The following is a 55725-nucleotide window of genomic DNA, read 5'->3' as shown; positions in this document are numbered from 1 at the left end:
TCGCCTGGCTGGACGAGGTCATCGACCTCCTGCACGCGAACGGGATCGCCGTCGACCTCGCCACCGCGACCGCCTCCCCGCCGCCATGGCTCGCCACCGAGCACCCCGAGATCCTCCCGGTCACGGTCGACGGCAGCACCCTCTGGCCCGGCGCACGCCAGCACTGGCGCCCCACCAGCCCCGTCTTCCGCGAGCACGCCCTGAAGCTCGTCACGGCGATGGCCGAGCGCTACGGCGACCACCCCGCCGTCTGCGCGTGGCACGTCTCCAACGAGCTCGGCTGCCACAACATCTACGACTACTCCGACGACGCCGCCGGCGCCTTCCGCACCTGGCTCGCCGACCGCTACGGCAGCATCGACGCCCTCAATGACGCCTGGGGCACCGACTTCTGGTCCCAGCGCTACACGCGGTTCGAGCAGATCCTGCCCCCGCGCCAGGCCGCCTCGCACCCGAACCCCACGCAGCAGCTCGACTTCAAGCGCTTCTCCTCCGACGCCCTCAAGCAGTACCTGCGCGCCGAACGCGACATCCTGAACCGCATCACGCCGGACATCCCCGTCACCACCAACTTCATGGTCATGGGCGAGACCAAGGGCATGGACTACGCCGACTGGGCCGCCGAGGTGGACTTCGTCGCCAACGACCACTACTTCGTGCCCGGCCCCCAGGCCGTGGACGAGCTCTCCTTCTCCGCGAACCTCACCGGCAACATCGCCGGCGGGAAGCCCTGGTTCCTCATGGAGCACTCCACCAGCGCGGTGAACTGGCAGCCCGTCAACACCCCGAAGAAGTCCGGTGCCCTCCGCCGCGATTCGCTCACCCACGTGGCCCACGGCGCGGACGCCGTCTGCTACTTCCAGTGGCGGCAGTCCAAGGCCGGCGCCGAGAAGTTCCACTCCGCGATGGTCCCCCACGCCGGCGAGGACAGCCCCATCTTCCGCGACGTCGTCGCCCTCGGCCGCGAGCTCGGCGCTCTGTCCGGCGTCGTCGGCTCCCGCCGCAGCCAGGCACCCGCGGCCATCCTCTTCGACTGGGACTCCTGGTGGGCCTCCGAGCAGGACTCCCACCCCTCCGACCGCCTGCGCTACCGGCAGGAGGCCCTGGACTGGTACTCGGCGTTCCTCGCCCTCGGCATCCGCGCCGACGTCATCCCCGCCGCCACGGACCTCACCGGCTACGGGCTCGTCGTCGCCCCCGTCCTCCACGTGGTCCCGGCCGCCCTGAAGACGCGCCTCGAGGACTACGTGGCCGGCGGCGGGCACCTCGTCGCGAGCTACTTCAGCGGCATCACCGACGAGAACGACCACATCTGGCTCGGCGGCTACCCCGGGGCCCTCGCGGACCTGCTCGGCATCCGTATCGACGAGTTCGGCCCCCTGCTCGACGGCGAGTCCGTCGCCCTGGACAACGGCACCACCGCGACCCTGTGGGCGGACCGCGTACTCCCCCGCGTCGACGGCGTGGAGGTCCTCTCCCGCTACACGACCGGCGACCACGCGGGAGACGCCGCCGTGACGCGGCGCGCCGCCGGCCGGGGAAGCGCGGCGTACGTCGGCGCACGCCTCGGCGCCGACGGTCTCGAGCCCGTCCTCGCGGACCTCGCGGCCCGCGCCGGCGTGACCAGCGAGCTGCCCGCGGAACTCCGCGGCGCCGTCGAGCAGGTCATCCGCACCGGCGACGACGCCGACCACGTCTTCCTCATCAACCGCACCGATGCACCCGTGGACATCACGGGCGTCGACGGCGACACCCTCACCGGCGAGGAGTCCAAGCTGGCTCCCCGCTCCGTCGCCGTCCTCACGAGGAAGGCCCGCACCACCGTCTCGTAAGACCTGCACCACCCCTCGCTGGAAGGAACCACGTTCAATGACGAATCGATCCAGGCGCGCCGCCACACGAGCGGCCGCGACAGGGGTTGCCGCCGTCCTGGCGGCAGCCTCCCTCATGGGAGGTGCGGCGCAGGCCGCACCCCCGGCCCCACCCGCACCGCCCGCGGCTCCCGAGGGCGCACTGACCCTCACCCCGGACCCCTCCTACCAGGGGGAGGAGTTCGAGGGCTGGGGGACCAGCCTCGTCTGGTTCGCCAACGCCACCGGCGACTACCCGGACGAGATCCGGAACCGCCTCGCCGACCTGGTCTTCGGGCCCGACGGCCTGAACCTGAACATCGCCCGCTACAACATCGGCGGCGGCAACGCCCCGGACGTGAAGGACTACCTGCGGCCCGGCGGCGCCGTCGAGGGCTGGTGGAACGCCCCCGAGGGCACCACGCGCGAGGACACCGACTGGTGGTCCCCCGAGGACCCCGCGGACTGGAACCTCGAGGCGGACGCCACGCAGCGCTGGTGGATCGACCGCATCAAGCAGGACATCACCCACTGGGAGACGTTCAGCAACTCCCCGCCGTGGTTCCAGACCGTCAGCGGCTACACGTCCGGCGGGTTCAACTCCACCGCCGACCAGCTGAAGCCCGGGAGCATCTCCGACTTCAACGCCTACCTGGTGCGCGTCACCGAGGAGCTGGAGAAGGCCCACGGCATCGAGGTGGACACCCTCGATCCGTTCAACGAGCCGAACACCAACTACTGGAGCACGCAGCTCGACGCCGCCGGCGAACCGACCGGCGGCCGCCAGGAGGGCGCCCACATGGGCCCGCAGCTGCAGCAGCAGGTCCTCCGCGACCTCGCCGCCCAGTTGCAGGACGCCGACACGGACGCCACCATCTCCGCGATGGACGAGACCAACCCCGGCACCTTCGCCACGAACTGGAACTCCTACCCCGAGGACGTCCGCGCCCTCGTGGACCAGCTGAACGTGCACACCTACGGCACCGGGCAGCGCACCACCGTCCGGGACATCGCGAAGGCCGAGGACAAGCCCCTGTGGATGAGCGAGGTCGAGGGCTCCTGGGGTGACGGCCAGAGCTTCACCAGCATGGAGCCGGGCCTCGGCATGGCCAAGCGCATCACCGACGACCTCCGCGAGCTGGAGCCCAGCGCCTGGGTGTTCTGGCAGCCCGTCGAGGACTACGACAACATGGCACCCGGCGGCGAGTCCGCCGCCGGCGCCAACTGGGGCAGCATCCAGATGCCCTTCGACTGCACCGACGTGGACACCCTCGAGACGTGCCCCATCTACACGAACACCAAGTTCAACACCGTGCGGAACTACACGCACTACATCCAGCCCGGGGACCGCCTGGTGCAGGTGGACGACGAGGACACCACCGCCGCGATCACCGACTCCGGTGCCGCCGTCGTGCACATCAACGAGGACGCCGAGGACAAGCCCGTGGTCCTGGACTTCTCGAAGTTCGGTTCCGTCGCCAGGGGTGCCACGGTGAGTCCCGTGGTCAGCGATGCGGAAGGCGCCCTCGTCGAGGGTGAGCCGGTTGCGATCGAGGGCGGCAGCGCCGTCGTCACCGCACCGGCCGAGTCCGTCACGACCTTCGTGGTCGACGGCGTCTCGGGCATCGCCGGGGACGCGGCAGCCCTCCAGGACGGGCACGTGTACCGGCTGCAGGGCGTGCAGAGCGGCAAGTCCATCGAGACCGCCGGCGGCACCGCCGTCATCAGCGCCACCGACCCCGCCGACGCGCAGCAGCTGTTCCGCTTCACCAGCCTCGGCGAGGACAACACCAACCGCGAGCGCTATGCGATCACCACGCTCGACGGCGCCGCGCAGCTCGCCGACGAGGGCGGCGCCGCCGTCGTCGCTCCCGCCGGTGGCAGCCCGCGGGCCGAGTGGATCGCCTCCACGACCGGGGACGGCACCTACACGTTCGTCAACGCCGAGACCGACCTCCTGCTCGAGGTCGGTGGCGGATCGACGGCCGAGGGCGCGGCGGTCACGTTGTATATCGCGAACTCGGGTGCGAACCAGCGCTGGACACTGGTCGACGAGACCGTGCTCGGCGTCGAACCGGCCACCGCCTTCACCGTCCCCGGCACCGCACCCGTGCTGCCGGAGACCGTGACGCCGGTGTACCGCGACGGCGCCCGCGGGGCCATCCCCGTCGAGTGGAAGATCCCGAACGGGAACCGCTGGAAGAAGGCCGGGACCGTCAAGGTCAAGGGCACCGCGACGGACGTCACCGGCGCGCAGTTCCCCGCCGAACTGACCGTCACGGTCGACACCCTCGTCTCCACGCAGCCGGCACGCGCCAAGGCCGTCGTCGGGGCCGTCCCCGTCCTGCCGGAGACCGTCACGGCCGTGGGCAGCCTCGGCGGCACCGTGGACCGCGACGTCACCTGGGACACCGCCGTCAGCTACCCCGCCCCCGGCACGTACGAGCTCGCCGGCCGGGCGGACGACGGCGCGGGCGGCACGCTCCCGGCGACCGTCCGCATCCAGGTCACCGCGGGCACGCTGGACAACGTGGCCGACGACGGCGGCACCACCGCTACGGCGACGTTCACCGAGCCGGGCTATGGCACGGCCGGGCTGTTCAACGGCGATCTCCGCGACAAGGCCTGGTCCAACTGGAAGTCCAGCGCGAAGAACACCTCGGACACCCTGACGGTGACCCTGCCGTCGGCCCGGCCGCTGGGCGGCGTCGTGGTGAACTTCTTCCGCGACGGCACCACGGACAGCTACGCGCAGACCCTCCAGCTGCAGGTGCAGGGCGCCGACGGCGTCTGGGCCTCGGCCGGCGCGCCAGTGGCCGTCCCCTCGGGCGCTCCGGCTCCCGCGGTGACCCTGCCGCTCACCGGGGTGACGGCGCAGTCCGTGCGGGTGGTCATGACGGCCCGGCCGAACACGCACATGGTGGTCAGCGAGATTAAGGTGCTCGGGGCCGTTCCGGCGGTGTCCTCGGACGCCACGCTCTCCTCGATCAGCGTGGGCGCTACGCCGATCGCCGGCTTCGACCCGGCGGTCACCACCTATGCGGTGCCGGTCAAGGGCAAGCTGCCCGCCGTGTCCGCCGCAGCGGCGGATCCCTACGCCACGGTCTCCGTGACGCAGCCGAAGGGCAGTGACCGGACCGCCGTCATCACGGTGACGAGCGAGGACGGCACGGCGACGGGCACCTACCGGGTGACGCTGACCCGCTAGGCACCCTCCCTCCACCCGACCGACGGGGCGTCCGCACGAGCGGGCGCCCCGTCGTCGTCCCTGGATCTCGCAGCAGTCTCAGGGTACCGACGGGCCGAGCTGATCGATCGTCTCCTCCGCCTGCGGGCCCGTCTCCTTCAACTCGATGAAGTACGCATGGGTCGGCGTATCGCCGATGTTCTCGCCGTGGTGGTCCTGCGCGGGAAGCCAGCGGACAGCACCGTCCGGGAGGTCCACCTCCATGCTGGCGCCCCGGGCGTGGAGGCGACGCCGGAAGGAACTCGCGGTGATCATGACGCTGTCGGGGTGGTGGTGCTCGACGCTCGTGTGACCGGGCTCGTCCGTGTACTCCAGGACGCGGACCCTGTCATTCTCGAGAACCACGCGGTAGTTGCCTGGATTGCTCTGCACCGGGTCCTCTGCCATGGCCGGACTGTACGCCCGCCGAGCCTCGATGACCAGAGGCCCGGACCCGGCCCGCGGCTGTGCTGACACGCCCAGCCCCTCGGGTTTGCCGCAGCAATTCGGTCCGGGGCTATCCGATCAATGGGGGAGCGCCTGATTGTCTACCATTGACGGGACGAAAAGGACATGGTTCCCAATCGTTATCGAGCGGGCCGTGATGTCCTCCCTGGGTATGACTCCGTGGACGATTCCAGGCAATAGCATCCTCACTATTGCCCTATGGAGGAAGAGGACCCGTGCGACTGTCATCCCGAGCCATCACTGCCCTGACCACGACGATGTGTGCTTCGGCCCTGCTCGCGGGTTGCGCGTCGCCGGAGGAAGCTCCCGCTGACCAGAAGGAATCCCCGCTGTCCGCTTTCTTCGCCTCCGCCTACGGCGGGGACCTGAGCCAGGAGGAGCAGGAGAAGAAATTCGCGGAGGACGAGCGCGAGCGGGAGGAACTCGTGGCGCAATGCATGTCGGAGGAAGGATTCGAATATTCACCGAATGTGCAGTCCGCCTCGATGTCCATGCCGGTGAGCGGTGATGAATGGGATCCGGATTCCCGCGAATGGGTGGCTCAGTACGGGTACGGGATGATCAACTACCCCGGGCGCGACGACATGGAGTCCGGCGGGGAGGGCGAATACGTCGACGCCAATGCCGATTATGTCGCGAGCCTCTCGGAGTCGGAGCAGCAGGCGTTCAACGAGGCCCTGCACGGGCCCATGCCGGATCCGGAGGACATGCCCGCCGAGGGTGAGCCGATGGAGTGGGACTGGACCACGGCCGGCTGCTACGGGTGGGCGGAGAACGAGCGGGGCACCGCGGAGGACCCCTCCACCTCGGACGAGCACAAGCCCCTCATGGACGCGATGAACACGTTCTACGAGACCATGATGACCTCGCCGGAGCTCACCGGGATCGATGCGGAGTGGTCCTCCTGCATGGCGGACGCGGGCCACCCCGGGTTCTCCGCCCAGATGGACGCCCAGACCAGCATCAACGAGGAGATGAACAAGCTCTACGAGAGCACCGGTGAGATCGGCACGACGGATGACACGGCGATGACGGGTGGGATGGGCATGCCGAACCAGGCGGAGATGGACGCCCTCGGCGAGAAGGAGATCGAGCTCGCCCTGGTGGACCTCGACTGCCGTGAGGAGACCGACTACCGGCAGAAGCAGCAGGAGGTGCAGTTCGCCCAGGAGCAGCAGTTCGTGGACGACCACAAGACCGAGCTCGAGGCCTTCCGCGCCGATCTCGAGCAGGGAAGCTGAGTGGCACGGTTCCGGCGAGCCCGGACCGCTGAAGCCACGGGGGAGACCCGGAGCCTCGACGAGATCCTGACTCCTGCCCCGGACGAGGGGGACGGCCCGCGTCGCGCATCCGGGGCCGGGGTGGCCGCCGTCTTCCGCCGCAACCGCACCCTGTGGATCGTGGCCGTCGCCGCCGTCCTCAGCCTGGTCGCCGGGCTACTGCTCGGCCGGTTCCTCGTCTCCCCCGCTGACGCCGCGTCGACGGCGGAGCCGCCGGCACCCGGCCTCGTGACCGTCCCCGTCGAGTTCGGGCGCCTCAGCAACGACGTGACCATCCGGGGCGAGGTGGCGTACGCCGATCCGGTGGAGGTCCGCATCGACACGTCGTCCATCTCGGGTGCGGCGGTCGTCACGGGTCAGGTACCGGAGGAGGGGGCGGAACTGAAGGCGCTCGCGATCGCCCTCGAGGTGGCCGGACGTCCGGTGATCGTCCTGCCCGGTGAGCTCCCGGCGTACCGGACCCTGCAGATCGGGGTGTCCGGTCCCGACGTCGTGCAGTTCAAGACCGCGCTCCGGACGATCGGCATCGACGCCGGCGATCCCGCGGACCCGGTCTTCGGCGTCGAGGCGGCCAACGCCGTCGCGACCCTCTACACGGACGCCGGCTACAGCGCCCCCGCCTCGGAGGAGGGCAGCGAGGAGAGCCTCCGGGCCGCCCAGGAGGCCGTCCGTTCCGCGGAGCAGGGCCTCATCACGGCCCAGAACGACCTCGCGGCCACGCCGGTCGGAGCCACCGCCGTCGAGATCCTCGAAGCCGACAACGCCGTGGCGGGCGCCCGCCGTGAACTCGCCGCCGCCCAGGAGGCGGACCCGCAGGATCCCCTGCAGATCGGCACCGCGGCCGATGCACTGAAGCTCGCGGAACTGCGACGGCAGCAGGTCGGGTCCGACCGCACCGACGCACCGCAGCGTGCCGCCGTCGACGCAGCGACCGCGCAGCTGATCGCGGCGCAGGAGGAGCTGGCGCGCGCCGACGTGGCCGCCCTGCCCGCGCTGCCCGCGGGCGAGGTGCTCTACCTCACCGAACTGCCCCGCCGCGTCGATGCCGTGGCCGCACAGCGCGGCAGCGTCCTCGACGGCCCTGCCATGACCGTCTCGGGTGCGACCGTCGGCCTGTCCGGATCCGCCGCCGAGGGCGACGCCCGGCTCCTGAAGGTCGAGGACACGGCGTCCTTCGAACTGCCGGACGGCACGCCCCACCCGGCCACCATCACGGCGGTGACGCCGGGCGAGGGCGATTCCCAGCGGTGGACCATCGAGCTGACGCCCGACCCGCTCAGCCCGGAGCAGATCAGGGAGCTGCAGGGCTCGAACGTCCGGGTCTCCATCGCGGTGGGCGCCACCGACGGCGACGTCCTCTCGGTCCCGTACGCCGCTCTGACGGCAGGGCCCGGCGGCGAGACGCGCGTGGAGGTCACCGAGGGTGACCCGCGGGCGGGTGAGGAGACGACGACGCGCCTGGTGGTGGTCCGCAGCGGGCTGGCGACGCCGGGCGCCGTGGAGGTGACGCCCCTCGAGGGCGAGCTGGAGCAGGGCGATCTCGTGGTGGTGGGGCGATGAGCACACCGCTCGTCGAGCTGCGGGACGTCACCCGGTCCTTTCCCGGCCCGCCGGAGGTGCAGGCCCTGAAGGGCATCAACCTGACCGTGCACGACGGCGACTACGTCTCGATCGTCGGTCCCAGCGGGTCCGGCAAGTCCACCATGCTGAACATCCTGGGCCTGCTCGACCGGCCCAGCGTCGGCGAGTACCGGCTGGCCGGCCACCTCACGGGCGCCCTCGACGAGGACACGCGCGCTGCGGTCCGGGCCCAGCGCATCGGGTTCGTGTTCCAGGCCTTCCACCTCATGCCACGACGCTCGGTGCTGGAGAACGTCATGATGCCCATGCTGTACAGCGGGACCCCGCGGGACGAACGGGAGGACCGGGCGAGGCAGGCCCTCGAACGCGTGGGGCTCGGGCACCGCCTCGGGTTCCTGCCCGGCACGCTCTCCGGCGGTGAACGCCAGCGCGTGGCCGTCGCCCGCGCCGTCGTCACCAGGCCCAGCCTGCTCCTCGCGGACGAGCCCACGGGCAACCTCGACGGGGTGACGTCCACGGACGTCATGGAACTCTTCGAGGAGCTGGTCTCCGACGGCCTGGCGCTCGTCATCATCACCCACGACGCCGCGGTGGCCCGCCGCGCACCCCGCAGCGTCGGCATCGCCGACGGGCGGGTGACGAGCGCCCCGTGACACGACACCTCGCCCCCGACCTCCCGCCTGCCACACCGGACGACGCCACAGATGACACGACAGATGACACGACGGATGGAACGACCGATGGCATAGCGGATGGCATCAGCGACGAGTCCGCCGACGGCCTACCGGACCTGCTCCACCCCGTGCCCGCCGCGGACCGCTTCGGCGTCACCGATCTCCTCATCGAGGCGACGTCGGATCTCGGGACCCGCCCCGGCCGCCTCCTGATGACCCTCGCGGGGACCATCCTCGGCATCGGCGCCCTCGTGGCCACGATCGGCTTCGCCCAGACGACGGCGGGGCAGCTCAGCAAGCAGTTCGACGCCTTCGCCGCCACGCAGATCGTGGCCTCACCCGCCCAGGCGCAGACCGCCGACGGCGACAGCGTGGACACCAGCGCACTGCCCTGGGACGCGGTGCAGCGCATGGAGCGCCTCGCCGGGATCGAGCAGGCAGCGCTCATCAGCGAGGTGAGCCTGCCCGAGGGCACCGTCACGGCGGTTCCCGTCAACGATCCCTCGGCTCCCGGGACCGTGCCACCGCGGATCTTCGCGGCGTCCGCAGGCCTCGTCGACGCGCTGGAGGGCACCGTCCGCTACGGCCGCCTGTTCGATGCCGGCCACGACCAGCGCCAGGACCGCGTGGCCGTCCTCGGCGAGCGGCTCGCCGGACGCCTCGGCATCACCCGCGTGGACTCGCAACCCTCCATCTTCGTCAACGGCATCCCCTACGCGGTGGTCGGCGTCTTCGGCGACGTGCAGCAACGCGCCGAACTCCTCGACAGCGTGGTCATCCCGACCGGTGCGGCCCGGAAGGACTTCGGCCTGACCGCCCCCGGGGAGGTGCAGGCACGGATCGTCATCGGCGCCGGTCCGCAGGTCGCGGAGCAGGCGGCCCTCGCGCTCTCACCCGATGCTCCCGAGGCCGTCATCGTCGCAGCGCCGCAGGGACGCTCGGATCTCGCGGAGTCCGTCCAGGCGGACGTGAACCTGATCTTCGTCGTCCTGTCCGTCGTCGTGCTGCTCGCCGGCGGCGTGGGGATCGCGAATGTCACCATGCTCTCGGTGATGGAACGAACAGGTGAGATCGGCCTGCGACGTGCCATCGGGGCGACGCGGCGGCAGATCGCTGCGCAGTTCGTCACGGAGTCCGTGATCATCGGACTGCTCGGCGGGCTGCTCGGTGCCACCACAGGGGTGTTCGCCGTGATCGCCATCTCGATGGCGCAGCAGTGGACACCCGTCACGCATCCACTGGTCGCCGTCGGCGGCGCCCTCCTCGGCGCGATCGTCGGTCTCGCAGCGGGGAGCCTGCCCGCACGGAGGGCGACGCGCATCGAGCCCGTCGTAGCCCTCCGCGGCACCTGATGCCGCCGTCCCTTCGCCGGACGGCTTCCGCCGCCTAGGGTGGCGGTATGGACCTGACCGGGCAGTTCGAGGCGGAGCGGCCGCGCCTCGTGCGGATCGCCGCCGGGGTGCTCGACGACCGCGCGGAGGGCGAGGACATGGTGCAGCAGGCCTGGCTCCGCCTGCACGGCACCACGGCCGTCATCGGGAACCTGCCGGCCTGGCTCACGGTCGTCACCACGCGCCTGTGCCTCGACCGGCTGCGCGCACGGGTCCCCGAACCGGTCGAGACCCGGGTCGACGTCGGCCCCTCCTCCCCCGATCCGGCGGACGGCGTGATCCGGGCGGCAGCGGTCGGGGTCGCGCTGCGGATCGTCCTCGACCGGCTCACGCCGACCGAGCGCGTCGCCTTCGTGCTGCACGACACCTTCGGCGTGGAGTTCCGCACCGTGGCGGCCGTCCTCGATGTGTCAGCCGATGCCGCACGGAAACTCGCGTCACGCGCCCGCTCTAAGGTCGCGGTGGCGGTGCCGGCGGAAGCGCCCGCCGACTGGGAGGTGGTCGATGCCTTCCTCGAGGCCTCCCGCGGCGGCAGCTTCGCACGCCTGCTGCACCTGCTGGCGCCGGACGCCGTCGTCCGCGCCGATGCCGCCGCGATCGCCGCCGGGACCCCCGAGATGCTCTCCGGACGCGAGGCCGTTGCCTCGATGTTCGACGGCGCCGCGAAAGCCGCATTGCCCGTCGTCGTCGACGGCCGTCCCGGAGCCGCCTGGTACCACCGGGGCGAGGCCCGCGTCCTCTTCGACTTCACCGTGGCCGACGGCCTGGTGCAGGCCATCACCTTCCGGGCGGAGCCGCAGGTCCTCGCCTCCCTCGTGCGTCGGACGGGTGCGGAGCAGAAATGACGCGGCAAATGTCACATCCGGCTGCTCGCCGTCGTCGTACAGGTAGGGCACCGCTCCGGGTCGCCCGCAATCACAGGAGGAACACCCCATGAAGACCATGACCTGCAAGCAGCTCGGCGGCCCCTGCGACCTCGCCCTCACCGGTGACTCCGCGGACATCATCATCCAGGCCCAGGACCAGCACCTGAAGGACGCCGTCGCCGCCGGTGACACCGCGCACCAGCCGGCGCGCGACGCCATGAAGGGCCGCTGGAAGAACCCGATCAAGGGGCTCGGCTGGTACAACGGCACCAAGAAGACGTTCGCGGCGCTCCCGGAGGACTGAAGGGGGCGCCTTCGGGGTCCGCGCCTTCGGGGTCCGCACCTTCGGGGGCCGCACCTTCGAGGGTCAGGTACCCGAGAGCACGATCAGCACGGCGAGGCCGTTGTTCACGGCGTGCAGGAGGATCGGCGCCCAGAGGTTCCCGTGGAACCGCCGCAGAAGGGCCAGCGCGACGCCGAGCGCGAAGAGATAGGCGAACCCGACCACCACGAGGTGCACGGCGGCGAACAGGGCGGCGGACAGCAGCACGGCGAGTGCGGGGCGGAAGCGGCGGCCGAGCCCGTCGAGGAACGCGCCGCGGAAGAGGGCCTCCTCCCAGAGCGGCGTGAGGACCGCGACCACGAGCACCACGAACAGGACGACCGGGACGGGGAGACCGGCCAGGTCCGCCAGCGGATCGTTGGTCGTGGGGGCAGCGTCGATGTCGAATCCCGTCAGACCGAGGACGGCGAGGAACACGCCCTGCAGCACGAGGGCGCCCAGGATGGCCGCGGGGATCTGCCAGAGGAGGTGGGTCATCCGTGGGCCCGGGCGGCGGAAGCCCAGCTGGGCCGGCGTGAGGTGGTTGCGGCGGACGAGGTGGACGGACAGCGCTGCGAGCGCCGCCGCGGTGACGGTTCCCAGCAGCACGGGCACGAGGAGTTCCAGCGTGAAGTCGACGAGGCCTGTCAGCCCGAGGACAAGGATGACCCCGCACGCCGCCGCCACGTACAGCACCACGAACATCAGGGCCCAGCCCGCCTGCTGCAGTGTCACCACCGGCCCGGCATCGGCGCCATACAGGCGATGGTTCTGGGGGACGTAGGGGGCCGGCCCGACACCGCCGGGCAACGGGCTCACGGCGTGCTGCCCTCGGTCGCCCCACGGGACGCATCGCCGTCGGGCGCCTCGGCGGTACATCCCCTCGCCACCGCGCCGGCCCCCGCGGCGAGGAGGACCCAGCCGGCGGCGATCACCGTGCGGTAGGCCGGGGACGTGCCCAGCCAGTCGAGCAGCAGCGACCGCCCCCCGAAGACCAGTGCCGCCGCCACGAAGCATCCTCCCGCGACGACGAACCAGACGTACTTCTTCCCGGACATCATGGACCCCCCAGCATGGTGAGCTCCCAGGCTACGGGGCGCGGCGGGATGGACCGATACCGACGGAGCCGCGGGCTGCCGCCGTCGTGATGATTCCGCCGGTGCCGCCGATCAGCGTGGTTCTGGCAACCCCCACCGCAGAAAAGCAAGGGTGGTTGTGGGGTCGACTTTTCGGGACGAGTGTGGAGATCGAGTGGCATTCTGCCGCTCCCTGAGGAGGTCCCATGTTCTTCCACGTCCAGCAGCTCATCAACGAGATCATCCCCGACGAGCCGGATCCCGCCGCAGCCAACGCCCTGCAGGAGGGCCTCGGCGGACAGTTCGGCGAGATGCGCACCATGATGCAGTACCTGTTCCAGAGCATGAACTTCCGCGGCGCGGCCGCCAAGCCCTACCGCGACCTGATCCAGGGCATCGGCACGGAGGAGATCAGCCATGTCGAACTGATCGGCACGACCATCTCCCGGCTCCTCGATGGCTCACCCCGCTACCAGGGCACGCTCGACGACCCGCTGGACACCCCCGGCGCCGGCGGCGCGATCCCGCTGAACCTCGCCCTGTCCCAGGGCAACATCCACCACTACCTCGTGGGAGCGCAGGGTGCCATGCCGGTGGACTCGGCCGGCAATCCCTGGAGCGGAAGCTACGTCTACAACTCGGGCAACCTGCCGCTGGACCTCCTGTACAACCTGATGCTCGAGGCGACCGGCCGGCTCCAGAAGTGCCGTATGTACGAGATGACGGACAACAAGACCGCCCGCTCCACCATCGCCTACCTGATCGTCCGCGACCAGGCGCACGAGAACGGCTATGCCAAGGCGCTCGAGACGCTCGGTGTGAAGTGGCAAGCACTGCTGCCCATTCCCAAGACCAACGCCGAGCAGTTCCCGGAGGTCAAGAAGCTCCTCGACCTCGGGCTGCAGAGCAAGCAGTACACCTTCGACCTCAAGGGGCAGTCGGAGGCCGGGAAGATCTACCAGGGGCTGTCCCCGTCGAACGACGGCACCCAGCTGGACGCCAGCGAGCAGGCCCCGGAGGGCGTGCCGTCGGAGATCGCGCCCGAGCGCCTGGAGGAGTTCGCCCCCGGGCTGGACCCCGCGCTGCTCGAGCTCATCCAGGCGACGGCGGACCTGGAGATGGCGGACATCGATGCGATGTTCGGACCGGTCGAGAAGTAGTCCCGCCCGAACGACGGAAGGGGCGCCCGCTGCTGCGGGCGCCCCTTCTGCGTCTACCTCGTCCAGCCGGGCCGATGCGTCGGCACAGCCGGAGCGGGTCAGCTGTTCTCGGTGCGCACCGGGCTGTCGGTCTCCTCGAGGGGCGAGCCCTCCTCGGCCTCGTCGGCCAGTCCCTTGTGTCCCTCCAGGGACTCGGACAGCTGCTGGTCGGCGCTCGGATCGTGCTGGGGCTTCTCGTCGTGAGTACTCATGGGACGTCCTTCCGGTGGGATGGTGCCTGGTCGGTCCGACGCGGCAGCGGTGCTCGTCCGACGTCGTCCCGTCAGCCTACGCCTATGATCAGCAGGCTTGGTATTCCTGCAGACGGTACGACGGCGGCACCCACTCCCCGTCGGCGGATCAGCGCTCCGTGGTCGTGTGGTGCCGGCCGAGCGGGAGCATGAGCGGCTTGTTCGACGTCGGATCCACGACCACGCGGCTGTCCAGCCCGAACACGGCCCGGATGGTGTCCTCGGTCAGCACCTCGGCCGGGGTGCCGAGCGCATGGACCCGTCCGTCGGTGAGGGCGATGAGGTGGTCCGCGTAGCGCGCGGCGAGATTCAGGTCGTGGAGCACGATCACGATGGTGGTCCCGCGGGACCGGTTGAGGTCCGTGAGGAGATCGAGCACCTCGAGCTGGTGACTGACATCGAGGAACGTGGTGGGTTCGTCCAGCAGCAGGATGTCCGTCTGCTGCGCCAGGGCCATCGCGATCCACACGCGCTGCCGCTGCCCGCCGGAGAGCTCGTCCACCGGCCGGTCCGCGAGCGCAGCCGTCTCGGTGGCGGTGAGGGCATCCGCCACGGCCTGGTCGTCGGCCGGCGTCCACCGGGAGAACAGGCCCTGGTGGGGATGCCGCCCGCGGCCCACGAGGTCCGCGACCGTGATCCCCTCGGGTGCGGTGGGCGATTGCGGCAGGAGCCCGAGTGTCCGTGCCAGCTCCTTGGCCGGTGTCTGGTGCACCGCCCGTCCGTCGAGGACGACCTGCCCTCCGCGGGGTGCGAGGAGCCGGGACATGGCGCGCAGCAGGGTGGACTTCCCGCAGGCGTTGGCTCCGACGATCACCGAGATGCCACCCATGGGCACCTGCAGGTCGAGGCCCTCGACGACGGTCCGGTCCCCGTACCCGACCGTCAGGTCCAGGGCGTTCAGCGTATGGGCAGTGGTCACAGCGAGCCTCCCGAGCGGTTGGTCCGCACGATCAGATAGACGAGGTAGGGCGCGCCCAGCACACCGGTGATGACGCCGACCGGGTAGCGGACGTTGAAGGCGTACTGGCCGAGGAAGTCGGCCGTCACCACCAGCAGGCTGCCCACCAGGGCGGAGGGGATGAGTAGCGACGCCCCGGGACCGACGATCCGCGCGGCGATCGGCCCGGAGAGGAAGGCGACGAACGCGATCGGCCCGGCAGCCGCCGTCGCGAACGCGATGAGGCCGACGGCGGCGATGATCACGATGATGCGCGTGCGCTCGACACGGACCCCGAGGGCCGCCGCGGCGTCGTCGCCCAGCTGGGACGTGGACAGGTTCCGGGACTGGGTCAGGAGGACGGGCGCGAGCACGGCGAGGGCGATGGCCACGGGCACCACCTCGGACCAGCGGGCCCCGTTCAGGCTGCCGGTCAGCCAGCGCGAGGCCTCCTGCAGGTCCCACTGCGCCGCCTTGCTGAGGACGTACGCCGTGAGGCTGTCCAGCATGGCGGCGATCCCGATGCCGATCAGGATCAGGCGCGTCCCGACGACGCCGCCCTTGAAGGACAGCCCGTAGACCAGGAGGGCGATCCCGAGACCGGCGATGATGGCGAAGATCGAGACCTGCGTGGCGCCGAGTCCGAGCGTGATGATGGCGAAGGCCGCGGCGGCGCTCGCACCCGCGCTGATCCCGATGATGTCCGGGCTCGCGAGCGGGTTCCGCAGCATGGTCTGGAACGTCACGCCGCCGATCCCGAAGCAGAGGCCCGCGATGACCGCGAGGGTGGCGCGCGGGAGCCGGAGGCGCCCCACGGTGAAGCTCGCGCCGTCGATGTCCTGCCCCAGGATCACCCCGAGGACCTCGCGGGGGGAGTAGGTGGTCTGCCCGACACACAGGGAGACGATGAAGGCGGCGACGATCAGGGCGGCGAGGACGCCGACCACGAGGCGTCGCCGAGCCGTGCGGCGCCGTCGCCCCTGCGCGATCTCACCGGCGGTGATGCCGAGGCGCGGTGGTGCCTGCAGCGCTGTCACAGTTCACGCACCTTCTGCCGGCGGACGATGTAGATGAAGAAGGGGGCACCCACGAGCGCGGTGATGATGCCGACGTCGATCTCCTCGGGGCGCGCCACGATCCGCCCGAGGACGTCGGTGGACGTGAGGAGGATGGCCCCGAGGACGGCGGAGAGGGGCAGCAGCCACCGGTGGTCCACGCCGATCAGCAGGCGGCAGGCGTGCGGGACCACGAGGCCCACGAAGCCGATGGGGCCGGTCACGGCGGTGACCGCCCCGCACAGGAGGACGGCGCCGAAGGCGGCGAGCCCCCGCGCCACGGCCACGCGTTCGCCGAGCCCGGCCGCCAGCTCGTCGCCGAGGGCCAGGGAGTTGAGCGAGCGGGCGGAGAGGAGGCTGAGGAGGAGGCCGACGGCGAGGAACGGGAGCACCTGGGAGATGCTCGAGAAGGTGCCTCCGCCCACACCGCCGATCAGCCAGGACCGCACGCTGCCCGAGATGTCACCGCGGGGGAGCACGACGGCGCTGATGAGCGAGGTCAGCGCGGCGGAGGTGGCGGCACCGGCCAGCGCGAGCTTGAGGGGCGTCGCTCCGCCGCGACCGAGCGAGCCCACCACGTAGACGAACACGGCGGTGACGGAGGCTCCGGCGATGGCCACCCAGATGTAGCCCGTCGCCGAGCTCAGGCCCACGGTCGCGATCGCGGTGACGACGGCGAGGGAGGCTCCGGTGTTGACCCCGAGGATCCCGGGGTCGGCGAGCGGGTTGCGGGTGACGCCCTGCATGACCGCCCCGGAGAGGCCGAGTGCCGCACCGGCGAGCACCGCGAGCAGGGTCCGCGGGATCCGCTTGGCCACCGCCGCCTCGTTGAAGCCGTCCGTCGATCCGCCCAGGGCCGCGATCACGTCGGCGAGCGACACATCGCGTGAGCCGATGCCCACGGACGCGAAGGCCACCGCCCCCAGCACGGCGAGGGCGATGACGAGCCAGAGCGGCCGGAGCCGCCGCAGTCCCCGCGCGGTGGCGGGGGCTGCGACGGCCGGCGGGGCGGACGGGGGCACTAGGCGTTGTCTGCGGCGTCCGAGAGGAGCGTGAGGTAGTCCTCGAGCACCCACGAGATGGACAGCGGCGTGGGGTTGGCCGCGGTGCCCACGGGCGTGGTGCCGGGAAGGTTCACGACAGCCTTGTTGGCGACGGCGGGGATCTGCGAGAGCAGCGGATCGGCCTCGAGCGTGGAGACCAGTTCGTCGTCGCCGTACGTGACGATGATGTCGACGTCGTCCAGCACGTCGGCCTGCTCGGTGCTGATGGTCCCGGAGAAGAGGTCGGTCTCCGCGGATGCGGTGGCGACGCTCGCCGGTGTGGCGAGGCCGAGGTCCTCGAAGAACATGGCCCGGGTGTCGTGCGTGGTGTAGTAGCTGACCTCGCTGAGGTCCGTGGGGTCCACGTGCGTCATGAACATGGTCTTCTTGCCGGCGATGCCCGGGAATTCCGCGGTGGCGTCGCTGATCTGCTGGTCGAGGTCCGCGATCAGCTCCTTGCCCTCCTCAGCCATGCCCATGCCGGCGCTGTTGAGCTCGATCATCTCGCGCCACGGGGTGCCCCAGGCGGTCTCGGGGAAGGCGACGACGGGGGCGATCTCGCTGAGGGTGTCGTAGTCCTCCTGCGTCAGGCCGGAGTAGGCCGCCAGGATGACGTCCGGCGCGGTGTCCGCGACGGCCTCGAAGTCGATGCCGTCGGTCTCGTCGAACAGCACGGGCGTCTCGCCGCCGAGCTCCTCGAGCTTCTCGGTCACCCAGGGGAGGACGCCGTCGCCGTCGTCGTCACCGAAGGTGGCGGCCGCCATGCCGACGGGGACGACGCCGAGCGCGAGGGGCACCTCCTGGTTGGCCCAGGCCACGGTCGCCACGCGCTCCGGCTTCTCCTCGATGGTGGTGGTCCCGAAGCCGTGCTCGATGGTGATGGGCTCGAAGCCGGCGCTGGAGGGTGCCTCGGCGGCGGACTCGGCGGCCGGCGTGGAACAGCCGGCGAGCGCGACGGTCATGGCTGCGGCAGCGGCGAGGGTCAGGAGTTTCGGGGCGCGGAGCATGGGGGCCTTCCAGGGTGACGACAATGACGGGTACCGGCGTGCTACCGGTCGGATCGACCCTCGGAGCATCAGGTAAGGATTACCTTAGCAGGGATTAGCGCATGCGATTGTGACGTTATTCCGACGCCTCGTTCGACCGTCCCGCCCGGTCCGTCGACAGTCATGCGGACACTCACTGACCGCGAAGGAGTGCGCCCGGTGCGGTCGGGGAGCAGAATCCGGTCATGACCCTGCGCTGGTACTCCACCGTCATCGAATCCGCCGATCACCGTGCGCTGGCGCGCTGGTGGGCCGAGGCACTCGGGTGGGAGGTCATGTTTGACACCGACGAGGAAGCCGTCCTCGTACCGCCCTGGGCTCGCGACCTCGGCTCGAAGCTCACCTTCGAGCAGGTGCCGCCCGGACTCGTGTTCGTGCCCGTGGAGCACGCCAAGGAGGGGAAGAACCGCCTGCACCTCGACTTCGCGCCGCACACGAGCCAGGACCGGGAGGCCGAGATCGAGCGCCTCGTGGGCCTCGGGGCGATACGCACCGACGTGGGCCAGGGGGCCGACGTCGGCTGGGAAGTCCTCGCCGACCCGGACGGCAACGAGTTCTGCGTGCTGTCCTCGCGGGAGTACTGATCCCCGGCCGGAGTCCGATCCGGCGGGGCCGCCACCCGCCCGGAAGGACCGCCGGACAGCAGGTCCGACGGCCCTTCGTCACATCCTCAGGGCTGGCCGCCCGGCGGCCCGTTCTCCGTCAGAGTTCGATGCGCTCCGTCTCGATGACTTCCTTGCGGACCTGGCCGCCCACTGTCTCCTCGTGGGTGTGCGCCTCACGGCTGACACGCACCCGCTCGATGGGCACCACGTCCATCTCGACGCGCGGCTTCTCCTCGTACAGGACCAGTTCGACGACGTCACCGCTGAAGGCCGTCTCCACCGCCGAGTACAGGCGCTCGCGCTCGGCCTTGCTGAACGTACCCGAGCCGTCGTCGTAGAGGGGCTTGCCGTCGCTGACCGGGACGCGCTCGACGACGAGCTCCTCGCGCCGGATCTGGACGGTCATGGTGACGTCCTCGGTGACCACGCGCTTGACCAGGCGCACACGTTCCGTCTCCCGGAGTTCGGTGCCGACCCTCAGCTGCTCCTCGGAGCGCGTCATGGCCAGATCACCGTCATCGTCCGTCCCACCCGGGCCGGCACCGCGTCGCAGTCCCTCGTCACGGCGCGGCTGCTCGGCACGCCCCGCGAAGGCGTCGGAGCGCGAGGACCGGTTGCCGCCGGTGGCGGGGGTCTCGGCCAGCGTCTCGTCCTTCGGCGCCATCAGGCCGTAGTAGCGCAGCAGGTGCTGCTCCTCCTCCGGGCTGAGGTGCCCGTCCTGGGACATCTTCGGCGACGAATGGACGGTGCCGTGCGGGTACGGCAGGCGGACGTCGTTCCCGTCGAGGACAGCATCCCGCAGCGGTGCGAAGGACTCCGGCTCGCCCGACGCGTGGGTGGTGATCGTGACCCAGCTGGGTTCGCCGGTGGCATCGTCGACGTAGAGGTGCCCCATCGGCCCGAGGACCGCCCCGTCCTCGCTCAGCACGTTGCCGCCGGCGTTCATCGAGTCCTTCATCTGGTCGAGCGTGATCATGGTGGCCCTTTCGACGTGGATCGTTCCTCCTCACCGTAGGTGCCGATCGACGTGATAGCAAGCATGCTTAGTACCGAACGTGGTCGCCGTCGGCGCCGAAGCTCGGCGATCCGTGGATCCCGCCCTATCCTGTGTCCATGCCGCTGATGAGAAGACCCCTCCGTGCCGCGCGCGTCTCGGACGAATCGCACCGCGTCACGACGTTCGAGCTGTTCTTCGACCTGGTGTTCGTCTTCGCCTTCACGCAGGTCACGGCCTTCATGGCACACGAGCACTCCTTCCTCGGCGTGCTGCAGGGCGTGGTCATCCTGGGCCTGCTCTGGTGGTCCTGGGTGTCCTACTCGTGGCTCTCCAACCAGACGCACGTCGACGAAGGCATCATGCGGTTCGGGCTCTCGGCGGTCATGATCGCCATGTTCATCGCGGCCCTCGCCATCCCCGAGGCGTTCGACGACCTCGACGGCGGCCTCAGCGGACCGCTGGTGCTCGCCCTCGCGTACGCCGTCGTACGCGTCCTCCACGTGACCCTCTACACCTACGCCGCCGGGGACGACGCACCGCTCCGCCGGCAGGTGGCGAAGACCACCGTCGGAATGATCGCGGGCTCGGCGCTCATCGTGACCGGCGCCCTGGTGGGCGGATCCGCCCAGACCTGGTTCTGGCTCGCGGGGTTCGGCGTGGACGCCGGAATCACCTACCTCACCTCAGCCCGCGGCAACTGGCGCGTCCACTCCGCCGCGCACTGGACGGAGCGCTACGGACTGGTGGTCATCCTGGCGCTCGGTGAGTCGATCGTCGCGATCGGCGTCGGCGCGGCCCAGGAACCGGTCAGTGTCCCGATCCTCCTCGGCGCGGTGTTCGGCGTCGCGCTCTCGGTGTGCCTGTGGTGGCTGCACTTCGACGTCACGGCCATCGCCGCCGAACACCGCTTCGCGGCCCTCCGCGGCCAGGAGCGCGCGCGGCTCGCCGTCGACGCCTACACCTACCTGCACCTCCCGCTCGTGGCGGGGATCGTGCTCGCGGCACTCGGCGTCGAGGACGTCCTCGCCCACGTCTACGAGACCGAGGACTTCGGTGCCGTCGGGTCCGTCGCCCTCTGCGGCGGCGCGGGCCTCTACCTGCTCGGTAGCGCGGCCTTCTGGCGCCGGGTCGGTGGCGGGTGGAAGAGGTGGCGGCTCGGCGGAGCCGTCGTCCTGCTGCTCCTCATTCCCGTCGCCGCACCGCTCGCCCCGCTCGCCGCCCTCGCTCTCGTCACTGCGGTGGCCGTGCTCCTCGTCGCGGCGGAGAGCACGCGGTACGCGGAGGTGCGCGCGGCCATCAGGGCTCACCACTGAGCGACCCTTGAGGCGACCACTGCGTCGACCTCTGAGGCGACCACTGCGCCACGGAGCGCGCCTCTGCCGGTCGACGGGTCCACTGTCCGTGTCCGAACCGGCGCGATCGACCGGCGCGACCACCCGGCGCGGCCACCCGGCGCGACCACCGGTCGCGATCAGCCGTCGCGGTCACCCGGCGCGATCAGCCGGTGAAGGCCCTGATGACCAGGAAGACCACGGGCAGGTAAAGGATGCCCGCCACGGTCTGGAGCGTGATGATCGAGGCCATGAGCCGGGAATCACCGCCGAGCGCCCTCGCCATGACGTAGGCCGAGGACGCGGTGGGCAGGGAGAGGAAGAGGATCACCGTTGCCGCCGGTTCGCCGGTGAGCCCCACCAGCAGGCAACCCGCGAGACCGAGTCCGGGCATCACCACGAACTTGACGGCGGTCGCGAGGCCCACGGCACCGAGGTTGCGCCCCATGCTGCGCAGTTCCAGGGCAGCCCCGACGCACAGCAGGCCGAGCGGCAGGGACGCGGCACCGAGCGTCCGCACCAGGCCCTCGACACCCGGGGGCAGCCCGATCCCCGTGACATTCAGGCCGATCCCGATCACGCACCCGAGGATCAGCGGGTTCGTGGCGATGCTGCGGACCGTTCTGCCGACCGTCAGGCGTTCCGCCCCGTACCGCGCGAAGCCGAGCGTGCAGACGACGTTCACGAGCGGCACGAGGATGGTGTTCGCGATCGCGGCGAGCGCCACGCCGTCGGGCCCGAACAGGGCGAGGGCGATGGAGAGGCCGAGGTAGTTGTTGAAGCGGATGCTCCCCTGCAGCACGGAGGTGAACGCGGGCCCGTCCAGGTCCAGCCACCGCTGCGCCACCACGAGTCCCAGGGCTGTCAGGACCACCGGCCCGGCGAGCACCGGCGCCATGAAGGCGATCGGCAACCCGCCGAGGTCCGCGGTCGCCGTGCCGTTGATGAACAGCGCGGGCAGCAGGACGAAATAGCACAGCCGCTCCGCAGGGGGCCAGAACGACGGCGCGAGGAACGCCCGTGCACGGATGCCGTAGCCGAGCGCGATCAGCCCGATCACCGGGCCGAGCGCCACGACGGTCTGCAGGATCACCGGGCGGCACCCCTGCCGGAGGTCAGGATCGGTGCGATCACCAGCCCCGGGCCTGCAGCCACTCGCTCGCCAGCCGGCTCCACTGGCCGGCGGCACCCTGCCCGTCCGCGAGGCCCAGACCGTGCTCACCCTCCTCGAAGACGTGCAGGGCATGCGGGACTCCGTGTGTGGCGAGCGCCTGCGCGAGCCGGTACGCGTGCTCGACGGGGACGGCCTCATCCGCCGCGGTGTGCCAGATGAAGAACGGCGGTGCATCGGCCGTGACGAGACGGTCCAGGGAGGTCGAGGCGCGGAGCGCGTTCCCGGCGTCGGGCCCGAGGAGTTCGTCCTGCGAACCTCGATGTGTTGCCAGTTCCATGGACACGACCGGGTAGCCGAGCACCGCGGCGTCCGCGCGCTCGGCCGGCTCGCCGGAGGGGGCCAATGCTGCCTGCCCAGCAAGGTGTCCCCCGGCGGAGAAGCCCAGCAGGGCCACCCGGGCGGCGCCGGCCGCACGGACGCGCCGGACCTCGGAGCGGACGGCATCGAGCGGTCCTGGGTGCCGCGTCTGCACGGGGTAGTCGAAGACGCTCGCGGACAGGCCGAACGAGCGCAGGCGCTCCGCGACCACCTCCGCCTCGTTGTCGGACAGCATGGTGTAGCCGCCGCCGGGCAGCACGATCACGTGGGAGGAATCCATCCCATCACCGTACTGGGCGGCCGCCTGCGTCACGATCGCGTGACGGTTCGACACGGCCCTGTCCCCCGCACGCCGACGGGTGAAGGATCTGGACCGTGGGAAATACCGGGAGGGATGGCGGGGGACGCCGAACGCGGGTGCACCTCAGCCTCCGCGCGGCCGTCGTGGCAGTGCTGCTGTGCAGTACAGCCTGCGGGAACGGCCCGGGAGGCTTCCTCCGGCAGCCCGCCTGCATGCCCCCGCCGTACGTCATCACCCCCGATCAGGTACGTGCCGGCGGAACGGTGGGCATCGACGCGGGCGAGGCGGACTGCGACCCGACGTACGGCGACGCGGCGCAGGTCGAGGTGTTCGTCACCACGGTCGACGGCGGGCGCATCCTCCGGGAGCTCGCACCCATGACCGACGCGGGTGGCTTCTCCACCGAGGTCGTGGTGCCCCTGGGGACGCCACCCGGCGACTACCTCGTGTCCGCGTACCCGTACGACGTCGACTGGTGCGACGACACCGGTGTCAACAACCGCCTGTCCCGCGCTGCGGGGGACGGACTGGTCCGGGTGTCCTGCGCCGCGGCGGGCCTGCCGCTCGTCGTCCTGCCCTGACCTGTAGCGACATCAGCATCGGCGTCCGTGTCGGCGTGCACTCCGCGCGGGTACCGGCCGGCCCCCGCGCGGACAGGATCCGGCGCGACGACGCCGAGAGCGGCGCCCGGCCGGACCTGTTGACGAAGAAAGCCCCCGGCCATCGGGCTAGGGGCTTTGCGTACGTCCGGAGGGGTGTCAGCCTTCGCACTCGGTGCAGTACTTCTCGCCGTTCTTCTCACGGGCGAGCTGGCTGCGGTGGTGCACCAGGAAGCAGGACATGCAGGTGAATTCGTCCTCCTGCTGCGGGATGACCTGGATGAGGAGTTCCTCGTGGGAGAGGTCGGCCCCGGGGAGGTCGATGCCTTCAGCGGTCTCGCCGTCCTCGACGTCGATCAGTGCGGTCTGCGTGGTCGCACTCCGCTGTGCCTGGATCGCTTCGAGGGACTCGTTGGCCGGCTGGTCTTCCGGGCGAACGCGTGGCTCGTCGTAGTCGGTTGCCATGGGGGTAGATCTCCTTCTATGGGCGGGAATGACGCCCAGATGCCACTCTCAACCTCGGGGGAGGTGGAAGTATTCCATATACCGGGAGCAATATACCTGCTGGCGCTGAGGTTTTTCTCCACCCGTCACCAGCGCATCGATCCGCACTTCATTGTGACGCGACGGCTCCGGCGTGATAGGTGTCGTCGGGCCCCTGCTCCGTGTCCAGCATCACGTCCGGCCGGTCCGTCGCGGCGGGGCGGAGGGCCCCGCGGCCGCCCCCGCGCCGTCGTCGTAGGGTGGACCCGAGACCCCTCCCCGAACGCCGAAGGAGCTTCCCATGGCACTGGCACTCGACCTCAGCGGCAGGACCGCCCTGGTCACCGGATCGACGCAGGGCATCGGGCTGGCCATCGCCGTGGGACTCGCGTCCGCCGGCGCACGCGTCGGCGTCAACGGCCGCAGCAACCGCAGCGTCGCCCGCGCCATGGAGGCCATCCGCAGGGACGTACCCGATGCCGACCTGATTGCCGTCCCCGCGGACGTCACCACGGACGACGGCGTCGCGAGGGCCCTCGGCGTCCTGCCCGCCGTCGACGTCCTGGTCAACAACCTCGGCATCTTCGGCGCGCAGCCCGCCCTGGAGATCGACGACGACGAGTGGCGCCGCTACTTCGAGGTCAACGTGCTCACCGCGATCCGCCTCACGCGCGCCTACCTCCCGGGGATGATCGGTGAGGGCTGGGGCCGAGTGCAGTACATCGCGAGCGACTCCGCCGTCGTCATCCCCGCCGAGATGATCCACTACGGCGTCTCCAAGACCGCGCTGCTCGCTGTCTCCCGCGGCTTCGCGAAGGAGGCCGCGGGGACGGGCGTGACCGTGAACTCGATCATCGCCGGACCCACGCACACCGGCGGCGTCGAGGACTTCGTCTACCAGCTGGTGGACAAGGACCTTCCGTGGGAGGACGCCCAGAAGCAGTTCATGAAGGACCACCGGCCGCAGTCCCTGCTGCAGCGCCTGATCGAACCCGAGGAGATCGCGAACATGGTCACCTACCTCGCCTCGCCGCTCGCCTCGGCCACCACGGGCGCGGCGGTGCGGGTGGACGGCGGATACGTGGACTCCATCCTCCCGTGACGCGCAGCGCGGTCCTGACGCCGCACGGCGCCCTGGAGCCCGGCCCCATGGCCGCGATCCTCGCCAACCACGCCGTCCCGGGATGCGAGGTGACGGACCCGGACGGCCGGCGGCACACCCGGCTGCTCACGACGCCGGGCGGCCCGCGCCGGGTGACCGTCACCGTCCGGCCGGGCGACGTCGAACTCACCGCCGACACGGACGACGACGGCGAGTTCGCGCACCTCGTCACGACGACCCGCGCCTGGCTGGACCTCGACACGGACACAGAGGCGATCGCCCGCGCGTTCGACGCCGACCCACTCCTCGGGCCCCTGGTCCGCGACCGCCCAGGGCTGCGGGCCGTCGGCTACCCCGAGCCGTTCGAGGCCGCGATCATGACGGTGCTCGGCCAGCAGGTGTCCGTGGCGGCCGGCGGGACGTTCGGCGGCAGGCTGGCCGCCGCCTACGGGACGCCGTCGCCGTCGGGCCTCACGGTGTTCCCCATGCCGGAAGCGATCGCGGAGGCGCCACCCGAGGAGCTGCGTGCCGCCGTCGGGGTGACCCGTAGCCGGGCGGCCACGGTGCAGAACGTGGCGCGCGCCGTCGTCGGCGGGTTGTCCCTCGATCCCCTGGCGGAGCCCGTGCGCCTGCGGAAGGAACTGCTGGCCATCCCGGGCATCGGCCCGTGGTCGGCGGACTACCTCGCCGTGCGCGTGCTCCGCGACGCCGACGCCTTCACCCCGGGGGACCTGGTGGCACGCCGAGCCATGGGCAACCCGAGCATCCGGGACGCGGAGCGGAGGTCCGAGGCATGGCGGCCCTACCGCGCCTACGCGCTGTTCCACCTCTGGACCTCCGCGACCTACCGCGGCGGCTGACCCGTCCTAGGCGGACGGGGCCGGCGTCCTGCGGACGCTCCGCAGCGCGATCTCCAGCTCGAAGCGGATCTTCGGGTCCCTGAGGTCGTCGCCGAAGAGTTCCCGCAGCTGCAGCACGCGGTAGCCGACGGTCTGCCCGTGGATACCCAGCTCCTCGGCGATCGGTGATCGCTGGCCCCAGTGCCGGAGCCAGGCGAGGAGGGTGTCCTCGAGCTTCTGCCGCTGGTTCTCCGGCAGCTCCGCGAGCGGTGCGAGGCGACGGCGGGACAGTTCAGCGACCGCCGACGGTTCCGCTGCGAGCACCACCTCGGTCAGGTGCTCGTCCGCCCACACGGGCGGCTCGTCGTCACCCTCACGCGGCGGGAGCATGGACGCGGCGAGGATGGCCAGACGCAGCGACTCCGCGACCTGGTGCAGCTCGCCTGCGGGTCCGACCGCCGCGCTCCGTCCGGTCAGCGTCCGGTGGAGCTCCGCACGGGACACCGCACCGCGCTCGGGCACCAGGGCGACGGCGTCGGTCTCGCGCTCGATGACGATCGCCCCGGGCGCGAGCCGCTGCCGGAGTCCCTGGGCACGGTCGAGCGGGAGGGTGACGACGGCGACCTGCGCCGGCACGGTCCAGTCCGCCAGCTGCGCGGCCTGCCGCAGCGCCGTCTCGTCGGCCTTGCCGAGGAGCAGCAGCTCCAGGAGTTCGGCGCGGCGCCGGTCCACGGCGCCGGCCCGTTCCGACTGCTCGAACGCGTACGCCTCGGCGCTCACGGCCGAGAGCTCGTCGATGTACGCCATGATCGACTCCCCGAGATCCACCACCACAGCCGAGCCGAGTCCCGCGTCCATCGAGCGGCGGGACATCTCCCGGAACGTCACCCGCGCTCCCATCCTGTAGGCGCCGAGCAACGAATCCATGCTGCGCCCCTGACGGAATTCGCCGCGGCCCAGTCCCGCCACCAGCTGGCGGCTCTGGTCGGAAAGGGCGGGCAGCCTCGTGCCCGGCAAGTCGAGAAACCGCTCCAGGGCGGCAGCCACTCCCATCCGCAGTCAGCGGCCGAAGCTCCCCTCGATGGGCCGGGCATAGGCGGGGACCAGCTGGGGGACCGCCTCGATGATGGCTTCCACAAGATTAGCGTTGAGCGGCCGCAGCAGGTCGCTCACATCCGGCGGGAGAGCCAGCCACGGCGGTTCCGGTGGAGCGACGGCTACCTCGTCAGAACCCATATGGACGACCCCCATCTATTTCTCCGTGACAGTTCTTCTCCCCCAACTGTATGCCCGGGATGAAGATCTTTAGCGGCAGAGGCTATATCGTTAGGACAATGATCCGGTTCACGAAGCTGGCGCGTGCAGCATCCGCGCTCACCACCCCGCTCGCGCCGGAAGACTTCCTCGCGCTGTTCAACCCGGTGTACTCCTCACGCCAGCTGCGCGGCGTCGTCACCCGTGTGGTCCACGAAACCGAGGACTCAGCCACCATCTACTTCCGCCCCGGCCACGGCTGGCATGCCCACAAGGCCGGCCAGTGGGCCCGCATCGGCGTGGAGCTGAACGGGGTACGCCAGTGGCGCTCCTACTCCCTCAGCAACGCCGCCGGCCATGATCCCGCCATCACCGTGAAAGATGCCGGCTCCGTCTCGCACGTCCTGGTCCGCGACACCAAGCCGGGCGACGTCCTGTTCCTCGCGCCTCCGCAGGGCGACTTCGTGCTCCCCGAGCACCCGCGGTCGCTGCTCATGCTCACCGCGGGCAGCGGCATCACCCCGGTGATGTCGATGATCCGCACGCTGATCCCGCGCCGCCCCGATGCCGACGTGGTCCTCATCAACTCCAACAGCACCCCCGAGAAGAGCCTGTTCCGGGAGGAACTGGACGAGCTCGCCGACCAGTTCTCCAACCTCACGGTCCGGCACTGGTTCACGAGTGCCCGCGGCCGCCTCGAGTTCACCGCGAAGACCATCGCCGACCTCTGCCCCGACTGGCGCGGACGCGCGGCCTACGCCTGTGGTCCTGAGGGCTTCCTGAACGACGCCGAGGACCTGTGGCAGCGCGAGGCCACGCTGGAGACGGCGCGCACCGTCCCGAATGTCGCCGCGGGTGCGTCCGGCGGGGCCACGCTGACCATCGAGCGCTTCAGCACGGACCTGACGGCCGGGGCCGGGCACGACGGCGGCCTCGTCACCTTCGAGCAGTCGGACCGCGAGGTCCAGGCCGACGGTGACACCCCCCTGCTGGACATCGGTGAGGACGCCGGAGTCCTGATGCCGAGCGGCTGCCGCATGGGTATCTGCCACAGCTGCCTCATCCCGCTCCGCTCCGGCCAGGTCCGTGACCTGCGGACCGGTGAACTGCACAACGAGCCCGGCCAGCTCATCCAGACCTGCGTCTCGGCAGCCGCCGGGCCCGTGAACCTCGACCTTTAAATCCCCCCACCAGAGGAGTCCCCATGACCACCACGCTGACCCGCCCGGGCGCCCTTGCGGCGTCGGGCCACCCCCTGGTCCGTCCCGATGCCGCCAAGCACCTGACGGACGAGCAGGTCGAGGAACTGGGCCGCGAGCTCGACGCCGTCCGCGACGAGATCCTCGCCAAGCGCGGCGCCACCGACGCCGCCTACATCCGGCGCATCATCCGGATCCAGCGCTCGCTGGAGTTCGCCGGACGGGGCACCCTGCTGTTCAGCAAGTACAAGCCCGCCTGGTTCGCGGGGACCGCGATGCTGAGCGTCGCGAAGATCCTCGAGAACATGGAGATCGGGCACAACGTGCTGCACGGCCAGTGGGACTGGATGCGGGATCCCGACATCCACTCCACCACCTGGGAGTGGGACTTCGTGACGCCGGCGCGCTCCTGGCAGCACACCCACAACGATCTCCACCACCGCTGGACCAACGTCATCGGCAAGGACCGGGACATCGGATACAACCTGCTGCGCATGGACCCCGACCAGCCGTGGCGCCCCTTCAACCTGGGTAACCCGCTGTACAACGCGATCCTCGCGCCGGTCTTCGAGTGGGGTATCGCCCTGTACGACCTCGAGATCCCGGAGTACAAGGAGGGCCTGAAGACCAAGGAGGCCATGAACCGCGACCTCAAGGCCGTGGGCGTCAAGGTGCTCAAGCAGTTCTCCAAGGACTATGCCGCGACGCCCGCCGTCGCGATGCTCACCGGCTCCGGCAAGCAGGCCCTCTACGGGACGCTCGCGGCCAATGCGATCCGCAACTTCTGGGCGCACGCCATCATCTTCTGCGGCCACTTCCCCGACGGGACGGACACGTTCACGGAGGAGGAGGTCGACGGCGAGACGCGCGGCGACTGGTACGTCCGCCAGATGATCGGCTCGGCCAACATCTCCGGCTCCAAGTTCATGCACCTGATGTCCGGGAACCTGTCCCACCAGATCGAGCACCACTGCTTCCCCGACCTGCCCTCCAACCGGTACGCCGAGGTCGCCGTGAAGGTCCGCGAGATCTGCACGCGCTACAAGCTGCCCTACACCACGGGCCCCCTGCCCAAGCAGGTCGGCTCCACGTGGGCCAAGATCTTCAAGCTGGCCCTGCCCCCGCGCAAGCAGAAGGCCGCGACGGTCTAGCCCGCGCGGCGTTCCCCGCTCCACCTCGTCCAAACGACAGAAATGACCGCCGAAGAGCCTCTTCGGCGGTCATTTCTGTCCTCTCGGGCGCCTGAGCGGAGGAATGGGCGCCCGGCGCGGCCCAGCTCAGCCCGGAGCGTCCTCCGCAAGCAGCGCATCGACCTGGCCGAGCGCCTCGCGCACGCCCTCCTCCATGCCCATTGCAGCCATCTGCTCGAGCTGCTCCAGCGACTGGAAGGCCGTCGTCATCGTCATGCGTGTGCGCCCGTCGAGATCCTCGAGCGTGACGGTTGCCGTCGTCTCCCCCATGTCCGGCACGGGATCGCCGTTCTCGTCCGCGAAGCCGTCCACGAAGGTCAGGAGGCGGTGGGGCTCGACGGCGGTGATCCGCCACCAGCCCCGCGCCTTCTCGCCGTCGGGCCCGGTCATGAAGTAGGCGGCGCGCCCGCCCTCCTCGAACTCGTAGGTCTCGAAGGTCGCCGGCCAGGTGGGCGGTCCCCACCAGCGCTGGAGCTGGGTCCGGTCCGCCCAGATCCGCCACACGCGTTCGGTGCCGGCGTCGAACTCCGCGACGAGCCGGAAGTGGAGAGCGTCGGTGTCCTTCTCGGTGCTGATGACTGCCATGATGCTGCCTTCCTAGTCCTGATCCGATGCATCCTCGGCGAGGAGGTCGCCGATCCTGTCGATCCGTTGCCGCCAGATGTGCTCGTACTCGTCGAGGAGGCGGCGGGCCCGCTGCACTGCGTCCACCCGTCCCCGCACGATCTGCTCCCGTCCGCGCTTCTCCTTCGTGACGAGCGAGGCCCGCTCCAGGACGGCCACGTGCTTCTGCACAGCGGCGAAACTCATGGCGTACTGCTCCGCCAGGCCGGACACCGAGTACTCGGCGACCAGGACGCGGGACACGATGTCCCTCCGGGTCGCGTCGGCGAGCGCCTGGAACAGACGGTCCACCTCGTCCTCACTCATCTGAACTACAACCATATGGTTGTACGTTACGCAGGGTTTGGACGCCGGTCAAGGATGGCGCTCACCCGTGGGTCCCGCCACCCCGCCGAAAGGACAGAAATGACGCGTCAAAGCGCCCCGGCGTCGTCTTTTGTGTCCTCTCGGCGCCCGTGGGGACACCCGGCAGGACGTGATACCCGTTATGGCACGCGTCCGGGGAGCCTGCGAGACTGGCCCCATGACCCGCGGAATATATGTGAGCGCCATGACCAACGGCTCCGGCAAGTCCCTGATCTCCCTGGGCCTGGCGGACATGCTGCACCGGCACGCCGACCGCGTGGGCTTTTTCCGGCCCATCGTCGAGGGCAGTGACCCCTCGGCGGATCCGATGGTGCGCCTCATGCAGCGCGCCTTCGACCTCCCCGAGAGCCGCGCCCGGGGCGGCCTGACCCGCGCCGAGGCACGTGCACTCCTGGTCACGGGTGATCGCGCCGAGATCGACGCGCGGTGCGTCGCCATCTACAGCGAGATCGCCGCGGAGTGTGACGTCGTCATCGTCGAGGGCACCGATCTCTCCGGCAACGACGCCGCCGTCGAGTTCGACCTCAACGCCCGCCTCGCCAACAACCTCGGCGCCATGGTGCTCGCCGTCGTGAGCGCGAAGGACATGTCCGTGGAGGAGGCGGCGGACACCGTCGACGTCGCCCGCCGCGAACTCGACGCCGCGAAGGTGTCCCTCCTGGCCATGATGGTCAACCGGGCGGCGGACGACGCCGTGACCGCCATCAGCGAGCAGGTGCGGCCCGGGCGTTCCGGACGGCCCGTCTACGTCATCCCTGAACTGACCGAGATCTCCCAGCCCACGGTGTCCGAGGTCTCCGTCGAGCTCGGCGCGCGCCAGATCGCCGGCAACTCGAACCTGGAGCGTGACGTCACGAGCGTGCGCGTCGCCGCCATGAACGTCGGCAATTTCCTGCACCTGCTCACGGACGGCGCGCTGGTGATCGTGCCCGGCGACCGCGCTGACGTGCTCGTGGCGACCCTGGCGTCGTCGTTCTCGCCCGAGTTCCCGGTACCCTCGGGCATGTTCCTCACCGGCGGCCTCGCCCCGGATCCCAACATCCTCGCCCTCCTCGCGCAGGCGCCGTTCCCGGTCTTCGCGCTCGACGACGACACCTACACCGCGGCGCGGCGCGTCAGCAAGGTGCGCGGGGAGATCGCGAGCGGACTGCGGCGGAAGGCCGCCGCTGCACTCGGCGCCTGGTCACGGCAGGTCGACGAGAACGAGCTGCTCGAGCGCCTCGAACTGCCACGGCCCGTGAGCATGACCCCGCTGCGCTTCCTGCACGAGCTGATCCAGCGTGCGCGGGCCGAGCGGAAGCACATCGTGCTGCCCGAGGGCGAGGACGTCCGCGTGCTGAAGGCGGCCGAGATCCTGCGCCGCCGGGACGTCTGCGATCTGACGGTCCTCGGGCCGGATGCTCGCATCCGCGAGCTCGCGTCCGGGCAGGGTATCGACCTCACGGGCATCACGCTGATCGACCCCGCCTCCTCGGACCTCCTGGAGGAGTTCGCCGCCGAGTACGCCCGCCTCCGCGCCCACAAGAACGTCTCACTCGACCAGGCCCGCGAAAGAATGCTCGAAGGAGCATACTTCGGGACCATGATGGTGCAGCTCGGGAAGGTCGACGGCATGGTGTCCGGCGCGGCCCATACGACGGCGAACACCATCCGCCCCGCGCTGGAGTTCGTGAAGACGAAGGACGGCGTGAAGATCGTGTCCTCGGTGTTCCTCATGCTGCTCCAGGACCGCGTGCTCGTCTACGGCGACTGCGCCGTGAACCCGGACCCGAACGACGAGCAGCTCGCGGACATCGCCGTGGCCTCGGCGGAGACCGCCGAGCAGTTCGGCGTGCAGCCGCGGGTCGCCATGCTGTCCTACTCCACCGGGGAGTCCGGGTCCGGCGGCGCGGTGGACGAGGTCCGGCGCGCTACCGAGCTGGTGCGGAAGCTCCGCCCGGACCTCGCCGTGGAGGGCCCCATCCAGTACGACGCGGCCGTCGACGCCTCGGTCGCGGCCTCCAAGCTGCCCGGATCGTCCGTTGCTGGCCAGGCGACGGTGTTCATCTTCCCCGACCTCAACACCGGCAACAACACCTACAAGGCCGTCCAGCAGTCGGCCGGCGCGGTCGCCGTCGGACCCGTCCTCCAGGGCCTCCGGAAGCCGGTCAACGACCTCTCCCGCGGCTGCACCGTGGAGGACATCGTCAATACGGTGGCCATCACCGCCGTCCAGGCTCAGCAGCCCACCTCCTAGCCGTTCCCATCGACCCGCTCCAGGACAGGACCCCATGATCATCCTCGTCATCAACTCCGGCTCCTCCTCGCTCAAGTACCAGGTGCGCGAGGGCGACGACGTCCTGGCGGAAGGCCTCGTCGAGCGCATCGGCGAGGCGGAGGTCCCCGACCACGCCGCCGCCCTCGACCGCGTGGACCGCGAGGTGGCGGAGGCACTCGGCGAGCGCACGATCGACGCCGTCGGGCACCGCGTGGTGCACGGCGGCGAACGGTTCAGCGAACCCGTGCTGATCGACAACGAGATCACCCGCGCGATCGAGCGCCTCAACCCGCTCGCTCCCCTGCACAATCCCGCGGCCGTCACGGGTATCCGGGCCATCACCGAGAAGTGGCCTGACCTGCCGCAGGTGGCCGTGTTCGACACCGCCTTCCACCGCACACTGCCCGAGCGCGCCTGGCGGTACGCCGTGCCGGACGAGCTGTACCGAAAGCACGGCATCCGCCGCTACGGTTTCCACGGCACTTCGCACGCCTACGTGGCGCGTGGTGCGGCCGAGCTCCTCGGGACGGACGCGTTCACGGGGGTCATCGCGCATCTCGGCAACGGCGCCTCGGTCGCGGCCGTGCGTGACGGCGAAAGCATCGACACATCCATGGGCTTCACGCCCCTCGAAGGGCTCGTGATGGGGACGCGGTCCGGGGACATCGACCCGTCCATCCTGCTGTTCCTTCTGCGTGAGGGGTACAGCGAGAAGGACCTCGACACGCTGCTCAACCGGAACAGCGGGCTCAAGGGCCTCACCGGTACGAACGACATGCGCTCCGTCTCGGAATCCGCGGACTCAGGCGACGAGCGGGCGAAGCTCGCGGTCGAGGTGGCGTCCTACCGGCTGGCGAAGTACGTGGGCGGCTACCACGTCGCCGTCGGCGGTGCCGAGGCCCTCGTGTTCACCGCGGGCATCGGGGAGAACGCGGCCGACTTCCGCGCCGCCGTCGTCTCCAAGCTCGGGGCCCTCGGCCTCGAGCTCGACGAGAGCCTCAATGCCGAGCGCAGCAAGCATGCGCGCGTGATCAGCACGCCGTCGTCCGCGTTCCCCGTCCTCGTGGTGCCCACGGACGAGGAGGCGGCGATCGCGGAGGCCACCGCCGCCGTCGTCGCCGGGTCCTGACCACGGCACCCACCCCTCCGACGCGGCGCCGCTCCCTGACCGGGTCCTGACCACTGCACCCACCCCTCCGACGCGGCGCCGCTCCCTGACCGGGTCCGTCGCCGGGTCGTGACCACAGCGCCCACCCCTCCGACGCGGCCTCGCCTCCGTGGCCGCGTCCGAGCACCGGGGCACGCCGCCGACGGCAGGGCTCCGGCAGACTGAGGCCATGACGATCATCCGCATGGCCCTCCTGTTCGTCCTCGCCGCGGGCGCCGAGATCGGCGGGGCGTGGCTCATCTGGCAGGCGGTGCGGGAGGGCAGGCCGTGGTGGTGGGCCGGGCTCGGCATCATGGCGCTCGGCGCCTACGGCTTCGTCGCGACCCTGCAGCCCGACCCGAACTTCGGGCGCATCCTCGCGGCGTACGGCGGTGTCTTCGTGGCGGGTTCGCTGGCGTGGGGCATGCTCATCGACGGCTTCCGCCCCGACCGCTGGGACATCCTCGGATCGGCGGTCTGCCTGGTCGGCGTCGCGCTGATCATGGTCGTGCCACGCTCGCCGAGCTGACGCGGCAGGGCAGGTCCTCCTGCGCCGACGCAGGTGCAGACGCTCCCACTGACCAAGCCGGATCAGTGGGCACAGGCGCCTGTTCCCACTGACCGGGCGCGGTCCGTGGGCAGAACGCCCCAGACAGGGCGTGCACCCCCGGTAGATGACCTACGCGGCGCCGAGCAGCCTCGCCACACCGGCCGCCACCGCCCCGAGAGCCACGACCACCAGGAACGGCGCCCGCAGCCACAGGGCGACGGCGGCCACCAGCAGCGCGACGACCCGCGCGTCGACGGCGAGCTCCTGGCCGGATGCGAAGGTGTTCACGGCCGTCAGCGCCGCGAGCAGCCCGATGGTCAGCGAACCGGCCACCCGGAGCATCCGCGGATTGTCGAGCAGCGTGGCCGGGACCAGGAACCCGAGGAACTTCGTGGCGATCGAGATGGCGCACGCGAGCAGGATCCAGCCCCAGAGGCTCATGCGTCCTCCCGTCCGCCGGACTGCCGTGGGACCCCGGGCTGCCGTGGGACCCCGGACTGCAGAGCGACGCCAAACCCCCCGGCGCCTTCGGACCGCCCGGCGCCTTCGGACTGCCGAGCTACGCCGGACCGCGCGCCGTCGGGCTCCCCGGCAGCGCCATCGGGGTACGGGTCGACGTCGGGCTCGAGGCCTTCCGTCGCCGGCCCCAACCCCGAGAGCCCCAGCACTGCGGCGACCACCGCGGCGATGAGGATCGGGACACCGGGCGGCACGAGCGGCACCGCGATCAGGGTGACCACGGCGCAGACGACGGCGATCGCCGCGGGCTCCCGCGCGCGGATCCGCGGCCAGAGCAGGCCGAGGAACGCGGCGACGGCGGCTCCGTCGAGTCCCCACGTGGCCGGATCGCCGAGGGCGTTGCCGGCGAGGGCCCCGACGAGCGTGAAGAGGTTCCACAGGACGAAGACGCCGATCCCCGCGGCCCAGAACCCGCGGCGCTGCTCCTGCGGATCCGTCTGGCCCGTCGCTGTCGCCACGGATTCGTCGATCGTGAGGTGCGCCATCGGCAGCTTCCGCCAGCGGGGAGGCCTGAGCAGGACATTGACCTGCATCCCGTACACGCCGTTCCTGATGCCGAGCAGGGCGGCTGCGGACATAGCCGAGAGCCCGCTGCCACCGCCCGCGACGACGCCGATGAATGCGAACTGCGATCCGCCGCTGAACAGCAGCAGGCTCAGGGCCATGGTCTGCAGGAGGTCGAGTCCCGCGGCGACGGACAGGGCACCGAAGGACAAGCCGTAGAGGCCGGTGGCGATGGCCACGGAGAGGGCGATCCTGACCGCCGGTGACTGGAGGAGCTGCACCTGATAAGGCTAGGCGAGCCGCCGCCCCGGCTTCCCATTCGGGTTCACATGGTGAAGAGTGGGAAACGAAGCATACTTACTACCCGGAGGAGTGCGACATGAAAGCCGTGACATGGCAGGGCAAGCGCAACATCAGCGTGGAGAACGTGCCCGATCCCACGATCCAGGAACCGACCGACGCGATCGTCCGGATCACCTCGACAGCGATCTGCGGCTCCGATCTGCACCTCTACGAGGTCCTCGGCCCGTACATGCACAAGGGAGACATCCTGGGGCACGAGCCCATGGGGATCGTCGAGGAGGTCGGCGCGGGCGTGACCAACCTGAAGGTCGGCGACCGCGTCGTCATCCCCTTCAACATCTCCTGTGGCTACTGCTTCATGTGCACCCGAGGCCTGCAGTCCCAGTGCGAGACCACCCAGGTGCACGAGCAGGGATCCGGCGCTGCCCTTTTTGGATTCTCCGAGCTGTACGGCTCCGTCCCCGGAGGACAGGCGGAGTTCCTGCGGGTGCCGTTCGCCGACTACGGACCGGTGAAAGTCGGGCACGACCTGCCGGACGAGCGCTACCTCTACCTCTCGGACATCCTCCCCACTGCCTGGCAGGGCGTGCAGTATGCGGACGTCCCGAAGGACGGAGTGCTCACCGTGTACGGCCTGGGCCCCGTCGGCCAGTTCGCCGCCCGCATCGGCAAGTATCTCGGACACCGCGTCATCGCTGTCGAGCCCATCGCCGAGCGACGCGAGATGGCCAAGCGCCACGGCATCGAGACCATCGACTTCACGAAGGACACCGCCGAGGAGCTCCGCAGCATGACGAACGGCCGCGGCCCCGACGCGATCGTTGACGCCGTCGGCATGGAGGCACACGGCTCGCCGGTCGGTGCGTTCGCGCAGAATGCCGTGGGGATCCTGCCGGACAGGCTGGCGCAGAAGGTCATGGAGACCGGTGGCAGCGATCGCGTCTCGGTCCTGCACTCGGCGATCGACGCCGTCCGCCGGGGCGGCACGCTGTCCCTCAGTGGCGTCTACGGCGGGTCCGCGACCCCCATGCCGCTGCTGACCATGTTCGACAAGCAGGTCCAGTTCCGCATGGGCCAGTGCAACGTGCGGCGCTGGACGGACCAGCTCCTGCCGATCGTGGAGGAAGCATCGGATCCGCTCGGCGTCACCGACCTCATGACGCACGAGGTCTCGATCGACGAGGCGCCGGCCGCCTATAAGAACTTCCAGAAGAAGACGGACGGCACCATCAAGGTGGTGCTCAAGCCCCAGGGCGTCACGGTCTGACGGCACGGCGTCGGACCAGCACGACGGCGCCGGTCCGGGCCGGGTGACCGATCCGGGCCGACGGACGTCGGGCCGGGATCGCGAGGGGCCCCGCCGCACCGAGCCGGCGCACGTCAGGCCGAGGTCGCGTGGGGCCCAGGCCGTACCGGGCCGTATCCCGTGGGGCCGTGGCGGCATCGAACTCGCGCCGTCGCGCATGGATCCGGCGCTATGCAGGACGGCGCGAGAGTCCCGGATCACCAGTCGCGGCGAGAGCCGGAGATCAGTCGGTCTCCGGCTCTTCCCGCGCTAGAGATTCGTGCGGATTCGTCTCGCCCCGAGCCATCTGCAGCGCGTCGGCCGCACGCACGAGGGCAAGATGGGAGAAGGCCTGCGGGTAGTTGCCCGCCATGCGGCCGTTCTCGGCGTCGTACTCCTCCGACAGCAGGCCCAGCTCGTTGGAATAGCCCACCAGCTGGTCCATGAGGCGCGCGGCGTCGTCGAGCCGGCCGCTGTGCGCGTACTGCTCGACGAGCCAGAACGAGCAGGCGAGGAACGGGTGCTCCCCGGGCTCGAGACCGTCGTCGGACTCGCCTGTGCGGTACCGCAGCAGGAGCCCGTGGGGATCCAGGAGGTGCTGCTCGATCCGCTGGACCGTGCCCAGCATCATCGGATCGTCGTAGTCGAGGAACCCCACCTGCGGAAGCTGCAGGAGGGAGGCGTCCACCTCACCGCCGTCGTAGACCTGCGTGAAGGAGTTCAGCCCGTGGTCGAACCCGCGCTCGAGGATCTCGGCGCGCAGCCCGTCCCGCAGGCCGATCCAGTGATCGAGTGGCCCGCTGAGCCCGTGGTCCCGGACCGCGCGCACGGCGCAGTCGAAGGCCGCCCACATCATGACCCGCGAGTGCGTGAAGTACTGCAGATCTCCGCGCATCTCCCAGATCCCGTGATCGCGATCGTCCAGGTGGTTCTCCGCGAAGGTGAGCAGCGCGCGCTGGAGGGGCCACGAGAAGCTGTCCTCGGTGACGCCGTGGCCGCGCAGCTTCTCGAGGGCCACCATCACCTCCCCGACGACGTCGGCCTGGTACTGGCCCACGGCGCCGTTGCCCACCCGCACGGGCGTCGATCCCGCGTAGCCGGGCAGGTGCCCGAGCTCGCGTTCCGGCAGCCTGCGCTCGCCGGCGAGCCCGTACATGATCTGCAGGTCCTCGGGATCACCCGCGACCGCCCGCAGCAGCCAGTTGCGCCACTCGTGGGCCTCGTCCGCGAAGCCGTGCGTCATCATGGCCTCGAGCGTCAGCGCCGCGTCACGCAGCCAGCAGAAGCGGTAGTCCCAGTTGCGCGCGCCGCCGAAGTGCTCCGGCAGCGAGGTGGTGGGAGCGGCGACGATCCCGCCGGTGTCCTCGTGCGTGAGCGCCCGCAGCACCAGCAGCGAGCGCCGCACGGCGTCGGTGTAGCGTCCGTCGTCGACGCAGCTGGCGGCCCAGGCGCGCCAGTAGGTGATGGTGGTGTCCAGTGCGTCATCGATGTCCAGCGCCGGCGGCGTCTCCCGGTGGGACGGGTACCAGACGAGTTCGAGGTCGACGACGGCACCCGCGATCACCGGGAACGTCCCCTCATGGCGGTGGTCGGCGGCCCTCAGGCGCGGTCCGCGGAGCAGGAGCGCATCGGGACCGGCGATGGCCAGCAGGACCGGGACGCCGTCCTCGGTGCCCTGGCTGACCCATGGGAGGATCTCCCCGTAGCCGAAGCGGATCTGCACCTCCTGCCGCATGGAGACGGTGCCGACGAGCCCCTGGATGCGCCGCACCACGTTGGCCCGCCGGTCCGTGACCGGCATGAACTCGGTCACCAGCACCTCACCCTCGTCGGTCTTCCAGTGGGTCTGCAGGACGAACGTCGAATGGATGTAGGTGCGGCTGACGACGGTGGCGGTGGGCGAGTCCGGCGCGAGGAGCCAGCGCCCGTGATCCGGCGTACCGAGCATGGCGGCGAACACCGACTCGGAGTCGAAGCGCGGCATGCAGAGCCAGTCCACGCTGCCGTCCCGGGAGATCAGGGCACCGGTGTGCAGGTCGGAGACGAGCGCGTAGTCCTTGATCGGTGATTGCATCTTCCCACTCAACCACAGGCCCACCGCGGGGCCGAAGAGCTAGTGCGTCCTGGTGTCGAGGGCCAGCCGTATCCGCGCCGGCACGTCGGTGGTCAGCTCCTGCACGCCGAGGCCGGCGAGGTACAAGGCGTCCTCCTCGGTGTTGACGGTCCATACCCGGACCCTCGTGCCCTCGTCGATCCACCGACGGACCCGCTCGGGGTGGTCCCGGACATACTGGACGCCCGGGCCCGCCATGCCGACCTCCTGCCGGTCGATCAGCTCCTCGCCCTCCTTCAGCGCCCTCCGCATCACGTTGATGAGCGCGCCCTCGGCGATCGAACCGAACCGCAGGGCGTCCCGCACCTCCTGCGGCTCCACATCGGCGACCAGCTGGCACAGCAGGTGGTGCGGCGCGGTCTCGGCGAGCTGATGCATGGAATCCGGGTTGAAGCTCATGAAGCTCACCTCGAGGAGGCCCAGGGTGGACGATTCCGGGTCCCACCCCTCGTCCATGAGGAACGCGATGAGTGACTCCTCCAGCCGCAGACCGGACGGACTCGGGTGCTTCAGTTCGATGGCCAGCTTCAGGGGGCGCCCCGCTGCGCGCAGGAGCTGCAGCAGGTCGGCCAGGCTGAGCACCTGGTCGCCCACCTCGCCGTAACCCTCCGGGAGGTCCACGCCCTTCCAGGACGAGGCGTCCAGCGCCCTCAGCTCTGCCAGCGTGTGGTCCGCGACGTCGCCGGTGCCGTTCGTGGTCCGCTCCAGTGTGGTGTCGTGGAAGCACACGAGCTGACCGTCGCGGGTCAGGTGCACGTCGCACTCGACGCCGTCGGCCCCGTCCGCCAGGGCCTGCAGATACGCCGCCCGGGTGTGCTCTGCATAGGTGCCGCTGCTGCCACGGTGGGCGAAGATGACAGGAGTCACGGGGCAACCTCTCGGTGGGGTCGGGGGTCCGGCTCCCACCGTACGTGACCGCTTCGCCGGTTGCCCGTCGCCGCCTCCCACCGCGGAGAGCCGGACCGCGTCGATAGACTCGGGAGGGTGAATGACCTGATGACCTCCTCGGACGCGGAGCGGGCGGCCGCCCTCCGCCGCATGAAGACCGTGGCGACCGGACTGCTGGCCGTCATGGCCGTCATCTTCGTGGTGGCTTTCGCACTCCAGGACTCCTACCCCTGGCTGCAGTACGTCCGCGCGGCGGCCGAGGGCGGCATGGTCGGCGCCCTGGCCGACTGGTTCGCGGTGACGGCGCTGTTCAAGCACCCGATGGGCCTGAAGATCCCGCACACGGCGATCATCCCCCGGAAGAAGGACCAGATCGGCGAATCGCTGGGCCAGTTCGTGGAGGAGAACTTCCTCTCCGAGGACGTCGTGCGCGCCAAGCTCGACTCCGCCCGCATCGCCCAGAAGGCGGGCGTGTGGCTGGAGAAGCCGGAGAGTGCCGACCGTGTGGCTGTGGAGGGCGCCGCGCTGATCCGCGGCCTGTTCACGGTACTGAACGACGACGCCGTCCAGGGTGTCATCGAGTCCATGGTCCGGAAGCATCTGCTCGATCCGCCGTGGGGACCACCCGTGGGCAGCATCGCGGAGAGGATCTTCGCCGAGGGCCACCACCACCAGCTCGTGGACCTGCTGGTGGAGCGCGCTGCGGACTGGGTGGACGCCAACTATTCGGTGGTCACGAGGGTTGTCGCGCAGCGGTCCCCCACCTGGGTCCCACGCCTCGTCGACGGGGTGGTCGGCGACCGCGTCCACGCGGAACTCTCGAAGTTCATCCGCGCAGTGCAGGAGGATCCACAGCACGACGTCCGCATCTCCATCGACACGTACCTCCGTGATCTGGCCCAGGACCTGCAGCACAAACCCGAGACCATCGCGAAGGCGGAGGAGATCAAGGGCCAGCTCCTCGACGATCCACGCGTCCGCGACCTGACGGCGCGCACGTGGTCCACCATCAAGAACGCCCTGCTCGATGCCGTCAACGACCCCGAGAGCGAACTGACCACGAAGTTCAAGGCGGCCGTGCAGGACTTCGGCTCACGCCTGACGAACGACGCCGACCTCGCGGCCAAGGTGAACCGCTGGATCGCCGACGCGGCCTCCTACGCGGTCCGTACCTACCGCAGTGAGATCGCGGGGGTCATCTCGGAGACGGTGGGCCGCTGGGACGCCGAGGAGACCTCCCGCAAGATCGAACTGCAGGTCGGCAAGGACCTGCAGTTCATCCGCATCAACGGCACGGTGGTCGGTTCGCTGGCGGGACTGCTGATCTTCACCGTGGCCCACGCGATCTTCGGTTAGGCGCGCGTCTTCGGCCCGCCCGTCAAGCCTGCTTGTTCCCGGCATCCCGCCGGGACAGCTCGAGCACGTCGGCGAGTTCTCCGGGGATGGTCTGGGGCAGGGGCCCGAACGCCTCACGCGTGGTCCTGATGACCCCCTTGCCCATGAGGTGGTTGCCTGTTCCGCCGATCACGGCGCCTGCACCGAAAGGCAGGGCGCGGCCGAGCATGAAGCCACCCTGCTTCGCCAGGAACTTCTTCAGGAAGCGCCGCTGGATCGAGCGCGTCACGGTCCTGACCATCGAGGCAGGGGCGGCCTTGTTGACGAGCTGGCCCCAGTACTGGGGAGCGCCCTGGCCCGCCGAAGCACCCAGGATGGAGCGGATCAGCGCCGTGCCCTCCTCCCCCATGAGGATCGCCATGACCATGGCGCGTGAACGCTCGGGGTCCTCGGTGCTGACGCCGTGCAGTTCCGCGATGGACTCCGCGAAGAGCGCCGTCGCCTCGAGGAACCCGACGGTCGCCGCGGCGGAGAGTCCGAGGGAGGCCAGCGTCCCGACGGCCGGCACCGCTGCGGTGGCGCCGACGGCCGCTCCCGCCACCGTCGTCGCGCGCAGGTAGTCACGCTCGAGCAGCCGGGCGAGCTCCGCAGGCGACGCCTCGGGGTGACGCCTCCTCAGCCGCTCGAGATTGGACAGGACGAACGGGCGCTGGACGTCGAGGGCGCGCTCCACGGCGCGAAGGATGGCCGGCTTCGGGTTGCCGTCCTTGTCGAACAGCGTTCCGTTGGCGGCCTTGACTGCCGGGTTCTCCTTGGTGCGGCCAAACATGGTGGTCCCTCCGATGGTTCGTATGCCCCTGATTCGAGTGTAGGTGCGGCATCGCCCTGCCCGCCCGGGGTTCTGTCTGCGGTGCAGGAGCGGATCCGGATGTCCGCCTGTAACAGCGAAGGGCGCCACCGGTCCGGTGACGCCCTTCGACAGCTGTTCCCCCACGGTTCAGCCGATGGTGCAGATCAGACGCGCGAGCCCTTGCGACCGGTGATGAGGCCGTAGATGAAGAGCACGATCAGGGCGCCGAGGACGGCGAAGAGGATCGACGGCAGGGAGAACGTGCTGCCCATGTTGATGCCGAGGATGCTGCCGCCGATGAACCCGCCGAGGAAGGCGCCGACGACGCCCAGGATCATGGTGACGATGATGCCGCCGCCCTGCTTGCCGGGCATGATCAGCTTGGCGAGGGCGCCGGCGAGAAGGCCGAGGATAAGGAATGCGATGAAACTCATGTGGTGCTCCTTGAGTGATGAGGCATCCTGTCCGGGGACAGGATGCTGTCGAGTACTACGGTGCATCGAAGTGCAACTGGCTGCAACTGTACTTCATCAGCATGCTTAGGGTGCAATCGTAGCACCACGCTAATCCTGCTTAGCAAGAGGTCGCGGGCAACATTCTCCGAATCGATACGGGGCAGGCCGACGCGGCGTGGTGCCATCAGGCACCCCGGTTTTCCGGCGATCCACCCGTATGCTGAGCGCAAGCGGGCCGCCCCGGGAGTAAGCGGCAGAGTCAGTGAAACCGCTGGGGAATTCTCTCGAATCTGCCAATACGTCACACCGGAGGAGTTTTTGTCATGCGAATCGGTTCGTCAATCTTTCTTATTGCACTCGGTGCAATTCTTGCTTTCGCCGTGCAGGTCCAGGTCAGCTTCGTCGACCTGGCACTCGTCGGCTACATCCTGATGGCGGTCGGCGTGATCGGCCTCATCGCCTCCCTCGTCCTGGCGGCCCCTCGCCGTCAGGCGCGTGTCTCCGAGTCCCGCTCGGTCGTGGATCCGAACACGGGCGAGACCATCACGCGCAGGGAGTCCCGCGACACCGGCCTCTGATCCGGGAGCACACACTCACGAGGAGTAGGGGAAGGCCGGGGCATCGTCCCGGTCTTCCCTTTTCTGTGTTTACTTCCGGGTAGGTGCGAAAGTGCTTGACGTCACAGGAAAACCGGGTCTAGAGTCACTCAAACACAGACAAAGCCACACGGTCGGGGTTACTCGATCCGAGACGACGGGGTCCTCATGTTCGCGGAAGAGCGGTACCGGCAGATCAGCACCATGGTCCTCGCCGATGGCCGCGTCACGGTGTCCGCGCTCTCCTCCCGCTTCGGGATCACCAAGGAGACCGTGCGGCGGGACCTCGCCCTGCTCGAGAACGACGGCGTCCTGCGTCGGGTACACGGCGGGGCCATCGCGGGCAGCGGTGCCACCACCGACGAGCCGAGCCTCAGCAGCCGCTCGGCCCGGCGCTCCCCCGAGAAGAAGCGCATCGCCGGGGCCGCCCTCGACCTCGCACCCCTCGCCGGTGCCGTCGTCGTCGATGCCGGCAGCACCACCGGCGCCCTGGCCGAGCTCCTCGTGGCCGAAGCACGGACCGGCCTGGCCGTCATCACGCACTCCGTACCCGTCGCCGCCATGATCTCGGGTGCGGGGCTGAGCGTCGAGCTGGTGGGAGGGCGCGTCCGTGCCCTCACCAGCGCGGCCGTCGGCAGCAGCACGGTGTCGCACTACGAACGCCTGCGGGCGGATGTCGCGTTCATCGGGACGAACGGCCTCGCGGCCGGCTTCGGCCTGAGCACACCGGACGTCGACGAGGCTGCCGTCAAGACCGCCATCCTTCGTTCCGCCCGGCGTGTAGTGCTGCTGGCGGACTCGTCGAAATTCGACGAGGAGACCCTGATCAGTTTCGCCACCCTGGAGGACATCGATGTACTCATCACCGACCGCGCGCCCCGGGGCGCCCTCGCCGAGGCGCTCGCCGCTGCCGATGTGGAGGTGACGGTCGCATGATCCTCACCCTCACCGCGAACCCCAGTATCGACCGCACCGTCGAGCTCACGGAGCCCCTGGCGCGCGGCGCCGTGCAGCGGGCCGCCCGCGTGGTCCAGGAAGCCGGCGGCAAGGGCGTGAACGTCAGCCGGGCTCTCGCGATGTCCGGGACGCGCACCCTCGCGGTCCTTCCCGGGGACGACGACGACCCCGTGCTGGCCGGCCTCAGCGCCGTCGGGGTCCCGTTCCGCAACCTGCCCGTCGGAGCGGGCCTGCGCACCAACACCGCGATCACCGAGCCGGACGGCACGACGACGAAGATCAACGAGCCCGGCCCCGAGCTATCCTCCGGGCTGATCGACCGTCTCGTCGCCGTCGTCGTCGAGGAGAGCGACGGCGCCGACTGGCTCGTCCTGGCCGGGTCCCTGCCGCCGGGCGTCCCCGCGACCTTCTACACCACGGTGACCGCGGCGGTCCGTGAGGCCTACGGCCTGTCCGCTCCCCTCATCGCCATCGACTCCTCCGGCGAGCCGCTCATCGAGGCGGCGGCCGGGGTCCCGGCACCCGATCTGCTGAAGCCGAATGCCGAGGAGCTCAGCGAGCTCACCGGCATCGGCACGGGTGACGAGCTCGAGCACGATCACGAACTGGCCGCGAAGGCCTGCGCGGTGCTCATCACCGCGGGGGTGGGTGCGGTACTGGCGACCCTTGGTTCCAAGGGTGCCCTGCTCGTGACGAACGCGGGGGCCTGGCACGCCGTGCACCCGCCCGTCACGGCGCGTTCCACGGTCGGTGCGGGAGACTCCGCACTGGCCGGCTACCTGCTGGCGCACAGCGCAGGCGAACTCCCCGAGAACTGCCTGCGCCAGGCTGTCGCTCACGGATCGGCGGCTGCCGCCCTTCCTGGCTCCACCGTCCCATCGCTCGACCGGACGACGCCCGCCGCCGTCACCGTCACCCCCCTCATGGTCACCCTTCCCGTGATCGAACCAAGCGCTACCGGGTCCATCGCCGGACCCAAAGCACAGGAGGAATTCTGATGTCCGAACTCATCACCCCGGAGCTCGTCTCCCTGGACGAGGACCTGGGGGCCGAGCGTTCCTCGGTGATCCGGTACCTCGCGGAACAGGTCGCCGCGCAGGGGCGCTCCACGGAGGTCGACGCCCTGTACGCCGACGCCCTCGCCCGGGAGGAGAAGACCTCCACCGGCGTCCCCGGTGGTATCGCCATCCCGCACTGCCGCTCGAAGGCCGTCTCGGAGGCGACGCTCGCCATGGCCCGCCTGTCCCCGGCCGTCGACTTCGGCGCCAAGGACGGCCCCGCCGACCTCGTGTTCTTCATCGCGGCTCCGGACGGCGCGGACCAGGAGCACCTGAAGCTCCTCTCGAAGCTCGCCCGATCCCTCATCAGGAAGGACTTCACGGCTTCGCTGCGGGCCGCCCGGACCCCGGCGGACGTCGTCGCGCTGGTCAACGGCGCCCTCGGGATCGGTGAGCCGGCCATCGCGGGCGACGGCGCCCACGCGGCCGGCAGCACCGCAGCCGGCACCGCCGCCGGCGACCGCTCGAGCGAGGCAGCCGCGACCCTCGGAACGTCACCGTCGGGCACCGACACCACGGGCCCCGCCGTCGAGCAGGGACGGTCCACGGACACGAAGGTCCGGCGCCTCGTCGCGGTCACCGCGTGCCCCACGGGGATCGCCCACACCTACATGGCTGCGGACTCACTCGTCGCCGCCGCCAAGGAGCGCGGGGTCGACCTCCAGGTCGAGACGCAGGGCTCCTCCGGAGCGACTCCGCTGGACCCCGCGGTCATCGCGGCGGCCGATGCCGTGATCTTCGCCGTCGACGTCGACGTCCGCGACAAGCAGCGCTTCGCCGGCCTCCCCGTCATCAGCGCGCCCGTGAAGCGCGGCATCGACGAGCCCGGCGAGATGGTCGAGGAAGCACTCGCGGCCGCCTCGAACCCCAACGCCCGCAGGGTCGCCGGCACGGCCGGCGGGGAGCAGTCCGACGACGACGGCGGCCGGGACGGCATCGGCAGCACGCTGAAGCGCGCCCTGCTCACGGGCGTCAGCTACATGATCCCGTTCGTGGCCGGCGGTGGCCTGCTGATCGCGCTCGGCTTCCTGCTCGGGGGGTACCTCATCACCGACACCGCGGACACGATCGTGCTGGAGAACAACTTCGGCAACCTGCCCGACGGGGGCCTGGCGACCTACCTCGGCGCCGTCGCCTTCAAGATCGGCCAGCTCTCCCTCGGGTTCCTCGTGCCGGCACTCGCCGGGTACATCGCCTACGCCCTGGCGGACCGGCCCGGCATCGCGCCCGGCTTCGTCGCGGGCGCCGTCGCAGGGTTCATGGGAGCGGGTTTCCTCGGCGGGATCGTCGGTGGCCTGCTCGCCGGGTACGTCGCCCTGATGATCGGGCGCCTCGCGGTACCTCGCTGGCTGCGGAGTCTCATGCCGGTCGTCATCATCCCGCTGCTGGCGTCGATCGTGGCCTCGGGCCTCATGTTCCTCGTGCTCGGCGGGCCCATCGCGGCCATCACCGTCGGCCTCAACAACTGGCTCTCCGGCCTCACCGGCACAGCCGCCGTCGGCCTGGGCCTCATCCTGGGCCTCATGATGGCCGTCGATCTCGGTGGTCCGGTCAACAAGGTTGCCTACTCCTTCGCCGTCGCCGGCCTGGGCGCCGGATCGATCGACAACCAGGCACCCTGGCAGATCATGGCCGCCGTCATGGCTGCCGGCATGGTTCCCCCGCTGGCCATGGCCCTGGCCACGGTGCTCGACCGCCGCCGGTTCACAGTCGCCGAACGCGAGAACGGGAAGGCTGCCTGGCTCCTGGGCGCCGCCTTCATCTCCGAGGGGGCCATCCCGTTCGCCGCCGCCGATCCGCTGCGCGTCATCCCGGCCTCACTGCTCGGTTCCGCCGTCACCGGCGCGATCGTCATGGGAACGGGCGTCACGTCACAGGCGCCGCACGGCGGGATCTTCGTCTTCTTCGCCATCGGGAACGTCGCCATGTTCGTCATCGCGATCATCGTCGGGACGATCATCTCCGCCCTGGCGGTGATCGGCCTCAAGCGCTACGCCACCAGCAAGAAGGACGCCCCGGTCGCCGAGCCGGTTGCAGCCTGACCGCAGGTCCGGTTGGCTGTACCTGAACCCACCTACACAGAGGAGCACAACATGGCAGAACGCAAGGCAACAGTGGCGAGCCGGGTCGGCCTGCACGCCCGACCCGCGTCCATCTTCGCGGAGGCCGCAGGCGAGCTTCCCATCGAGGTCACCATCGCCATGGACGGCGAGCCCGCGGAGGAGGCGATGGACGCCTCGAGCATCCTCTCGCTGATGAGCCTCGGTGCGTCGCACGGCGACGTGATCGTCCTCCGCGCCGAGGGCGACGGCGCCGAGGACGCACTCGAGAGCCTCGCCAGGATCATCGAGACGGACCACGACGCCGAGTAGCACCCACGAGGAAGGGCACCATCCGCCGCTGATACCTGGCGGATGGTGCCCTTCGCTGTGCCCCCAGCACTGGTGGTCGGGTAGGTGGGTCCACCCGTTCTAATGGACTCACCTACCCGGCTCGCAACGATCCGCTGACCCCCCACGGACAGCGGCAGTTACATAATCATTATTTTTACACACGAACATGAAAACGTGAATGCAGCGAGGACACGATTGCGTCACGCTTCGCGCGGCGCCTAGGCAAGCTTGTTCGCCCGACGGCGGCTCCGTACGTTCACGAGGTGGCTGGCCCAGATCAGGCACAGTCCGACGACGGTCAGGAGGATGGCCGAGAACGGCAGGATGATGTCCCACTGATGGAGGTCGGCCGCGATCAGCCGCAGCGCGACGTTCGCCACCACCAGGGTGAACCCGGCGGCGAGGAAGCCGCTCGCCAGGCGGTGGAGGGGCCGGGCCTGCCGGTCGAGGGCCGCGTGGACTCCCGGGACGACGAGGCAGGCCGCGACGTACGCGGGGTACAACCGTCCGACCACGATGTACTGCAGCACCGTGTCCTGGGTGTCGAATCCCCGCAGACCGGTGGAGCTGCCCTGCAACTCGCTGGCGAGGAAGAAGTACAGCGTCGCCAAGACGGTCACGGCCAGCACGGCGATACCGAAGGGTCCCGCGACCAGTCGGCTCGCCAGACGGGAGTCGAAGGCCGCAGCCATGCGGAGGCCCAGGAGCAGGAACACGGCGTACAGGCACCCACGGAGCAGCAGGTTGGCCACGTTCACACCGCCCAGGACCGGGTCCACGGCGAGGTAGATCGCATCGAGCGAGAGTCCGACGGCAACCGTGAGGAGGACCAGAGCAGTGAAGACCACCCTGCCCCTCCCCTGGAGGACGCCGGGAAGCCGGACGACGGCGCCGAGCGCGCAGAGCGCGAGAACCAGCCACTGGATCGCCAGGTTGTTCATCCGAGGTTCTCCCACATGGCGCGGTCCTTGCCGTCGTCGAGCTCGGCCCTGCGGATCTGCTTGCCGAGCACGTCGAGGCGGTCCCGGGCGAGGAACACGAGATCGAGATCGGGCATGGCGCAGAGGGCTCTCGCCCTGCCGTCCAGGGGCCAGCCGCCCTCGTCAGGCGTCAGGAGGCCCGTGACCACCAGGCCGCTGGCCAGCGACACCCCGGCGATCCGCGCAGCTTCGACCGCGATCTCGGGCGCCAGACGCCCCGCCGTGAGCTGCGCGGACAGATTCTGCCGGGCGACCCCCGTGCGCGCGGCCAGCTGTTGCCGGAGGTCCCCCGGGTCGATCGCCTCGATCCACGCGCGGACGGAATTCCTGTGCGGGAAGGGGGCGAGGTTCAGCTGCAGGTCGCTCCCCGCGCATTCCTGGTCCTCGCTGCGCGCCACCAGCAGCCGGAGGATGTCGATGTGCGAGACCTGGCTCACGAGTTCGGCGTCCGTGGGGGTGCGGACCCCGGCCGGAACGTCGGCGAACCCCTCGAAGACGGCCAGCGATTCGACGGGTGGAAGGCCGTAGCCCCGTGCGATCGAGACGATCGTGGGGACGGAGACCTTGCCCCGGACGAGCTGCTGGGCGAGAGTGGAACGCTTGATCCCGGCTACCCTGCACACGTCCGAGACGGTGTCCTGCGGTGCGATACGGGAACGCCACAGCTGGAAGGCCTTGGCTGTGACGGCCATCATCACCTTTCGATTGGACTTTGCGGTCTCCTGTCGAAGTATACTGAGATCGCTGGCTCCGATTTCTGCGATTCCCCCATACGCAGAACTCGGAGCCAGCTCCACTTCAACTCAGCGTGAGCCGCCCGGCGGCGTGCCCGGGCAGGGCCTCACCAGCGGACTTTCTTCTCCTTCTTGCCCTGCTTGCTGCTCTCGTTGGCGGCCTTCTGGTGACCTGCGCCCGTCGCCGCGGTGGGGCTGGCGGCGTGGTTCTTCCGGGCGAGCGCGAGCTTGGCCCGCGGATCGTCCTGAACGCTGCGCCGCTGGGCACCGCCGGCTTCGGCGGGCGGTGGGCCCGCCGCTTCCGCCGCCGAAGTGGAGGCTGAAGCGTCTGCTGACGGGTCGTGCTGGGGCGTGTTGGTCATGGTGTTCCTTTCTGGAGTGGCGCCACCAGATGCGTCGGGACACGTCAGCGCCACGACAGGCTTTCCTGCGGGGATGCTTGGGGGTCGGACGGATTTCAGGGGCGCCTGTGGAGGGGTGTCATCGACACATGACGCGGATCGTGGCCGGAGCCGGATCGCCTACTGAAAAAGAATCGTCCTCATGCGTTCGACCGTACACCCGGCCCGCGCGACGGGACAAGGCCTAGCGCAGCTTGCCACCGCTGAGCGTGACATCGACGAAGACCAGCCGATGATCACTCGTCGGGAAGGGGAAGATCCCCGTCAGCTCCGCACCCGGACTGCCTGCCCGGGGCCAGAACACCCCCGCAGCCGCCACCTTGAGCGTACGTGAAGGCAGCACGTAGTCGGCCCTGATGTTGCCGGCATCCCTGTCCTCGAAGTCCGCCGTGTCGAACCGCGGATCACCTCGGTGCATGGCGTTGGCACCCCCCTGCAGGGCGGACGCCTCGACCGCTCCGTTCGACGACGGCAGCGGATCCTGGATGAGCTTGTTCCCGAGCAGCTGATCGATCGATCCAAGCCGTGAATCGCCGTCCAGGGGATCGCTGTTCTGATCACCCATGACGACGAACCGCTCCCCTCGGTTCATGCCGCCGGTGCCGCCGTCGTCGTCGTAGATGTAGGACGCGCCGGGCCCGCCGGTCACGTAGTCGGACCAGAAGCGGATCTCGTCGCTGTTGCGCCTGCCGTTCCGGTCCTCCTGCCCGTCGAACACCGGTGGTGTCGGGTGGCTGGCAAGGACGTGCACGGTCCTGCCGCCGACCTCGACGGGGATGTCCCAGTGCGACTTGCTGGACAGCGGGAGCGCTGCCAGTTCATCCGTCGAGTACCAGTCGTCGGCCGCCTCCGTCGCCGGGTTGTCGGGCAGCAACGCTCCGGGCATGTCCTTCCACAGGAAGTTCTGGAAGGTCCTGACGGCCTCGGTGCGGATGGGATACCTCGAGTACACCACCATGCCGTACTGGCCCTCGAAGGTGCCGAAGCCCAGTGCGTCATCGGCGCCGCCGACGCGCCCGTCGTTGTTGAGGTCGAACCCGCTGGGCACACCGGTGTTCGAGGGTGCCGTGTACACGTAGGGGTAGTCGACCGGGGCCTTGCCGTTCTGGCCGACCCGGAGATAGTTCTGACTGAAGAGATCAGCGGCCCGGCCGCCCGCGACGTAGTCGAACTCGTTCAGGAGCACGACGTCCGGCCGGTTGATCTGGATGACCTCCGCGATCGCCCTCGCCTGCGTATTGGCCGGGGTACTCAGATCGCGGACGAGGTCGCCGGCTGCCGCTCGGTTCAGGCTGGCGTTGTAGGTCGCGAACCGGACATCCTGCTTCCCAGCGCGGGTCTCGGCGATCACGGACCGCGAATCGTCGTACGCGACGGCGGAACCGGCGGGAGCTCCGACGACGACGAGGGCGGCGGCGAACACTGCTGCCGAGCATGCGGTCGGGATACGCACAGGTCCCTCCTCAGGTCAGGGGGCGGCGCCGCTGAAGGCGTGCGCCACCGTCGTCGAACGCTCCGGTACGTCGAGCCTAACCGGGTCCGGGGGGCCACAACGGGCCGGCTGATAACGATTCAAACTCATCCACGTCGGAGGGATTCCCCGACGAGGGCGGCCGTGTTGAGCTCACCCGGAGGGTGCCCGTGGGACGATGCGCCCTCCACTCGCCCAATGGTTCCCGGTCATGTCGCGATCGCCCGGCCTTCCCCGTCAAGCTCCGGTTCCGCTACCGGGTGCCTCCGCACGCCGGCGGTTCCATGGCAAGCTGGGCCGGATTCATCTCGTGGTGCCGTGGGCACCGGAAGGAGCGGCTCCCGTGCCACTGTGGCTGCAGGCATTCGGGTGGGGTGCGATCGCAGGAGGGGCGCTGGTCCTCGGCGCGGCGATCGCCTGGAAATGGGCCGTGCCACCCCGGATCGTCTCCTTCGTCATGGCGTTCGGGGCGGGAGTGCTCATCTCCGCCCTCGCCTTCGAACTCGTCGGAGAGGCCCAGGAGGCGGGCGGGCTCGTGCCGACGGCAGGAGGCTTCCTCGTCGGCGCCGTGACCTATGTGGGGGCCAACGCGATCCTCGCCCGCAAGGGGGCGCAGCACCGCAAACGGTCCGGCGGGCAGCAGCCTTCGGAGTCCGACGCCGCCGGGAGCGGCAACGCCATTGCACTCGGCGCCCTGCTCGACGGGATTCCCGAGTCGGTGGTCCTGGGGCTCGGACTCGTGGCAGGAGGCACGGTGAACCCGGCGGTCCTCGTCGCGATCTTCATCTCCAACGTGCCCGAGGGACTCTCGAGCACCGCCGGCATGAAGAACGCGGGCCGCGGCAGACGCTACGTGTTCGGCCTGTGGGGCGGCATCGCGCTCGCCTCGGGACTGGCGGCCCTCATCGGGTACTCGTTGCTGGCGGACGCCTCCGGCGTCACCGTCGCGTTCATCACGGCGATCGCCGCGGGGGCGATCCTCGCGATGGTCGCCGACACCATGATCCCCGAGGCCTTCGAGCGCCAGCACATGTTCACGGGGTTGATCGCCGCCCTCGGGTTCCTCACGGCCTTCGTGGTGCACACGGTCTCCGGATGAGCAGCACCGCACGGCAACGACGAAGGACCCCGGAACTGTCCCGGGGTCCTTCCCTCACGCGGTAGGCCCTGTGGGGCTCGAACCCACGACCCACGGATTAAAAGTCCGTTGCTCTAGCCAACTGAGCTAAGGGCCCGCCCATCACCACCTCACGGACCCGCAGGTCCGTCGTGCGGCGATGACCCGCCCACTTTATCGCAATCGCCCTCGCGCCGAAGACGGGTGCGAGGGCGATGCCGACCGGCCGCGAGGACCGCAGGAGTATCCTCGTTCCATGGACGGCGACTACACGAACAAGAGCCCGCGGCCGCACAAGCCGAAGCCTTTCACCCCGGCCGATTTCGAGGTCTTCGCGGGGGGCGTGGACCCTTCGCGGGTCTCCGAGGCCGCCCACATGGCGGCCCACGCCCTGGTGCACCACGGGCGGGACGCGGACGATCCCGACGTGACCCGCCGCCTCGTCGAACTCGCCGACCGGCAGGGCCTCGAGGCCATCGCCGAGATGTGGGCCGAGAGTCCCGCGAGATCTCTGCCCGGGGCCCTGTGGCGACTGTACGCACTGCGTGCCGCGACCCAGCAGAACCCGGAGCGCATCGCCGCCTACTTCGCCTCCGGCAAGGAGATCGCCCAGGTCTCGAAGGTCGTGGCGGGCGTGGCCGAACCGCCCGGCGCCGCGGAGATGACCACCATGGCGGACACCATCCTCTCGGGTGCGTTCGACGGGGACTTCGACGTCGCCCTCGAACGCTTCGCCGCGTTCTGCCGCGTCGTCGCCCTCGGCCAGGCCAACCACGCCGACGACCGGGAGGTGGCCAACGGGTCCCACGCCTCGAAGCTCACGCGCAATTCGCACCAGCTGATCAGGACCGCTGAGGACCTCGAGCATGCCGCCGCCTCCTGGCGGCGCGGCGACCTCGACTGAGCGGCCCGTCACAGGCGATGTTGACAGCCGCTCCGGGGAGGGCAAGACTTAACCCGGCGTCGGACCGTGGAACCCCCGGGCTTCAACACTCAGCCGCTTCGAGCGGCCTTCCGCCGAGAGGCGCTCCCGGTTCGACGCCACTACTCTGCCCAGAGGCATGTGCGTCGGCGGCAGCACCGCCGACGCCCACCCATCCTCCGAGGAAGACTCCGTGAAACTACGCCTCTTCCCGCAGGAGAACGCCGGGCTCGAGCTCCTCGCCCGCATGGCGAACCAGCTGGTCCTCGGCGTCGGCACCATGTCCGCCATCCTCGGAGCGTCCGTCCAGGAGTACGACCGCCTGTCCGAGGAGCTGCACCAGCACGAGTCGGCCTCGACGGACCTCCACTTCGCGCTCCTCACCTCCATGCGGACGTCCTTCATCAACCCGTTGCCCCGTGAGGACCTCTACGTGCTCTCGCGCCTGCTCAACGAGGCCATCGAGAAGCTCGACGGAGCGGGTGAGCTGATCGCGCTGTACAAGCTGAGCAAGGTGAGCCAGCGGGCCGCCGACCAGCTGGAGGTCATCAACCGGCAGGCCGAACTGACCGCCGTCGCGATGCAGCGCCTCAACTCGATGGAGGACCTCGAGGAGTACTGGATCGAGATCCTGCGCCTCGCGCGGCGGGCCGAGCGCACGCATCGCAGCTGGTGCGCCGAGCTCCTCGACGACCACAAGCCGCTCGTCTACGCCCGCCACCGGGACGTGGCGAACCAACTGGTCGAGGTCACCAAGGACATCCGTCGGGTCGCCACACAGGTGGGCAGCATCCTCGTCAAGGAATCGTAGGTGGAGCCCCTCCTCCTCGGAGCGGTGATCGTCACCGCGGGCGTCTTCGCCTTCCTCAACGGTTTCCACGACGTCTCGAACTCGGTGGCGACGGCGGTGCGGACGAGGGCGCTGACGCCCACCGTCGCCGTCCTCCTCGCGGCGCTCTTCAACCTGGTGGGTGCGTTGCTCAGCACGTCCCTCGCCCTGTTCTTCACCGACGCCGGGATCGGCCTGCCCGAGGGCGCCACCGGCCTCGGGATCCTGATGGCGGCCCTTCTCGCAGCCTGCCTCTGGGGCGTCCTCACGTGGTACCGCGGCAAGCCGTCGTCGTCCACCCATGCCCTGCTCGGCGGCGTCATCGGCGCAGGTGGTGCGTCGCAGCTGACCAGCGGGCCGGCGATGAGCGGCGCCGGGGAGACACTGCTCCTTCAGATCGTCCTGCCCCTCCTCCTGTCACCCGTCATCGCCTACGTCCTGGCCTACCTGGCGGTGTTCCCGGCCACCTGGCTGCTTCGGCACGGCTCGCCCGCTCGGGTGAACCGCGGGAATCGCATGGCGCAGTCCGTGCTGGCGGGAGCCTTCGCGCTCGGGCACGGCCTGCAGGACGGCCAGCGGACCATGGCGGTGATCCTCCTCGCGCTGGTGGGATCCGGGTACGCCACGGGAACGGACATCCCCCTGTGGGTGCAGGTGTTCGCCGCGGTCCTGCTGACGACCGGCTCGCTCTTCGGCGGCTGGCGGATCACGCACACCCTCGGGAACCGCCTGGTGCACATGGACCCCCTGCGGGGCATGACGGCCCAGGGCGTCAGCTCCGCCATGCTGTTCATCGGTGCCATCTCGCTGCACCTCCCCCTCTCCAGCACCCACACCATGACCTCGGCGATCGTGGGAGCGGGAGCGAACCAGCGCTTCGCGTCCGTCCAGCGTCCGCGCGTGGTCCGCATCCTGCTCGTCTGGCTCGCGACAGCGCCGGCCACGGCGCTGGTGGGTGCGGTCTTCTTCCTGGCACTGAGCCCGCTCCTGTAGGGACCCTGCCGGAAGCACGACGGCGGCCCCCGCACTGGGAGCCGCCGTCGCGCGTGGACCGCCGTCGGACCTATCCGAAGCGCCCGGAGACGTAGTCCTCCGTGGCCTTGACGGTCGGCTTGTTGAAGATCGTCGTGGTGTCGTCGTACTCGATGAGCTTGCCCGGCTTGCCGGTGCCGGCGATGTTGAAGAAGGCGGTCTTGTCGGAGACGCGCGCCGCCTGCTGCATGTTGTGCGTCACGATCACCACGGTGTAGTCGGCCTTGAGCTCGTTGATGAGGTCCTCGATGGCAAGCGTGGAGATGGGGTCCAGCGCGGAGCAGGGCTCGTCCATCAGGATCACCTGCGGCGATACGGCGATGGCCCGGGCGATGCACAGGCGCTGCTGCTGCCCGCCGGAGAGGCCGGACCCCGGGCGTCC

General features: G+C 70.1%; 56 protein-coding genes, 1 tRNA gene and 1 pseudogene (2 of these 58 running past the window's edge). 30 read left to right on the top strand and 28 right to left on the bottom strand.

What is annotated here, in order from left to right; all coding sequences use genetic code 11:
- Together FNH21_RS16130 and FNH21_RS17335 are read left to right on the top strand one after the other, a co-directional pair.
- On the top strand, positions 1-1832 hold the 3' portion of the coding sequence (locus FNH21_RS16130; RefSeq protein ID WP_338403328.1) for a beta-galactosidase. 211 nt of this gene lie to the left of the window's left edge; only the last 1832 of its 2043 coding nucleotides appear in the window; its start codon lies beyond the left edge, outside the window; its stop codon occupies positions 1830-1832.
- A gap of 37 nt (positions 1833-1869) precedes the next feature.
- Entirely contained in the window at positions 1870-5058 is a 3189-nt protein-coding gene (locus FNH21_RS17335; RefSeq protein WP_152817061.1) for an RICIN domain-containing protein, read from the top strand.
- Between the two features lie 78 nt (positions 5059-5136).
- Here FNH21_RS17335 and FNH21_RS16120 read toward each other — a convergent pair whose 3' ends face one another.
- Positions 5137-5484: a cytoplasmic protein gene (locus FNH21_RS16120; RefSeq protein WP_152817060.1), complete on the bottom strand. Its 348-nt coding sequence runs from the start codon at positions 5482-5484 to the stop codon at positions 5137-5139.
- Positions 5485-5759: 275 nt separating this feature from the next.
- Between FNH21_RS16120 and FNH21_RS16115 the strand changes: the two genes are divergently transcribed.
- The 6 genes from FNH21_RS16115 (at position 5760) to FNH21_RS16090 (ending at position 11640) form a co-directional block, all read left to right on the top strand.
- Positions 5760-6785, top strand: a complete 1026-nt coding sequence (locus FNH21_RS16115; protein ID WP_152817059.1) for a hypothetical protein — start codon at positions 5760-5762, stop codon at positions 6783-6785.
- Complete coding sequence (locus tag FNH21_RS16110; protein ID WP_191932078.1) at positions 6786-8384, top strand: efflux RND transporter periplasmic adaptor subunit; 1599 nt, start codon at positions 6786-6788, stop codon at positions 8382-8384.
- Positions 8381-9058 carry an ABC transporter ATP-binding protein gene (locus tag FNH21_RS16105; protein WP_152817058.1) on the top strand — a complete coding sequence of 226 codons (678 nt, stop codon included), beginning with the start codon at positions 8381-8383 and terminating at the stop codon, positions 9056-9058. The genes FNH21_RS16110 and FNH21_RS16105 overlap by 4 nt, the downstream gene beginning before the upstream one ends.
- Entirely contained in the window at positions 9055-10431 is a 1377-nt protein-coding gene (locus tag FNH21_RS16100) for an ABC transporter permease (protein WP_338403327.1), read from the top strand. Before FNH21_RS16105 ends, FNH21_RS16100 begins: the two co-directional genes overlap by 4 nt.
- A gap of 47 nt (positions 10432-10478) precedes the next feature.
- Positions 10479-11315, top strand: a complete 837-nt coding sequence (locus FNH21_RS16095) for a sigma factor (RefSeq protein ID WP_152817057.1) — start codon at positions 10479-10481, stop codon at positions 11313-11315.
- Between the two features lie 88 nt (positions 11316-11403).
- On the top strand, positions 11404-11640 hold the full coding sequence (locus tag FNH21_RS16090; RefSeq protein WP_152817056.1) for a hypothetical protein: 237 nt from the start codon (positions 11404-11406) through the stop codon (positions 11638-11640).
- 63 nt (positions 11641-11703) lie between these two features.
- Here FNH21_RS16090 and FNH21_RS16085 read toward each other — a convergent pair whose 3' ends face one another.
- On the bottom strand, positions 11704-12477 hold the full coding sequence (locus FNH21_RS16085; RefSeq protein ID WP_338403326.1) for a CPBP family intramembrane glutamic endopeptidase: 774 nt from the start codon (positions 12475-12477) through the stop codon (positions 11704-11706).
- Positions 12474-12719 (bottom strand): hypothetical protein, encoded by a 246-nt coding sequence (locus FNH21_RS16080; RefSeq protein ID WP_152817054.1) that lies wholly within the window; start codon positions 12717-12719, stop codon positions 12474-12476. Before FNH21_RS16080 ends, FNH21_RS16085 begins: the two co-directional genes overlap by 4 nt.
- 221 nt (positions 12720-12940) lie before the next feature.
- Here FNH21_RS16080 and FNH21_RS16075 point away from each other — a divergent pair, with 221 nt between their 5' ends.
- Positions 12941-13894, top strand: a complete 954-nt coding sequence (locus FNH21_RS16075; protein WP_152817053.1) for a manganese catalase family protein — start codon at positions 12941-12943, stop codon at positions 13892-13894.
- Positions 13895-13992: 98 nt separating this feature from the next.
- On the opposite strand, the gene FNH21_RS16070 is transcribed toward FNH21_RS16075, so the two are convergent.
- The 5 genes from FNH21_RS16070 to FNH21_RS16050 form a co-directional block, all read right to left on the bottom strand.
- Positions 13993-14145 (bottom strand): hypothetical protein, encoded by a 153-nt coding sequence (locus FNH21_RS16070; RefSeq protein WP_191932077.1) that lies wholly within the window; start codon positions 14143-14145, stop codon positions 13993-13995.
- Positions 14146-14293: 148 nt separating this feature from the next.
- On the bottom strand, positions 14294-15103 hold the full coding sequence (locus tag FNH21_RS16065) for an ATP-binding cassette domain-containing protein (protein ID WP_191932076.1): 810 nt from the start codon (positions 15101-15103) through the stop codon (positions 14294-14296).
- Positions 15100-16158, bottom strand: a complete 1059-nt coding sequence (locus tag FNH21_RS16060; RefSeq protein WP_338403324.1) for a FecCD family ABC transporter permease — start codon at positions 16156-16158, stop codon at positions 15100-15102. Before FNH21_RS16060 ends, FNH21_RS16065 begins: the two co-directional genes overlap by 4 nt.
- Positions 16155-17198, bottom strand: a complete 1044-nt coding sequence (locus tag FNH21_RS16055) for an iron chelate uptake ABC transporter family permease subunit (protein WP_191932075.1) — start codon at positions 17196-17198, stop codon at positions 16155-16157. The genes FNH21_RS16060 and FNH21_RS16055 overlap by 4 nt, the downstream gene beginning before the upstream one ends.
- Positions 17198-18226, bottom strand: a complete 1029-nt coding sequence (locus FNH21_RS16050; protein WP_152817052.1) for an iron-siderophore ABC transporter substrate-binding protein — start codon at positions 18224-18226, stop codon at positions 17198-17200. Before FNH21_RS16050 ends, FNH21_RS16055 begins: the two co-directional genes overlap by 1 nt.
- A gap of 224 nt (positions 18227-18450) precedes the next feature.
- Between FNH21_RS16050 and FNH21_RS16045 the strand changes: the two genes are divergently transcribed.
- Positions 18451-18849 carry a VOC family protein gene (locus FNH21_RS16045; RefSeq protein WP_152817051.1) on the top strand — a complete coding sequence of 133 codons (399 nt, stop codon included), beginning with the start codon at positions 18451-18453 and terminating at the stop codon, positions 18847-18849.
- 118 nt (positions 18850-18967) lie between these two features.
- Here the strand turns inward: FNH21_RS16045 and FNH21_RS16040 are convergent, their stop codons facing one another.
- Positions 18968-19846, bottom strand: a complete 879-nt coding sequence (locus tag FNH21_RS16040; protein ID WP_152817050.1) for a YsnF/AvaK domain-containing protein — start codon at positions 19844-19846, stop codon at positions 18968-18970.
- Between the two features lie 137 nt (positions 19847-19983).
- On the opposite strand from FNH21_RS16040, the gene FNH21_RS16035 reads away from it, so the two are divergent.
- Positions 19984-21180, top strand: a complete 1197-nt coding sequence (locus FNH21_RS16035; protein WP_152817049.1) for a low temperature requirement protein A — start codon at positions 19984-19986, stop codon at positions 21178-21180.
- Positions 21181-21364: 184 nt separating this feature from the next.
- Here the strand turns inward: FNH21_RS16035 and FNH21_RS16030 are convergent, their stop codons facing one another.
- Complete coding sequence (locus FNH21_RS16030) at positions 21365-22291, bottom strand: AEC family transporter (RefSeq protein ID WP_206687075.1); 927 nt, start codon at positions 22289-22291, stop codon at positions 21365-21367.
- 37 nt (positions 22292-22328) lie between these two features.
- Entirely contained in the window at positions 22329-22970 is a 642-nt protein-coding gene (locus FNH21_RS16025; protein WP_152817047.1) for an alpha/beta hydrolase, read from the bottom strand.
- A gap of 233 nt (positions 22971-23203) precedes the next feature.
- Between FNH21_RS16025 and FNH21_RS16020 the strand changes: the two genes are divergently transcribed.
- Positions 23204-23572, top strand: a complete 369-nt coding sequence (locus FNH21_RS16020; RefSeq protein WP_152817046.1) for a hypothetical protein — start codon at positions 23204-23206, stop codon at positions 23570-23572.
- 177 nt (positions 23573-23749) lie between these two features.
- Here FNH21_RS16020 and FNH21_RS16015 read toward each other — a convergent pair whose 3' ends face one another.
- A complete protein-coding gene (locus tag FNH21_RS16015; protein WP_055765785.1) occupies positions 23750-24055 on the bottom strand; it encodes a DUF4193 domain-containing protein in 306 nt (101 codons plus the stop codon).
- A 325-nt stretch (positions 24056-24380) separates the two neighbouring features.
- On the opposite strand from FNH21_RS16015, the gene FNH21_RS16010 reads away from it, so the two are divergent.
- Both FNH21_RS16010 and FNH21_RS16005 read left to right on the top strand, forming a co-directional pair.
- Positions 24381-25175, top strand: coding sequence for an SDR family NAD(P)-dependent oxidoreductase (locus FNH21_RS16010; RefSeq protein ID WP_152817076.1), 795 nt, complete (start codon positions 24381-24383; stop codon positions 25173-25175).
- Positions 25172-26035: a DNA-3-methyladenine glycosylase family protein gene (locus FNH21_RS16005; protein WP_338403323.1), complete on the top strand. Its 864-nt coding sequence runs from the start codon at positions 25172-25174 to the stop codon at positions 26033-26035. Before FNH21_RS16010 ends, FNH21_RS16005 begins: the two co-directional genes overlap by 4 nt.
- A gap of 6 nt (positions 26036-26041) precedes the next feature.
- On the opposite strand, the gene FNH21_RS17550 is transcribed toward FNH21_RS16005, so the two are convergent.
- Both FNH21_RS17550 and FNH21_RS17545 read right to left on the bottom strand, forming a co-directional pair.
- On the bottom strand, positions 26042-26404 hold the full coding sequence (locus FNH21_RS17550; protein ID WP_479682157.1) for a helix-turn-helix domain-containing protein: 363 nt from the start codon (positions 26402-26404) through the stop codon (positions 26042-26044).
- A gap of 315 nt (positions 26405-26719) precedes the next feature.
- Positions 26720-27250: pseudogene (locus FNH21_RS17545) on the bottom strand (PucR-like N-terminal domain-containing protein); the annotation flags it as partial.
- A 98-nt stretch (positions 27251-27348) separates the two neighbouring features.
- On the opposite strand from FNH21_RS17545, the gene FNH21_RS15995 reads away from it, so the two are divergent.
- Both FNH21_RS15995 and FNH21_RS15990 read left to right on the top strand, forming a co-directional pair.
- Complete coding sequence (locus FNH21_RS15995; protein ID WP_152817045.1) at positions 27349-28449, top strand: ferredoxin reductase; 1101 nt, start codon at positions 27349-27351, stop codon at positions 28447-28449.
- Positions 28450-28472: 23 nt separating this feature from the next.
- The gene (locus tag FNH21_RS15990; RefSeq protein WP_152817044.1) at positions 28473-29618 is read left to right on the top strand and encodes a fatty acid desaturase family protein; all 1146 of its coding nucleotides are present in this window, start codon (positions 28473-28475) and stop codon (positions 29616-29618) included.
- Between the two features lie 126 nt (positions 29619-29744).
- Here the strand turns inward: FNH21_RS15990 and FNH21_RS15985 are convergent, their stop codons facing one another.
- Positions 29745-30242: an SRPBCC family protein gene (locus FNH21_RS15985; RefSeq protein WP_152817043.1), complete on the bottom strand. Its 498-nt coding sequence runs from the start codon at positions 30240-30242 to the stop codon at positions 29745-29747.
- A 12-nt stretch (positions 30243-30254) separates the two neighbouring features.
- Positions 30255-30602, bottom strand: coding sequence for an ArsR/SmtB family transcription factor (locus FNH21_RS15980; RefSeq protein WP_152817042.1), 348 nt, complete (start codon positions 30600-30602; stop codon positions 30255-30257).
- 202 nt (positions 30603-30804) lie between these two features.
- Here FNH21_RS15980 and pta point away from each other — a divergent pair, with 202 nt between their 5' ends.
- The 3 genes from pta to FNH21_RS15965 all read left to right on the top strand — a co-directional run bounded on the left by pta (position 30805) and on the right by FNH21_RS15965 (position 34580).
- Positions 30805-32883, top strand: a complete 2079-nt coding sequence (pta, locus tag FNH21_RS15975) for a phosphate acetyltransferase (protein ID WP_152817041.1) — start codon at positions 30805-30807, stop codon at positions 32881-32883.
- Between the two features lie 34 nt (positions 32884-32917).
- Positions 32918-34033 carry an acetate/propionate family kinase gene (locus FNH21_RS15970; protein ID WP_152817040.1) on the top strand — a complete coding sequence of 372 codons (1116 nt, stop codon included), beginning with the start codon at positions 32918-32920 and terminating at the stop codon, positions 34031-34033.
- Between the two features lie 208 nt (positions 34034-34241).
- A complete protein-coding gene (locus FNH21_RS15965; protein WP_152817039.1) occupies positions 34242-34580 on the top strand; it encodes a YnfA family protein in 339 nt (112 codons plus the stop codon).
- A 150-nt stretch (positions 34581-34730) separates the two neighbouring features.
- Here the strand turns inward: FNH21_RS15965 and FNH21_RS15960 are convergent, their stop codons facing one another.
- Both FNH21_RS15960 and FNH21_RS15955 read right to left on the bottom strand, forming a co-directional pair.
- The gene (locus FNH21_RS15960) at positions 34731-35042 is read right to left on the bottom strand and encodes an AzlD domain-containing protein (RefSeq protein ID WP_152817038.1); all 312 of its coding nucleotides are present in this window, start codon (positions 35040-35042) and stop codon (positions 34731-34733) included.
- A complete protein-coding gene (locus FNH21_RS15955; RefSeq protein WP_191932074.1) occupies positions 35039-35905 on the bottom strand; it encodes an AzlC family ABC transporter permease in 867 nt (288 codons plus the stop codon). The genes FNH21_RS15960 and FNH21_RS15955 overlap by 4 nt, the downstream gene beginning before the upstream one ends.
- A gap of 98 nt (positions 35906-36003) precedes the next feature.
- Between FNH21_RS15955 and FNH21_RS15950 the strand changes: the two genes are divergently transcribed.
- Positions 36004-37194 (top strand): zinc-dependent alcohol dehydrogenase, encoded by a 1191-nt coding sequence (locus tag FNH21_RS15950; RefSeq protein ID WP_152817037.1) that lies wholly within the window; start codon positions 36004-36006, stop codon positions 37192-37194.
- A 262-nt stretch (positions 37195-37456) separates the two neighbouring features.
- On the opposite strand, the gene FNH21_RS15945 is transcribed toward FNH21_RS15950, so the two are convergent.
- Positions 37457-39304 (bottom strand): glycoside hydrolase family 15 protein, encoded by a 1848-nt coding sequence (locus tag FNH21_RS15945; protein ID WP_277819770.1) that lies wholly within the window; start codon positions 39302-39304, stop codon positions 37457-37459.
- A 21-nt stretch (positions 39305-39325) separates the two neighbouring features.
- Positions 39326-40192 (bottom strand): glycerophosphodiester phosphodiesterase family protein, encoded by an 867-nt coding sequence (locus FNH21_RS15940; protein WP_191932073.1) that lies wholly within the window; start codon positions 40190-40192, stop codon positions 39326-39328.
- A gap of 129 nt (positions 40193-40321) precedes the next feature.
- Here FNH21_RS15940 and FNH21_RS15935 point away from each other — a divergent pair, with 129 nt between their 5' ends.
- Positions 40322-41569: a DUF445 domain-containing protein gene (locus tag FNH21_RS15935; RefSeq protein WP_152817035.1), complete on the top strand. Its 1248-nt coding sequence runs from the start codon at positions 40322-40324 to the stop codon at positions 41567-41569.
- A gap of 22 nt (positions 41570-41591) precedes the next feature.
- Here the strand turns inward: FNH21_RS15935 and FNH21_RS15930 are convergent, their stop codons facing one another.
- On the bottom strand, positions 41592-42377 hold the full coding sequence (locus tag FNH21_RS15930) for a hypothetical protein (RefSeq protein WP_152817034.1): 786 nt from the start codon (positions 42375-42377) through the stop codon (positions 41592-41594).
- A 185-nt stretch (positions 42378-42562) separates the two neighbouring features.
- Positions 42563-42832 carry a GlsB/YeaQ/YmgE family stress response membrane protein gene (locus FNH21_RS15925; protein ID WP_055765832.1) on the bottom strand — a complete coding sequence of 90 codons (270 nt, stop codon included), beginning with the start codon at positions 42830-42832 and terminating at the stop codon, positions 42563-42565.
- A 344-nt stretch (positions 42833-43176) separates the two neighbouring features.
- Between FNH21_RS15925 and FNH21_RS15920 the strand changes: the two genes are divergently transcribed.
- From FNH21_RS15920 to FNH21_RS15900, 5 genes are all read left to right on the top strand, one after another.
- Positions 43177-43431 (top strand): DUF6458 family protein, encoded by a 255-nt coding sequence (locus FNH21_RS15920; protein WP_055765834.1) that lies wholly within the window; start codon positions 43177-43179, stop codon positions 43429-43431.
- Positions 43432-43617: 186 nt separating this feature from the next.
- Positions 43618-44385, top strand: a complete 768-nt coding sequence (locus FNH21_RS15915; protein ID WP_152817033.1) for a DeoR/GlpR family DNA-binding transcription regulator — start codon at positions 43618-43620, stop codon at positions 44383-44385.
- A complete protein-coding gene (locus tag FNH21_RS15910) occupies positions 44382-45404 on the top strand; it encodes a 1-phosphofructokinase family hexose kinase (protein ID WP_152817032.1) in 1023 nt (340 codons plus the stop codon). The genes FNH21_RS15915 and FNH21_RS15910 overlap by 4 nt, the downstream gene beginning before the upstream one ends.
- Positions 45404-47506, top strand: a complete 2103-nt coding sequence (locus tag FNH21_RS15905) for a PTS fructose transporter subunit IIABC (RefSeq protein WP_152817031.1) — start codon at positions 45404-45406, stop codon at positions 47504-47506. Before FNH21_RS15910 ends, FNH21_RS15905 begins: the two co-directional genes overlap by 1 nt.
- 51 nt (positions 47507-47557) lie before the next feature.
- Positions 47558-47836 (top strand): HPr family phosphocarrier protein, encoded by a 279-nt coding sequence (locus FNH21_RS15900; protein WP_152817030.1) that lies wholly within the window; start codon positions 47558-47560, stop codon positions 47834-47836.
- Positions 47837-48075: 239 nt separating this feature from the next.
- Here FNH21_RS15900 and FNH21_RS15895 read toward each other — a convergent pair whose 3' ends face one another.
- The 4 genes from FNH21_RS15895 to FNH21_RS15880 form a co-directional block, all read right to left on the bottom strand.
- Positions 48076-48798, bottom strand: a complete 723-nt coding sequence (locus tag FNH21_RS15895; protein WP_152817029.1) for a hypothetical protein — start codon at positions 48796-48798, stop codon at positions 48076-48078.
- A complete protein-coding gene (locus FNH21_RS15890) occupies positions 48795-49529 on the bottom strand; it encodes a hypothetical protein (protein WP_152817073.1) in 735 nt (244 codons plus the stop codon). Before FNH21_RS15890 ends, FNH21_RS15895 begins: the two co-directional genes overlap by 4 nt.
- A gap of 149 nt (positions 49530-49678) precedes the next feature.
- Complete coding sequence (locus tag FNH21_RS15885) at positions 49679-49933, bottom strand: hypothetical protein (RefSeq protein ID WP_152817028.1); 255 nt, start codon at positions 49931-49933, stop codon at positions 49679-49681.
- A 223-nt stretch (positions 49934-50156) separates the two neighbouring features.
- A complete protein-coding gene (locus FNH21_RS15880; protein ID WP_422108795.1) occupies positions 50157-51425 on the bottom strand; it encodes an endonuclease/exonuclease/phosphatase family protein in 1269 nt (422 codons plus the stop codon).
- Between the two features lie 361 nt (positions 51426-51786).
- Between FNH21_RS15880 and FNH21_RS15875 the strand changes: the two genes are divergently transcribed.
- Positions 51787-52542 carry a ZIP family metal transporter gene (locus tag FNH21_RS15875; RefSeq protein WP_191932072.1) on the top strand — a complete coding sequence of 252 codons (756 nt, stop codon included), beginning with the start codon at positions 51787-51789 and terminating at the stop codon, positions 52540-52542.
- Positions 52543-52604: 62 nt separating this feature from the next.
- Here FNH21_RS15875 and FNH21_RS15870 read toward each other — a convergent pair.
- A tRNA-Lys gene (locus FNH21_RS15870) sits at positions 52605-52678 on the bottom strand.
- Positions 52679-52816: 138 nt separating this feature from the next.
- Here FNH21_RS15870 and FNH21_RS15865 point away from each other — a divergent pair.
- From FNH21_RS15865 to FNH21_RS15855, 3 genes are all read left to right on the top strand, one after another.
- Entirely contained in the window at positions 52817-53464 is a 648-nt protein-coding gene (locus FNH21_RS15865) for a hypothetical protein (protein ID WP_152817027.1), read from the top strand.
- Between the two features lie 211 nt (positions 53465-53675).
- Complete coding sequence (locus tag FNH21_RS15860) at positions 53676-54293, top strand: nuclease PIN (RefSeq protein ID WP_191932071.1); 618 nt, start codon at positions 53676-53678, stop codon at positions 54291-54293.
- A complete protein-coding gene (locus tag FNH21_RS15855) occupies positions 54294-55304 on the top strand; it encodes an inorganic phosphate transporter (protein WP_191932070.1) in 1011 nt (336 codons plus the stop codon).
- Between the two features lie 70 nt (positions 55305-55374).
- On the opposite strand, the gene pstB is transcribed toward FNH21_RS15855, so the two are convergent.
- Positions 55375-55725, bottom strand: the final stretch of a protein-coding gene (pstB, locus tag FNH21_RS15850; RefSeq protein WP_152817025.1) for a phosphate ABC transporter ATP-binding protein PstB. The gene runs 429 nt beyond the window's last position; the window shows 351 of its 780 coding nt (coding positions 430-780); the start codon falls outside the window, past its right edge; the stop codon is at positions 55375-55377.

It is taken from the genome of Arthrobacter bussei, assembly GCF_009377195.2.
GTDB lineage: Bacteria > Actinomycetota > Actinomycetes > Actinomycetales > Micrococcaceae > Arthrobacter_D > Arthrobacter_D bussei.
The sequence above is the reverse complement of the archived record's forward strand: the minus strand, read 5'-3'. Positions and strand labels throughout refer to the sequence as shown.

What these genes read in the sequence shown, in the direction of transcription:
- FNH21_RS17335 (WP_152817061.1), top strand. Translation starts at nt 1,870, where the DNA reads ATGACGAATCGATCCAGGCGCGCCGCCACACGAGCGGCCGCGACAGGG.
- FNH21_RS16120 (WP_152817060.1), bottom strand. Translation starts at nt 5,484, where the DNA reads ATGGCAGAGGACCCGGTGCAGAGCAATCCAGGCAACTACCGCGTGGTT.
- FNH21_RS16105 (WP_152817058.1), top strand. Translation starts at nt 8,381, where the DNA reads ATGAGCACACCGCTCGTCGAGCTGCGGGACGTCACCCGGTCCTTTCCC.
- FNH21_RS16095 (WP_152817057.1), top strand. Translation starts at nt 10,479, where the DNA reads ATGGACCTGACCGGGCAGTTCGAGGCGGAGCGGCCGCGCCTCGTGCGG.
- FNH21_RS16090 (WP_152817056.1), top strand. Translation starts at nt 11,404, where the DNA reads ATGAAGACCATGACCTGCAAGCAGCTCGGCGGCCCCTGCGACCTCGCC.
- FNH21_RS16080 (WP_152817054.1), bottom strand. Translation starts at nt 12,719, where the DNA reads ATGATGTCCGGGAAGAAGTACGTCTGGTTCGTCGTCGCGGGAGGATGC.
- FNH21_RS16075 (WP_152817053.1), top strand. Translation starts at nt 12,941, where the DNA reads ATGTTCTTCCACGTCCAGCAGCTCATCAACGAGATCATCCCCGACGAG.
- FNH21_RS16070 (WP_191932077.1), bottom strand. Translation starts at nt 14,145, where the DNA reads ATGAGTACTCACGACGAGAAGCCCCAGCACGATCCGAGCGCCGACCAG.
- FNH21_RS16050 (WP_152817052.1), bottom strand. Translation starts at nt 18,226, where the DNA reads ATGCTCCGCGCCCCGAAACTCCTGACCCTCGCCGCTGCCGCAGCCATG.
- FNH21_RS16045 (WP_152817051.1), top strand. Translation starts at nt 18,451, where the DNA reads ATGACCCTGCGCTGGTACTCCACCGTCATCGAATCCGCCGATCACCGT.
- FNH21_RS16040 (WP_152817050.1), bottom strand. Translation starts at nt 19,846, where the DNA reads ATGATCACGCTCGACCAGATGAAGGACTCGATGAACGCCGGCGGCAAC.
- FNH21_RS16035 (WP_152817049.1), top strand. Translation starts at nt 19,984, where the DNA reads ATGCCGCTGATGAGAAGACCCCTCCGTGCCGCGCGCGTCTCGGACGAA.
- FNH21_RS16025 (WP_152817047.1), bottom strand. Translation starts at nt 22,970, where the DNA reads ATGGATTCCTCCCACGTGATCGTGCTGCCCGGCGGCGGCTACACCATG.
- FNH21_RS16020 (WP_152817046.1), top strand. Translation starts at nt 23,204, where the DNA reads ATGCCCCCGCCGTACGTCATCACCCCCGATCAGGTACGTGCCGGCGGA.
- FNH21_RS16015 (WP_055765785.1), bottom strand. Translation starts at nt 24,055, where the DNA reads ATGGCAACCGACTACGACGAGCCACGCGTTCGCCCGGAAGACCAGCCG.
- FNH21_RS17550 (WP_479682157.1), bottom strand. Translation starts at nt 26,404, where the DNA reads ATGCTCCCGCCGCGTGAGGGTGACGACGAGCCGCCCGTGTGGGCGGAC.
- FNH21_RS15995 (WP_152817045.1), top strand. Translation starts at nt 27,349, where the DNA reads ATGATCCGGTTCACGAAGCTGGCGCGTGCAGCATCCGCGCTCACCACC.
- FNH21_RS15990 (WP_152817044.1), top strand. Translation starts at nt 28,473, where the DNA reads ATGACCACCACGCTGACCCGCCCGGGCGCCCTTGCGGCGTCGGGCCAC.
- FNH21_RS15985 (WP_152817043.1), bottom strand. Translation starts at nt 30,242, where the DNA reads ATGGCAGTCATCAGCACCGAGAAGGACACCGACGCTCTCCACTTCCGG.
- FNH21_RS15980 (WP_152817042.1), bottom strand. Translation starts at nt 30,602, where the DNA reads ATGGTTGTAGTTCAGATGAGTGAGGACGAGGTGGACCGTCTGTTCCAG.
- pta (WP_152817041.1), top strand. Translation starts at nt 30,805, where the DNA reads ATGACCCGCGGAATATATGTGAGCGCCATGACCAACGGCTCCGGCAAG.
- FNH21_RS15970 (WP_152817040.1), top strand. Translation starts at nt 32,918, where the DNA reads ATGATCATCCTCGTCATCAACTCCGGCTCCTCCTCGCTCAAGTACCAG.
- FNH21_RS15965 (WP_152817039.1), top strand. Translation starts at nt 34,242, where the DNA reads ATGACGATCATCCGCATGGCCCTCCTGTTCGTCCTCGCCGCGGGCGCC.
- FNH21_RS15960 (WP_152817038.1), bottom strand. Translation starts at nt 35,042, where the DNA reads ATGAGCCTCTGGGGCTGGATCCTGCTCGCGTGCGCCATCTCGATCGCC.
- FNH21_RS15950 (WP_152817037.1), top strand. Translation starts at nt 36,004, where the DNA reads ATGAAAGCCGTGACATGGCAGGGCAAGCGCAACATCAGCGTGGAGAAC.
- FNH21_RS15935 (WP_152817035.1), top strand. Translation starts at nt 40,322, where the DNA reads ATGACCTCCTCGGACGCGGAGCGGGCGGCCGCCCTCCGCCGCATGAAG.
- FNH21_RS15930 (WP_152817034.1), bottom strand. Translation starts at nt 42,377, where the DNA reads ATGTTTGGCCGCACCAAGGAGAACCCGGCAGTCAAGGCCGCCAACGGA.
- FNH21_RS15925 (WP_055765832.1), bottom strand. Translation starts at nt 42,832, where the DNA reads ATGAGTTTCATCGCATTCCTTATCCTCGGCCTTCTCGCCGGCGCCCTC.
- FNH21_RS15920 (WP_055765834.1), top strand. Translation starts at nt 43,177, where the DNA reads ATGCGAATCGGTTCGTCAATCTTTCTTATTGCACTCGGTGCAATTCTT.
- FNH21_RS15915 (WP_152817033.1), top strand. Translation starts at nt 43,618, where the DNA reads ATGTTCGCGGAAGAGCGGTACCGGCAGATCAGCACCATGGTCCTCGCC.
- FNH21_RS15910 (WP_152817032.1), top strand. Translation starts at nt 44,382, where the DNA reads ATGATCCTCACCCTCACCGCGAACCCCAGTATCGACCGCACCGTCGAG.
- FNH21_RS15905 (WP_152817031.1), top strand. Translation starts at nt 45,404, where the DNA reads ATGTCCGAACTCATCACCCCGGAGCTCGTCTCCCTGGACGAGGACCTG.
- FNH21_RS15900 (WP_152817030.1), top strand. Translation starts at nt 47,558, where the DNA reads ATGGCAGAACGCAAGGCAACAGTGGCGAGCCGGGTCGGCCTGCACGCC.
- FNH21_RS15895 (WP_152817029.1), bottom strand. Translation starts at nt 48,798, where the DNA reads ATGAACAACCTGGCGATCCAGTGGCTGGTTCTCGCGCTCTGCGCGCTC.
- FNH21_RS15890 (WP_152817073.1), bottom strand. Translation starts at nt 49,529, where the DNA reads ATGGCCGTCACAGCCAAGGCCTTCCAGCTGTGGCGTTCCCGTATCGCA.
- FNH21_RS15885 (WP_152817028.1), bottom strand. Translation starts at nt 49,933, where the DNA reads ATGACCAACACGCCCCAGCACGACCCGTCAGCAGACGCTTCAGCCTCC.
- FNH21_RS15865 (WP_152817027.1), top strand. Translation starts at nt 52,817, where the DNA reads ATGGACGGCGACTACACGAACAAGAGCCCGCGGCCGCACAAGCCGAAG.